Origin of the sequence: Komagataeibacter swingsii, assembly GCF_003207895.1 — a bacterium.
GTDB classification, from domain to species: domain Bacteria; phylum Pseudomonadota; class Alphaproteobacteria; order Acetobacterales; family Acetobacteraceae; genus Komagataeibacter; species Komagataeibacter swingsii.
The window spans coordinates 1-50,666 of the sequence record NZ_NKUB01000019.1 but is presented as its reverse complement, the minus strand read 5'-3'; the positions used below and the strand labels follow the sequence as shown (position 1 = coordinate 50,666).

General features: G+C 63.4%; 46 protein-coding genes, 1 pseudogene and 1 riboswitch. Of the genes and pseudogenes, 23 read left to right on the top strand and 24 right to left on the bottom strand.

Features of this window, described 5'->3' with window-relative positions:
• From CFR76_RS12930 to CFR76_RS12920, 3 genes and pseudogenes are all read right to left on the bottom strand, one after another.
• Window positions 1–210, bottom strand: a pseudogene (locus CFR76_RS12930) (B12-binding domain-containing radical SAM protein); the annotation flags it as partial.
• A gap of 268 nt (window positions 211–478) precedes the next feature.
• On the bottom strand, window positions 479–1,126 hold the full coding sequence (locus tag CFR76_RS12925) for an SOS response-associated peptidase (RefSeq protein WP_110557409.1): 648 nt from the start codon (window positions 1,124–1,126) through the stop codon (window positions 479–481).
• A 158-nt stretch (window positions 1,127–1,284) separates the two neighbouring features.
• On the bottom strand, window positions 1,285–3,765 hold the full coding sequence (locus tag CFR76_RS12920) for a TonB-dependent receptor plug domain-containing protein (RefSeq protein ID WP_110557417.1): 2,481 nt from the start codon (window positions 3,763–3,765) through the stop codon (window positions 1,285–1,287).
• 381 nt (window positions 3,766–4,146) lie between these two features.
• Here CFR76_RS12920 and CFR76_RS12915 point away from each other — a divergent pair, with 381 nt between their 5' ends.
• On the top strand, window positions 4,147–5,085 hold the full coding sequence (locus CFR76_RS12915; protein WP_167402137.1) for a LysR substrate-binding domain-containing protein: 939 nt from the start codon (window positions 4,147–4,149) through the stop codon (window positions 5,083–5,085).
• A 3-nt stretch (window positions 5,086–5,088) separates the two neighbouring features.
• On the opposite strand, the gene CFR76_RS12910 is transcribed toward CFR76_RS12915, so the two are convergent.
• The 6 genes from CFR76_RS12910 to CFR76_RS12890 form a co-directional block, all read right to left on the bottom strand.
• Window positions 5,089–6,570, bottom strand: a complete 1,482-nt coding sequence (locus CFR76_RS12910; RefSeq protein WP_110557416.1) for an aspartate ammonia-lyase — start codon at window positions 6,568–6,570, stop codon at window positions 5,089–5,091.
• A 24-nt stretch (window positions 6,571–6,594) separates the two neighbouring features.
• Window positions 6,595–6,888, bottom strand: a complete 294-nt coding sequence (locus CFR76_RS18120; protein WP_167402136.1) for a hypothetical protein — start codon at window positions 6,886–6,888, stop codon at window positions 6,595–6,597.
• 124 nt (window positions 6,889–7,012) lie between these two features.
• A complete protein-coding gene (locus CFR76_RS12905; protein ID WP_110557407.1) occupies window positions 7,013–7,471 on the bottom strand; it encodes a biotin/lipoyl-containing protein in 459 nt (152 codons plus the stop codon).
• Window positions 7,468–8,835, bottom strand: coding sequence for an acetyl-CoA carboxylase biotin carboxylase subunit (gene accC / locus CFR76_RS12900; protein ID WP_110557406.1), 1,368 nt, complete (start codon window positions 8,833–8,835; stop codon window positions 7,468–7,470). The genes CFR76_RS12905 and accC overlap by 4 nt, the downstream gene beginning before the upstream one ends.
• Complete coding sequence (locus tag CFR76_RS12895) at window positions 8,832–9,269, bottom strand: acetyl-CoA carboxylase biotin carboxyl carrier protein (protein WP_110557405.1); 438 nt, start codon at window positions 9,267–9,269, stop codon at window positions 8,832–8,834. The genes accC and CFR76_RS12895 overlap by 4 nt, the downstream gene beginning before the upstream one ends.
• 5 nt (window positions 9,270–9,274) lie before the next feature.
• Window positions 9,275–10,030: an SDR family oxidoreductase gene (locus CFR76_RS12890; protein WP_110557404.1), complete on the bottom strand. Its 756-nt coding sequence runs from the start codon at window positions 10,028–10,030 to the stop codon at window positions 9,275–9,277.
• A 357-nt stretch (window positions 10,031–10,387) separates the two neighbouring features.
• On the opposite strand from CFR76_RS12890, the gene pxpB reads away from it, so the two are divergent.
• The 6 genes from pxpB (at window position 10,388) to CFR76_RS12860 (ending at window position 16,600) form a co-directional block, all read left to right on the top strand.
• On the top strand, window positions 10,388–11,068 hold the full coding sequence (pxpB, locus tag CFR76_RS12885; RefSeq protein WP_110557403.1) for a 5-oxoprolinase subunit PxpB: 681 nt from the start codon (window positions 10,388–10,390) through the stop codon (window positions 11,066–11,068).
• Window positions 11,065–12,075, top strand: coding sequence for a 5-oxoprolinase subunit C family protein (locus CFR76_RS12880; protein ID WP_110557402.1), 1,011 nt, complete (start codon window positions 11,065–11,067; stop codon window positions 12,073–12,075). Before pxpB ends, CFR76_RS12880 begins: the two co-directional genes overlap by 4 nt.
• On the top strand, window positions 12,072–12,839 hold the full coding sequence (locus CFR76_RS12875) for a LamB/YcsF family protein (RefSeq protein WP_110557401.1): 768 nt from the start codon (window positions 12,072–12,074) through the stop codon (window positions 12,837–12,839). Before CFR76_RS12880 ends, CFR76_RS12875 begins: the two co-directional genes overlap by 4 nt.
• 171 nt (window positions 12,840–13,010) lie before the next feature.
• Complete coding sequence (locus tag CFR76_RS12870; RefSeq protein WP_110557400.1) at window positions 13,011–13,934, top strand: DMT family transporter; 924 nt, start codon at window positions 13,011–13,013, stop codon at window positions 13,932–13,934.
• Between the two features lie 66 nt (window positions 13,935–14,000).
• Entirely contained in the window at window positions 14,001–15,263 is a 1,263-nt protein-coding gene (locus CFR76_RS12865; RefSeq protein WP_110557399.1) for an MFS transporter, read from the top strand.
• A 134-nt stretch (window positions 15,264–15,397) separates the two neighbouring features.
• Complete coding sequence (locus CFR76_RS12860; RefSeq protein ID WP_110557398.1) at window positions 15,398–16,600, top strand: pyridoxal phosphate-dependent aminotransferase; 1,203 nt, start codon at window positions 15,398–15,400, stop codon at window positions 16,598–16,600.
• 312 nt (window positions 16,601–16,912) lie between these two features.
• On the opposite strand, the gene CFR76_RS12855 is transcribed toward CFR76_RS12860, so the two are convergent.
• From CFR76_RS12855 to CFR76_RS12840, 4 genes are read right to left on the bottom strand one after another with little or no spacing between them, the layout of a single operon-like run.
• Window positions 16,913–17,671 (bottom strand): ABC transporter ATP-binding protein, encoded by a 759-nt coding sequence (locus CFR76_RS12855; RefSeq protein ID WP_110557397.1) that lies wholly within the window; start codon window positions 17,669–17,671, stop codon window positions 16,913–16,915.
• Window positions 17,668–18,675: a FecCD family ABC transporter permease gene (locus CFR76_RS12850; protein WP_208623999.1), complete on the bottom strand. Its 1,008-nt coding sequence runs from the start codon at window positions 18,673–18,675 to the stop codon at window positions 17,668–17,670. The genes CFR76_RS12855 and CFR76_RS12850 overlap by 4 nt, the downstream gene beginning before the upstream one ends.
• Window positions 18,672–19,496: an ABC transporter substrate-binding protein gene (locus tag CFR76_RS12845; RefSeq protein ID WP_110557415.1), complete on the bottom strand. Its 825-nt coding sequence runs from the start codon at window positions 19,494–19,496 to the stop codon at window positions 18,672–18,674. The genes CFR76_RS12850 and CFR76_RS12845 overlap by 4 nt, the downstream gene beginning before the upstream one ends.
• A gap of 13 nt (window positions 19,497–19,509) precedes the next feature.
• The gene (locus CFR76_RS12840; protein ID WP_110557396.1) at window positions 19,510–21,609 is read right to left on the bottom strand and encodes a TonB-dependent receptor plug domain-containing protein; all 2,100 of its coding nucleotides are present in this window, start codon (window positions 21,607–21,609) and stop codon (window positions 19,510–19,512) included.
• Window positions 21,610–21,727: 118 nt separating this feature from the next.
• A riboswitch (cobalamin riboswitch) is annotated at window positions 21,728–21,945 on the bottom strand.
• A gap of 204 nt (window positions 21,946–22,149) precedes the next feature.
• Here CFR76_RS12840 and CFR76_RS12835 point away from each other — a divergent pair.
• A complete protein-coding gene (locus CFR76_RS12835) occupies window positions 22,150–22,575 on the top strand; it encodes a hypothetical protein (RefSeq protein ID WP_244191939.1) in 426 nt (141 codons plus the stop codon).
• A gap of 307 nt (window positions 22,576–22,882) precedes the next feature.
• On the opposite strand, the gene CFR76_RS12830 is transcribed toward CFR76_RS12835, so the two are convergent.
• Window positions 22,883–23,107 (bottom strand): hypothetical protein, encoded by a 225-nt coding sequence (locus CFR76_RS12830; protein WP_146222679.1) that lies wholly within the window; start codon window positions 23,105–23,107, stop codon window positions 22,883–22,885.
• Between the two features lie 36 nt (window positions 23,108–23,143).
• Window positions 23,144–24,580 (bottom strand): helix-turn-helix domain-containing protein, encoded by a 1,437-nt coding sequence (locus CFR76_RS12825; RefSeq protein WP_110557394.1) that lies wholly within the window; start codon window positions 24,578–24,580, stop codon window positions 23,144–23,146.
• 265 nt (window positions 24,581–24,845) lie between these two features.
• Here CFR76_RS12825 and CFR76_RS12820 point away from each other — a divergent pair, with 265 nt between their 5' ends.
• Complete coding sequence (locus CFR76_RS12820) at window positions 24,846–25,772, top strand: AMP-binding protein (RefSeq protein WP_110557393.1); 927 nt, start codon at window positions 24,846–24,848, stop codon at window positions 25,770–25,772.
• 265 nt (window positions 25,773–26,037) lie between these two features.
• On the opposite strand, the gene CFR76_RS12815 is transcribed toward CFR76_RS12820, so the two are convergent.
• Entirely contained in the window at window positions 26,038–26,934 is an 897-nt protein-coding gene (locus CFR76_RS12815; RefSeq protein ID WP_110557392.1) for a fructose bisphosphate aldolase, read from the bottom strand.
• A 559-nt stretch (window positions 26,935–27,493) separates the two neighbouring features.
• On the opposite strand from CFR76_RS12815, the gene CFR76_RS12810 reads away from it, so the two are divergent.
• Window positions 27,494–28,471: a ribonucleotide-diphosphate reductase subunit beta gene (locus CFR76_RS12810; protein ID WP_110557391.1), complete on the top strand. Its 978-nt coding sequence runs from the start codon at window positions 27,494–27,496 to the stop codon at window positions 28,469–28,471.
• A gap of 145 nt (window positions 28,472–28,616) precedes the next feature.
• Window positions 28,617–28,814: a hypothetical protein gene (locus CFR76_RS12805; RefSeq protein WP_110557390.1), complete on the top strand. Its 198-nt coding sequence runs from the start codon at window positions 28,617–28,619 to the stop codon at window positions 28,812–28,814.
• Window positions 28,815–28,858: 44 nt separating this feature from the next.
• On the opposite strand, the gene CFR76_RS12800 is transcribed toward CFR76_RS12805, so the two are convergent.
• Window positions 28,859–29,212, bottom strand: a complete 354-nt coding sequence (locus CFR76_RS12800) for a hypothetical protein (protein WP_146222678.1) — start codon at window positions 29,210–29,212, stop codon at window positions 28,859–28,861.
• A gap of 58 nt (window positions 29,213–29,270) precedes the next feature.
• Window positions 29,271–30,695 carry a DUF2252 domain-containing protein gene (locus tag CFR76_RS12795; protein WP_110557388.1) on the bottom strand — a complete coding sequence of 475 codons (1,425 nt, stop codon included), beginning with the start codon at window positions 30,693–30,695 and terminating at the stop codon, window positions 29,271–29,273.
• A gap of 233 nt (window positions 30,696–30,928) precedes the next feature.
• On the opposite strand from CFR76_RS12795, the gene CFR76_RS12790 reads away from it, so the two are divergent.
• Complete coding sequence (locus CFR76_RS12790) at window positions 30,929–32,674, top strand: oleate hydratase (protein ID WP_110557387.1); 1,746 nt, start codon at window positions 30,929–30,931, stop codon at window positions 32,672–32,674.
• A 31-nt stretch (window positions 32,675–32,705) separates the two neighbouring features.
• On the opposite strand, the gene CFR76_RS12785 is transcribed toward CFR76_RS12790, so the two are convergent.
• Window positions 32,706–34,169 carry a sodium:solute symporter gene (locus CFR76_RS12785; RefSeq protein ID WP_110557386.1) on the bottom strand — a complete coding sequence of 488 codons (1,464 nt, stop codon included), beginning with the start codon at window positions 34,167–34,169 and terminating at the stop codon, window positions 32,706–32,708.
• A gap of 279 nt (window positions 34,170–34,448) precedes the next feature.
• On the opposite strand from CFR76_RS12785, the gene CFR76_RS12775 reads away from it, so the two are divergent.
• From CFR76_RS12775 to CFR76_RS18480, 5 genes are all read left to right on the top strand, one after another.
• The gene (locus CFR76_RS12775; RefSeq protein WP_110557384.1) at window positions 34,449–35,633 is read left to right on the top strand and encodes a serine hydrolase domain-containing protein; all 1,185 of its coding nucleotides are present in this window, start codon (window positions 34,449–34,451) and stop codon (window positions 35,631–35,633) included.
• Between the two features lie 52 nt (window positions 35,634–35,685).
• On the top strand, window positions 35,686–36,600 hold the full coding sequence (locus CFR76_RS12770; protein WP_110557383.1) for an N-acetylmuramic acid 6-phosphate etherase: 915 nt from the start codon (window positions 35,686–35,688) through the stop codon (window positions 36,598–36,600).
• 141 nt (window positions 36,601–36,741) lie between these two features.
• Window positions 36,742–37,872, top strand: coding sequence for an anhydro-N-acetylmuramic acid kinase (locus CFR76_RS12765; RefSeq protein ID WP_208623998.1), 1,131 nt, complete (start codon window positions 36,742–36,744; stop codon window positions 37,870–37,872).
• The gene (locus CFR76_RS18485) at window positions 37,869–38,066 is read left to right on the top strand and encodes a hypothetical protein (RefSeq protein WP_244191938.1); all 198 of its coding nucleotides are present in this window, start codon (window positions 37,869–37,871) and stop codon (window positions 38,064–38,066) included. Before CFR76_RS12765 ends, CFR76_RS18485 begins: the two co-directional genes overlap by 4 nt.
• A 75-nt stretch (window positions 38,067–38,141) precedes the next feature.
• Window positions 38,142–38,414 carry a sugar phosphate isomerase family gene (locus CFR76_RS18480; RefSeq protein WP_244191937.1) on the top strand — a complete coding sequence of 91 codons (273 nt, stop codon included), beginning with the start codon at window positions 38,142–38,144 and terminating at the stop codon, window positions 38,412–38,414.
• Between the two features lie 63 nt (window positions 38,415–38,477).
• On the opposite strand, the gene CFR76_RS18115 is transcribed toward CFR76_RS18480, so the two are convergent.
• Window positions 38,478–38,618: a hypothetical protein gene (locus tag CFR76_RS18115; RefSeq protein ID WP_167402135.1), complete on the bottom strand. Its 141-nt coding sequence runs from the start codon at window positions 38,616–38,618 to the stop codon at window positions 38,478–38,480.
• Window positions 38,619–38,914: 296 nt separating this feature from the next.
• Between CFR76_RS18115 and CFR76_RS12755 the strand changes: the two genes are divergently transcribed.
• Window positions 38,915–40,231: a carbohydrate porin gene (locus CFR76_RS12755; RefSeq protein ID WP_244191936.1), complete on the top strand. Its 1,317-nt coding sequence runs from the start codon at window positions 38,915–38,917 to the stop codon at window positions 40,229–40,231.
• A 301-nt stretch (window positions 40,232–40,532) separates the two neighbouring features.
• Here the strand turns inward: CFR76_RS12755 and CFR76_RS12745 are convergent, their stop codons facing one another.
• The 4 genes from CFR76_RS12745 to araD all read right to left on the bottom strand — a co-directional run bounded on the left by CFR76_RS12745 (window position 40,533) and on the right by araD (window position 44,634).
• Window positions 40,533–41,018: a GlcG/HbpS family heme-binding protein gene (locus tag CFR76_RS12745; protein WP_025438346.1), complete on the bottom strand. Its 486-nt coding sequence runs from the start codon at window positions 41,016–41,018 to the stop codon at window positions 40,533–40,535.
• 65 nt (window positions 41,019–41,083) lie between these two features.
• Complete coding sequence (locus CFR76_RS12740; protein ID WP_110557380.1) at window positions 41,084–41,563, bottom strand: GlcG/HbpS family heme-binding protein; 480 nt, start codon at window positions 41,561–41,563, stop codon at window positions 41,084–41,086.
• Window positions 41,564–41,835: 272 nt separating this feature from the next.
• Window positions 41,836–42,693 (bottom strand): DoxX family protein, encoded by an 858-nt coding sequence (locus CFR76_RS12735; protein WP_244191935.1) that lies wholly within the window; start codon window positions 42,691–42,693, stop codon window positions 41,836–41,838.
• A 177-nt stretch (window positions 42,694–42,870) separates the two neighbouring features.
• The gene (gene araD, locus CFR76_RS12730; protein ID WP_110557410.1) at window positions 42,871–44,634 is read right to left on the bottom strand and encodes an L-arabinonate dehydratase; all 1,764 of its coding nucleotides are present in this window, start codon (window positions 44,632–44,634) and stop codon (window positions 42,871–42,873) included.
• 152 nt (window positions 44,635–44,786) lie between these two features.
• Here araD and CFR76_RS12725 point away from each other — a divergent pair, with 152 nt between their 5' ends.
• The 5 genes from CFR76_RS12725 (at window position 44,787) to CFR76_RS12705 (ending at window position 50,612) form a co-directional block, all read left to right on the top strand.
• Window positions 44,787–45,695, top strand: coding sequence for a LysR family transcriptional regulator (locus CFR76_RS12725; RefSeq protein WP_110557379.1), 909 nt, complete (start codon window positions 44,787–44,789; stop codon window positions 45,693–45,695).
• A 194-nt stretch (window positions 45,696–45,889) separates the two neighbouring features.
• Complete coding sequence (locus CFR76_RS12720) at window positions 45,890–47,260, top strand: MFS transporter (RefSeq protein ID WP_110557378.1); 1,371 nt, start codon at window positions 45,890–45,892, stop codon at window positions 47,258–47,260.
• 96 nt (window positions 47,261–47,356) lie between these two features.
• Window positions 47,357–48,544, top strand: a complete 1,188-nt coding sequence (locus tag CFR76_RS12715) for an SMP-30/gluconolactonase/LRE family protein (RefSeq protein WP_244191934.1) — start codon at window positions 47,357–47,359, stop codon at window positions 48,542–48,544.
• Window positions 48,545–48,753: 209 nt separating this feature from the next.
• Window positions 48,754–49,479: a gluconate 2-dehydrogenase subunit 3 family protein gene (locus CFR76_RS12710; RefSeq protein ID WP_110557376.1), complete on the top strand. Its 726-nt coding sequence runs from the start codon at window positions 48,754–48,756 to the stop codon at window positions 49,477–49,479.
• Window positions 49,480–49,541: 62 nt separating this feature from the next.
• On the top strand, window positions 49,542–50,612 hold the full coding sequence (locus CFR76_RS12705; protein WP_244191933.1) for a GMC family oxidoreductase N-terminal domain-containing protein: 1,071 nt from the start codon (window positions 49,542–49,544) through the stop codon (window positions 50,610–50,612).
• Window positions 50,613–50,666 lie beyond the last annotated feature (54 nt).

Here is a 50,666-nt window from a genome sequence, read left to right as displayed (position 1 = left end):
CCAGGCCAGATCCGCATCCGCCAGTTCTTCGGTATTGCGGTTGACCAGCCGCACGTCCCATTCCGCGGGCAGCAGGGCCGCAACGGTAATCAGGCCAAGCGGCGCCGCCGGATAGCGCGCCCCGGCCAGGTCGCATGCCGCCTGATAGTTCCAGAATGAATTGGCGTTGAAGCGCGGGAAGATCATCAGGACCTTGCAGGGATCGGCCATTATGATGACATCCCTTGGCCTGCCTCCCCTTCCTGATTGAAACGGCCTCCCCGGTCAGTGGCAGGGCGCATGCGGACGGAGTGATCCATCTGTGGCGAAATGGCGCTATTGCGGCGAACGGTCGTCATATGGATCTTCCATCTGGATGAAGAATGTCTCTACACCTCCTGGCCCGCAATAGCGATAGAAGAGCTTTTGCAATGCATGATACCCGCATTGCAAAATGTAACAGGGTTGCGAAGCCTCCGTTTTCCGGCCTCGGTCATCATTATCCCAGCCGTGCGGGCGCCGGCACGACCGTAAGCGCGTGGTCGGCAAGTGGCCGCTGCAACCACAGCGCGTCCGGGGCTGGCGCATTCATCCAGGCATCCAGTTCGTCCGGCCGGGTCAGGATGACGGGCATGGCCCTGGGATGGATCGCGCCGACCACCCGGTTGGCGGTCGTGGTCAGGAACCCGAACAGGGTGTCCGTGGTCTCGCCATCCGCAAGCCTGCGCACCGATGTCCACTGGCACCAGATACCGGCGAAAAACGCCAGTGGCTCGCCCCCGCTGCGGGCGAACCAGACGGGCCTGCTGCCCCCGTCGGGCAGATGCTCCGGTTCTGAAAAGGCCGTAAGCGGCACGAGGCAGCGATGCGCGGTCCCTTCCCAGCGTTTCCACCATGGCGAGGTCGGATTGCGGATGTTGGTCACCCCCCGGTCCACCTTGCGCCCCTTCAGGTAACCCGGCGGCGTGGGCATGCCCCAGCGCGCCATGACCAGTTCGCGACCGCCCCGCGCATTGCGTACGACAGGGGCCAGGGTGTTGGGCCAGATCTCGGGCAGGGGCGCAAGGTTGCCGGTATGATCCATCATGACCCCCGCTGCCTCACGGATGGCCTGCTGGCTGTCCGTCATTGCATAAAGGTTGCACATGCCTCTCCCCTTCATATGGCGTTTCCCGACTGGTAACGCCCATCGGCGCAACAGGGCCATGCGATATGTCGGGGCGCGCATACGGCAACGGCTCCCTTTCCCGATGGATCGGGAAAGGAAGCCGCCATAATCACGCTGCCCGCAGGCCAGGCCGGGTTTCAGAAATCGAGCGAGGTCTTGACGTAATACATCCCGCCGTTGAACCCGTAGGGGGAATAGGAGGCGTATTTGGACAGGCCCTGCTGTGAATCGGCAATCGTTCTGGAAATGCGGGTCGGGTATTTGTTGCCAAGGTTGTTGGCGCCGACGCCGATGGTCCAGCGCGGCACGGGCTTGTAGTCCACTTCCAGGTTGGTGATGAAGGCCGGGTTCTGCTCAAACGGCACGGAACCGGGGCCGGTCGGGGCCGCCATGTAGGTAATGGAGCCATAACGCATTTCCTGCAGGAAGACCGACCATTTCCTGTACTGCCAGTTCACGCTGATCTGCTCGCGGTTCTTTGGCGCGGAATGCAGGACCATTTCCTTGGTGTATTCGTTCACCAGATTGTTGCGGGCGGAACGGATCTCGTTATCGGAGAAGTTGATGCCCATGGCGAAGCGGAACTTGCCAAAGCGGTGCGTATGCAGCGTGTAATCGGCGCTCAGGTCCCCGCCGAATGTCTGGGTATTATACAGGTTGGCATAGTATGACAGTGACGTTGCGCTGGAAATATTGGCCTGGGCCAGCAGTTTTTCCAGTTCGGTGTCACTTGCATTGACCGTATAGGACTTTGTGCTGCCCAGGCGGTCATTGATTGCGATGTAGTACAGGTTGCCCGTGATGTGGAAGTCATCAACCGGCGTCGCATCCAGCCCGATGGTATAGCTGCGCGAATACTCGCCCTTCATGTTGCCAGCGCCCAGGTATTTGGCGATGGCGCTGTTCGCGGGCACCTGGTCCACGGTGTAACCGGGATAGGGCGCTGAATAGAAATAGGACATTTCACCCAGCGTGGGCGGACGGTAGCCGGAATTGATGTTGGCGCGGATGGCCCAGCGCTTGTTGAAGTTGTAGCGCGTGCCGATGGACCCGGTCTCGACGGTGGCCAGGTTGTTGTAGCTGTCAACGCGGCCGCCCAGCGTCCATTCCCATTTCTTGGTGATGTAGAAATCAAGGTTGGCGAAACCTTCATATACGTCACGGTTCTGGTTGGTAACCGCCATGGGCACGTTGCCGGGATGGTCGGTCGCCCCCTGCCCGCCCCATGACGCGGTTTCACCCTGCGTCATCTGGAAGGTGTCGTGACGGTATTCCGCGCCGAATTTCAGGTTGATGTCACGCGGCAGCAGCCCGGTATGGAACGAACGCGACCCCCGCAGCCCCGTCGTCAGTTCGGATGCGATCGACTCACCATCATAAAAGGAAGTCTGGGTCGGGTCATAGACGTAGGAGCCACCCGACATCGTGGCGTTTTCGGAATCCTTGGTGCCGTATTTCTGCTGGTCGCGGCCATAGGTTACGTACGCATCCCACGCAAAACCGAATTTGCGCGCGCGGATGCCGTTATCCGTCTCGAAATCATACTGGTCCATGGTGATGTAGGGCTGGTCGCCATTGGGGTAGAGCGACGGGTTGACCCATTCATCCGCCCCTGAATTGGCGCGGTAGGTTTCAGGCACGTTGGCGCGACGGTGCGAGAAGGTGGACGTGCTGTAGAAGCTGAACCCATGCGCGAAGGGAACGGACATGTTCTCGCTCAGCGTCTCAAGCGTGGACTTGGGCAGGCCCAGGCCGCGCTGCACGTTGCGGTCCGCGGTGGCGTTGCGCGTGGGGTCGGCAAACAGGGTGCCATAGAAATCACCGCCGCGCGTCGTGGGCAACTGGTGGGTGACCTGCGCCGCAAGGTCAAGGTAGCCGCCCTTGTTGCCCAGCGCCATGGCGTAGCTGGCCGAGCCATCCAGCGCCTGGCCGTCGCCCGCGTAATAGCCGCTGTTCTTGAAATTGATGGTGCCGCCCTGCGTATCGCGCTTCAGCACGATATTGACCGCGCCCGCGATCGCGTCCTGACCGTACAGCGCGGACGCGCCTTCGGTAATGACCTCGATATGGTCGATCGCCGTGATGGGGATAAGCGAGATATCGGCCGGCTCGCTGCCCCAGTTGGTGCCCGCGTTGGAATTGAAGTTGGCGCCGATATGGCGGCGGTGGCCGTTCACCAGGATCAGCGTGTCATCAGGCGACTGCCCGCGCAACTGCATGGTCTGGACAAAGGAGCTTGCGCCGCCACCGGGCAGGGCGGCCGTGGTGATGGCGGGGTTGGCCTGCGCCAGCGCGGACAGCACATTGGTCTGGCCGGTCTTGAGCAGTTCCGCGCCGGTCACGACCGTTACCTGCGTGGTGCTGTGGCGCGCAGCGCCCGGCGAGAAGATGGAGTTGGTCTGGTGCCCGCCCACATGGATTTCTTCCGGCCGGTCGGATGCGCGCAGCGCCGTGGGCGTGGCATGCTTCACGACGGTCGTTTTTTTGACGGGGGCAGCCCTGTAATGCTTTTCAGGCGAAGGGACGGCGGTTGTCGCGGCTTCACCCACAACAGGTACGAATGTACCGAACGCAACCCCGGCTACCAGATATAACTTCCGCTTTGATAGGCCTGACATCTGCCTTCCCCCCCCCTGAAAATCGACCGGACGTTTGGTAACGAACATGTGCAGGGTTATGATGCGCATTCGTTACGATGTGGCGTCATATGGATTATTGATATGTTCGGGGGCGATGGCGGTCCTTACTTGGTTTTAATGAATTATATAATTGAAAACGTTCCGGGTTTCGCAACGTGTCGCGTTTTTGACACTATACATCGCAAGTATCGGGAATCCCGTTTCGCAACGGTGGTGGAACGGCCACGCGACAATCCGGATAAGGCGGCGTTGACTGGCCGAAACGTCATGCCCGCGCATGACAATATATTGACAATTCCAGAAATATCCCCATTATCAATGCAATAAAGCCCAAGCCTAATAATATTCATGGAGTTCCAGTTGGACATACGGCGACTGCAGGCTTTTATTAAAATCATTGATCTGGGCAGCATTTCCCGTGCGGCTGACCTGCTTAATATCGCCCAGCCCGCGTTGAGCCAGCAACTGGCCACACTTGAAAACGCCTTCAAGCAGAAACTTGTCATCAGAAGCAAAAGCGGCGTGACACCCACCACGGCCGGGTCGGAACTGTACCGCCACGCGCAGACCCTGACCAAGCAGTTCGACCGCGCCATGGTTGAAATAACCCAGGGGGCCGGGCCGCTGGTGGGCAAGGTGTCGGTCGGGCTGTCGCCCTACAGCGCGGGGTCCACGCTTTCGGTCAAGCTGTTGCAGCGCGTGCGCGCCTGCCTGCCCGACATCACGCTGCACCTGACCGAAAGCTTTGATGACATCTATAGCGAACTGATCATGACCGGGCGGCTGGACATGGCGGTCATCCATGGCGCGGGACCGATCAAGGGCGTTATCTTCACCCCGCTGATGAAGGAGGAATTCTTCCTGCTCGCCCCGCACGGGCTGGAATTCCCGCAAGATGAAACCGGGGCGGTGCAACTGGCGGACATAGCCGATACGCCCCTGCTGCTGCCGCCCAAGCACAACTTTGTCCGCAAGAGCGTGGACATGGCCTTCGTGCGCAAGCAGCTTGAACCGCGCATCGTGGCCGAGATCGAGGCGCTGATTACCTTGCAGGGCGCGATAGAGGAAGGCATCGGCAGCACCATCCTGCCATGGTCCGTCGCCAGCCGTATTGTCGTGCCGGGCCGTTCGCGCATCTATCCGCTGCGCAACCCCGTCATTCAGGAGGATGTTTCGCTGTGCATCCCCGAAATCATTCCTGAAACGGAAGCCTCCGTCGCGGTGCGCGAACTGCTCATCGAGCTGGCCAAGGCCATGGCGGCCTCGCACAACTGGCCGGGCACCCAGCCTTTCGGCTGAAGCTCAGCCCGCCTGCCGCCCCACGTTGGGGCTGGTCAGCGCATCGGGGCGCAGCAGGTCCGCAAGCCGTTCGGGCGAAAGCAGCCCTTCCGCCACGATCAGCTCCGTCACCCTGCGGTTTTCCGCCAATGCGCGTTTGGCAATGGCCGAACACGTATCGTAACCCAGCACCGGCACCAGCGCCGTGATAATGCCGATATTGATGTCGGACAGGTACTGGCACCGCGCCGTGTCAGCGGAAATACCGCTGATGCAGCGCGTGGCCAGGGTTTCGATGGCGGCGCGCAATGTCCTGATGGATGTAAACAGGCAGTAGCCGATCATCGGTTCGAACGCATTGAGCTGCAATTGCCCGCTATCGGCGCACATTGTAATGGTCATGTCATGGCCCGCGACCAGATAGGCCACCTGATTGACGGCCTCGGGGATGACGGGGTTGACCTTGCCCGGCATGATGGATGACCCCGCCTGCACCGCCGGCAGCACGATTTCGCCCAGTCCCGTCCGTGGCCCGCTGGACAGCAGGCGCAGGTCGCTGGACATTTTCGACAGCTTCAGCGCCAGGCGCTTCAGCACGCCGGAAAACAGGACGAAGGCCCCCACATCCGATGTCGCCTCGATCAGGTCCGGCGCGCCGGCCATGGGCCGCCCGGTCAGGTGGCGCAGCTCCGCCATGACGGTCGATGCGTAACGCGGGTCGGTATTCAGCCCCGTACCAATGGCCGTGCCGCCCAGGTTGACCTGCCCGAACGCCGTGGCATGGGTCTTTATACTGCTGATTTCCGTGGCGATCGCCGTGCGGAACGCGCCGAATTCCTGCCCCAGCGTCATGGGCACGGCATCGCGTAGCTGCGTGCGGCCGACCTTCAGGATCGCGCCAAAGGCTTCCGCCTTTTCATCCAGCGCCGCATGCAGCCCCTCAAGGGCGCGCACCAGCGGGTCAACCGCCAGCAGCAGGCCCAGCCGGAGCGCCGTCGGGTAAACATCATTGGTGGACTGCGCCATGTTGACATGGTCATTGGGGTGCAGCACGGCGTACGTGCCCGGCTTTTCCCCCAATAGCCCGAGGGCCACGTTGGCGATGACCTCATTGGCGTTCATGTTCGTCGATGTGCCCGCCCCGCCCTGCATGGCATCCACGACAAACTGCGCGTGGTAGGCGGAATCCTGCAGTATGAGCTGGCATGCGCCCGCAATGGCGTCGGCGCGCGTGCGGTCCAGGTAACCCAGCGCAAGATTGGCCCGGGCCGCCGCCAGCTTGACCGTCACCAGCCCCTGCACCAGTTCCCCGAACGTGCCGATTGTCGTGCCGCTGATGGGAAAGTTGTCAAGCGCGCGTTTGGTATGCACGCCCCACAGGGCGCCGGGGGGAATGGTGACTTCGCCCAGCAGGTCGCGCTCCGTGCGCGGGCCGGGTGCTGCCGTCCCGATCCCCGTGGGGCCGGTCGGAATGCGGGTTGTGGCGTCTGGCGCCAAGGGGGTCATATTCATCATTCCGGCCTATGCAGGTTAAAAGATTGTTTCGAGACAACCTGTTGATGAAATAATAAAAATTTCCGGGCGCTGCCTTCTGTCAAAAAAGGCAGTATTCTTCGAAGCTTCTTGGAACAAGGCCGCACCAAGGACTTCTTCAGGGACTGTTTGAAAAGTCAGCTCATGATGGCGCTTTAAAATCAAAGGAAGTTTTTGGTGAAGCTTTTTGCAGAAGCTTCGAAAGCAGGCCGCCTTTCTGAAAAAAGACAGCACCCAAAAACTTTTATTGTTTTTCATCAATGATTTGTTTTCAAACAGTCTCTTAGTCATTGCGGGGCCGTTTTCCTGCCACGAAACCCTGCGCACGCTGCCCGCATGTCATGCCAGCAAGGCGGCATGCCCGGTCGCGCCGGATACTGTTGCCCGCATGGTCACAGCATCCGGCCGGCATGTGTCAGTCGGGCTGGATATGCAGGACGGGCGCGCCATATCCCACCAGCGCGCCGGGCTGGCCCACAACATCCACCACCATGCCCGCCACCGGCGCGGTCACCGGCACCTGCAGGCTGTCCAGTGTCAGCAGGGCCACCACATCCCCCTGCGCCACCCTTGTCCCCGCCGGGGCAAAAGGCGCATCGCGCAACGGATGGGTCAGGCACAGATGGCCGAAATACGGCGTCGTAACCGCAACACGCCCTGCCCCGGCATCCGCCTGCGGGGGGGCGGCCTGCGCTGCGGGCGGGACCGGTGCCGCCTGCCCCACGCGGATGCGCAGCTTCAGGCCCGCCGCCGCGTTCGTCAGTTCCAGGCTGTCCAGCCCCGCCTGCGCCAGCCATGTCGCCATCTGTGCGATCTGTTCGGGTTCCGGCAGCCGGTCGAACGGGGGCACCAACTGTTCGGGGCGGTTGTTCATGGCGCCGTCCTCCGTGCAAGCCAGCGTTCAAGATAGTGGATGTCCACCCCGCCGCGCCGGAAATCCGGGTCCGCCAGCAGGTCGCGGTGCAGGGCGATGTTGGTTGACACCCCTTCCACCTTCATTTCCGCCAGCGCCACCTGCATCCGCGCAATGGCTTCGGCGCGGGTTGCGCCATGGCTTATGACCTTGCCGATCAGCGAGTCATAATAGGGCTGTACCGTATAACCCGCCACCACATGCGTATCGACCCGGATGCCCGGCCCGCCGGGCAGGTCCCAGCGCGTGATGGTGCCCGGCGAGGGCATGAAGGTGAACGGGTCCTCGGCATTCAGGCGGCATTCGATGGAATGGCCCAGCAGCGGGATGTCCGGCTGCGCGATACCCAGCGGTTCGCCCTGCGCGATACGCAGTTGCCCGGCCACGATGTCGATGCCTGTCGTCTCCTCCGTAATCGGGTGTTCGACCTGCACGCGGGTATTCATTTCGATGAAGGCGAATACCCCGTCTTCATACAGGAATTCGAACGTGCCCGCGCCACGGTAGCCGATACGGCGGCAGGCTTCGGCGCAGCGTTCGCCGATTTCGGCAATCGTTTCGGGGGCGATGCCGGGGGCGGAGGCTTCCTCCAGCACCTTCTGGTGGCGGCGCTGCAATGAACAGTCGCGCGCGCCCAGCCATAGCGCCGTGCCGTGGGTGTCACACAGCACCTGTATCTCGATATGGCGCGGTTTCTGCATGAAGCGTTCAAGGTAGAGCGTCGGGTTGCCGAACGCCTGCTGTGCTTCCTTGGCGGTCAGTGTTACGGCCTGCGCCAGGTCGGCCTCGCGCTCGACCACGCGCATGCCGCGCCCGCCGCCACCGCCCGATGCCTTGACGATAACGGGAAAGCCCACCTGCAACGCAATGGCCTTCACCGCGTCCATGTCAGCAGGCAGCGGCCCGTCCGATCCGGGCACGCAGGGCACGCCCGCGTCGCGCATGGCGCGCTTGGCGGTAATCTTGTCGCCCATCATGCGGATCGACGCGCCCGTCGGCCCGATGAAGGTCAGGCCCGCCGCCGCCACCGCATCGGCGAAATCAGCGTTTTCCGACAGGAAGCCATAACCGGGATGGATGGCCTGCGCCCCGGTCAGGCGGGCGGCCAGAAGCAGCCCGTCCGCATCCAGATAGCTGCGCGCGGCGGCGGCGGGGCCGATGCACAGGGCGATGTCGGCCTCATGCACATGGCGGCTGTCGGCGTCGGCTTCGGAATACACGGCCACCGTTTCCAGGCCAAGCTGGCGGCAGGCGCGCTGGATGCGCAGCGCGATCTCGCCACGATTGGCGATCAGCACCCGGCTGAAACGTGGGATCTCACTCATGCCAGACGGAACAGGGGGGTCCCTGCCTCCACTTCCGTGCCGTCTTCCACCAGCACGGCGGCGATCGTGCCAGCCTGCGTGGCGCGCACGGCGTTGAACACCTTCATGGCCTCCACCAGCCCCACTTCCTGCCCCACCTGCACTTCCTGCCCCACCGTGACGTAGGGGGCCGCGCCGGGCGAGGGCGAGAGATGGAACACGCCATAGGATGGGGCCGTGATGACGGCCTGCGCCACGGGCGGCGGTTCCGGCGCGGCCACAGTCGGCGCGCGGACCGCCTCCACGATAGTTGCGGGCGCGGGTGTCGCGGCGGGCGGCGCACCACCACCACCACGGGTGATGCGGATGCGGCAGCCGCCTTCCTCAACCTCAAGCTCCGTGACCGGGGCATGGGCCACAAGGTCGATCAGCCGCCTGACATGCGTGAGATCCACTGGCCTTACGCCGCGCCGGACGTCTTCTTGGCGAAGTTCAGGCCGCCCACCACCTGCATGGTCGGCAGCACTTCCATGAAGCTGACATTCATGCGCTGCGGCGCCATGACGGCAAAGGCGACGGAGTTTGCGATATCCTCGGGCAGCAGGGATTCGTATTCGTCAAAGAAGCGCTTCTTCGCTTCCTCCATGTTGCCGATCAGGCGGCCGAACACCTCGGTCTCGCACCGCGCGGGCGAGACCTCGGTCACGCGGATGTGGCGGCCGAACAGGTCGCAGCGCAACTGCTGCGACAGCGAATGCACGCCCGCCTTGGTGGCATGGTAGACCGTGTTGCCGCCGGCAAAGGCATAATGCCCGGCGATGGAGGTGATGTTGACGATATGCCCGCGGTCACGCGCGATCATGCCCGCGACCACCAGCCGCGTCAGTTGCAGCACCGCGCGCAGGTTCACGTCCACCAGGGCGTCGATATCTTCCGGCGTGGTGTTGGTGATGTTGCCCGTGCGCGACTGCCCGGCATTGTTGACCAGGATGTCGATCTCCAGCCCGTTGACCAGCGCCTCGATCCCCGCCTGGTCGGATACGCTGACGGCATGCACGACGCAGCCGGTTTCCTGCGACAGCGCTTCCAGCCGCGCCGCGTCACGCGCCAGGGCATGGACCTCGATCCCTTCCTTCGACAGGCGGCGGACGATTTCCGCGCCAATGCCAGAGGATGCGCCAGTGACGAGGGCGGTGCGGTACGGCTGGTTGCTCATGGTAAGAAAACCCGATCCTGAACAGAGATGACGCCTCCCGCCCGGCCCCACAACGGGTGCCGGATGTTCAGCTATTCACTTCATGCTAACGGGCGCGGCCAGCATGCGCCAAGAGCACTTCGTTCTCACGCCATAACAATATATGATGGCCCGGCTATCGCCCTGATCCATAAGATTATCCGATGGCCATACAGCCAGAATTGCACTGGTCATCGTTACGCAAACGGCCATAGTTTGCAGGTCGGCGCCGGACGGCGGGAAACCTGTATTGCCGTGGTCCGGGCCTGATGCCTGATCCTGCCATTTTCCGGGATATGACCAGCACTGTTCCAGGGACTGTGTATTTTGAACACGGATATGAAGAACGACGTGGCGCGCGATACCCGTGCAGCACCCACCATCAGCATGATCGGCACCCGCGCCATGCTGTTCGAGGCGCCGGGTGACTTCACCATGGCCCACCAGCGCCGGATCTGGTCGCTGATGGATGCGGCGCAGGCGCGGCCCGATGTGTGCGAACTCATTCCCGGCGTGACCAACCTCATGCTGATCTTTGCCGTCCCGCCCGAAAGCCCGCATGACGTGGCAGACTGGCTGCGCCATGCATGGGACACCCTGCCCGAACGGCATATCGAAGGTCGCCTGTTTGAAATCGGCGTGCGCTATGGCGGCGAACTGGGCGGCGACCTGGCCGCTGTCGCCGCCCATGCGGGCCTGCCGCCCGAGGAGGTCATCGCCATCCACCATGGCAGTGAATACACTGTCTGCGCCATAGGCAGCGCGCCGGGCTTTGGCTACCTGCACGGGCTGGACCCGCGCATCGCCACCCCGCGCAAGACCGTGCCGTCGCTGAACATGCCGGCCGGGACCGTGACCATTGGCGGCATGCAGGCGGGCATTTCCGCGCTGACCGGGCCGAACGGGTGGAATTCCATCGGCTACACCGACATTACCCTGTTTGATCCCCGCAAGCAGCCGCCCGCCCTGTTCGCCATTGGCGACCGCATCCGCTTTTATCCCGAAAGCATCGCGCCGTGATGACCATCCTTGAAACATCCGCCCTGAACACGGTGCAGGACCTGGGCCGCCCCGGTTACCGCAACCTTGGCGTGGGCACGTCGGGCGTGATGGACGCCCTTGCGCTGCGGGTGGGCAATATCCTGCTGGGCAACAAGATTGACGATGCCTGTATCGAACTGCAGACCTACCCCTTCGTGCTGCGCCTTGACGCTCCGGCCAGCCTTGTGGTGACAGGCATTGACGCCGACATCGAAATCGACGGCCGCGCCATCCTGCCATGGATGGTCGAAACCGTGGCGGCGGGACAGGTGCTGCGCGTGGGCGCGCCCAGGACCGGCGCGCGCGGCTATATCTGCATCGCGGGCGGGATCGAGGTGCCCGTGGTGCTGGGATCGCGCAGCACGCAGCTCCGTGGCGGCTTTGGCGGGCTGGACGGCCGCCCGCTGGAAGCGGGTGACACGCTGAAGACCACGGGGACCACGCTGGACGTTGCGGGTTACGGTGCCCTGCCCCCCGCGCGGGTGCTCGATGCCGTAGCCTGTGGAGATGATGCGAAGGTCATCCATCTGCGCGCGATGCCGGCGACCGATTATGAACTGTTCACCCCTGAATCCCGGCGGCGGCTGTGGGACGCCGCGTGGCGCATCACGCCGCAGAGCAACCGCGTGGGCTACCGCCTGTCGGGCGCGCCGCTGGAACTGCGCCACCGGGTTGAGCTGCGGTCCTACGGTGTCATCGCCGGCATCGTGCAGGTGCCACCGGCGGGCGAGCCGATCGTGCAGCTGGCCGACGCCAACACCGTTGGCGGCTACCCGCGCATCGCCACCGTGATCGAGGCCGACCTGTGGCGGCTGGCGCAGGCGCGCATCGGCACGCGCATCCGCTTTCATGAATGCAGCTTTGCCGAAGGGGTCGCCGCCATGCGGCCGGTCGATGCCTATCTGGACGACCTGCGCATGATGGTCGCCCGTTACCGTGCATCCGCGCGCTGCCGCGCCGGCATCAAGTCTGGAGACAAGGCATGAAGATCGACCTCAATTCCGACATGGGCGAAGGCTTCGGCCGCTGGCGCATCGCCGATGATGACGGGCTGATGGAAACCGTGTCCTCGGCCAATATCGCCTGCGGGTTCCATGCCGGTGACTACGCCATCATGGACCGCACGGTAAAGCTGGCGAAGGAAAGGGGCGTGGGCATTGGCGCCCATCCCGGCCTGCCGGACCTCATGGGCTTCGGGCGGCGCAGCATGGCCGTGTCGGACGCGGACATGGAATCCATGATGTGTTACCAGATCGGCGCGTTGCAGGGCATCGCCGCCCGCCATGGCCACCGTGTCACCCATGTCAGCTATCACGCGGCATTCGGCAACATGGCCAACGCCGACGAGGCCCTCGCCCTGCGCCTGACGCGCGCGATCGCGGCGATGGACCGCAACCTGAGCGTATTCTGCATGCCCGGCCAGGCGACCGAGCGCGCGGCGGAAAAGGCCGGGCTGCGGGCGCAGACACTGTTCCTGGCGGACCGGGCCTATACCACGGCGGGCACGCTGGTGCCGCGCGGGCAGCCGGGGGCGGTCATCCATGACCTGGCGGGGGTGCGCGCGCGCGTGAGGCAGTTCCTGCATGACGGGTCGGTCACCACCATCGACGGCGCGCGCCTGCCGGTCAAGGCGCGGTCCATACTGGTGCACAGCGACACGCCGGGGTCACTGGAACTGGCACGCGCCATCCGCGCGGAAATCGAGGCCAGCGGCGGCGTGCTGACGCCCGCCTGCCAGCTTGGGGACTGAGCGCGCGCCACCCATAAGAATTTCTTATTGCGCGGCAACCAACTCCTATAACGCGGGATGCGCCCCATGCGTTACGATGCCGTAACGTGAAAACAGGCGGGGATGACCGGCCGGGCAGATCCTTCATGAAGCGCGCACCCGTCCATGTCGTGCGGTTGAGGTACGGACACAATGAAGCATGACCTGAAACGTGGCGCCCTTCTTCTGGCATCGGCAACATTCTTTACCGCGGCCCTCAATGCCCTGCAGAAACTGACCGGATCGACACTGCCCGCGCTGGAAATCATTTTCTTCCGCAACCTGTTTTCCCTGCCCTTCGTGCTGCTGATCGCATCACGCACGGGCATTGTCCTGAAAACCAGCCATTTTGGCGGGCATGTCCTGCGGTCGGTCGTAGGCCTGATCAGCATGATCATGGTGGTGATGACCGTCACCCGCCTGCCGCTGGCCGAACAGCAGGTGCTGTCCTACACGCAGCCGCTGTTCCTTGTGCTGCTGTCCATCCCGCTGCTGCATGAACGGCCGTCGGCGCAGCGCTGGATTGCCGTGTGCCTCGGGTTTTCGGGCGTGGTCGTGGTGGCCCTTGGCAAGGGACTGCTGCATGGCGCGGGCAGCGCGGTGCCGGGCTGGGCCTATTTCGTGGCCCTGGCGCAGGGCGCGGTGGGCGCGCTGACCACCATGCAGATCCGCCAGCTTTCGGCCACGGAAGCCAGCACCACCATCGCGCTGTGGCAGGCCATCCTCATGACGCTCATGACAGCGCTTCCCCTGCCCTTCATCTGGACCACGCCCGGCGTGACCGAGGCCGCGTGCCTTGTCGCCGTCGGCGCCTTCGCCGGGATCGCGCAGGTCCTGCAGACCGAGGCCTTTGCCTCGGCGCAGGTCTCCGCCATTGGCCCCTTTGCCTATTCCGGGCTGCTGTGGGCGGCGCTGATCGGGTGGTTCGGCTTTGGCGAGATACCCGGCGTGGCCATGGTGATGGGCGGGCTGCTGATCATCGGGTCTGGTGTGTGGATGCTGCGCCATGACCGCCCCGCAAGGCGCAAGGCCGTGGCGGAAGGCACGATGGACGCGGCCACCGGCACCCCGCCATGAGGCACGGCCCGCGCATGGCGTCCCCCACCCCACCGTCATTCCACGGCACACCAGGAGTCCTGTAGCGTGACAACAGGTGATACGACCACCAACGCACGAAACGGGCGCGCCATTCCGGCCCGCTACGTGTTCTTCTTCCTTGTCTTCCTGATGTACGCCATAAGCTATGGCGACCGCGCCGCGCTGTCCATCGCCCTGCCGTCAATGGGCAGGGAGTTTTCCCTGACGCCGGTGCAGATGGGCTGGGTTTCATCCAGTTTCCTGTGGTCGTATTTCCTGCTCAACCTGCCCTCGACCATCGTGCTCGACATGGTGGGCGCGCGCGCCATCGGCAGCCTTGCCGTTGGCGTGTGGTCGTTCGCCATGCTGCTGGGCGGCATGGCGCAGAACATCACGCAGTTCCTGCTGACGCGCGTGCTGCTGGGCGTGGGCGAGGCGCCGACCTTCGGCGTGGGGGCCACCGTGGTGCGCAACTGGGCGCAGCCGCGCGAACGCGGGTCGGTCATGACCGTGCTGCTGACGGGCATGCAGCTCGGGCTTGCGGGCGGTACGATCGCGGGGGCGTACCTGATCACCTTTTTCGGGTGGCGGTGCGAATTCGTGGCGCTGGGCGCGGTGGGCATCATATGGGCGCTGGTGTGGTGGCTGGTGTACCGCAACCCGGTGCTGAAGGCCGACGCCGCCCCGCGCAGGCCCATTACGGTGCGCGAAATCAGGAACCTGTTCCGCTCATCGTCCTTTCTGGGCATACTGGTGGTGCAGTGCACGCAGAATTACCTGAACTTCCTGGTCATGTCGTGGATGCCGCTGTACCTGATCCATGAACTGCACATCAACACCACCGGCACCGGCAACAGCACGGCCCTGTGCTACCTGGTCGCGGCCATTGGCGCGGTCATTATCGGCCGCGTGCTGGAACATTTCACCTTCCGCAACGGCATCCACCCGCCTGCGCGGCGCTTCATTGTGGCCACCTGCCTGATCGGCGCCGCCACGATCGGGCTGCTGCCGCAGTTCCATACCATGATGCCCATCGTGCTGGTGCTGTCGGGGGCGCTGGCCTGCCTCATGGCGGCCAATGGCGCCAATACCGCGCTGCTGACCGACATGGTGGACGATGGCCGGAAAATGGGGGCGGTCACGGGGGTTACGCTGACATGCAGCAACGCGCTGGGGCTGCTGTCGCCCATCCTGACCGGGTATATCGTGGCGTGGACCGGCAGTTTCGACATGGCGTGGTACATGTGCGCCGCGGCCCTGGTCATTGCCGCCGGGCTGTCACTGGCCATGGTGCGCAACCCGATCCGCATGGATGGGCGGGCGGGATAAGGGCCATCGGGCCTTCATAGTATTGTTGTATGGGGCCAGATCATTTTCATCGGTATCGAAGCCGCGCCGAAACGATTTACGATGCGGCGTGAGCATGTGTCCTGTCGCATGGGTGAAAGTGGAGAAAACGTCTGATGCCTGGGTTTGCGGATCGACTGAATGGAATTGGGATTTCGGCTTCCGCCGCGATGACCGACAAGGCATCGGTGCTGAAGGCGGAAGGGGTGAAGATCATCAGCCTGTCATCGGGCGAACCCGATTTCCCCACCCCCGCGCATGTCGTGGACGCCGCGATCGCCGCAGCCCGCGCGGGTGACACCAAATACCCGCCGCAGGATGGCAAGCCCGCGCTGAAAAAAGCGGTGCAGGGCAAGTTCCAGCGCGAAAACCACCTTGATTACGCGCTGGATGAAATCCTGGTGGCCAACGGCGCCAAGCAGATCATCTATGACGCCATGATGGCCACCATCAACCCCGGTGACGAGGTGGTTCTGCCCACGCCAAGCTGGATCAGCTATGCCGATATCGCCCGCCTGGCCGGGGCGTCCATCGTGTCCGTGCCCTGCCCGGCCGAAGGGGGCTTCCGCCTGTCGGCCGCGGCACTCGAGGCCGCGATTACGCCAAGGACCAAGTGGCTGGTCCTGAACTTTCCCGGCAACCCCACCGGCGCATGCTGCCCGCGCGCCGACATGGAAGCCATCGCCGCCGTCCTGCTGAAGCACCCGCAGGTCTGGATCATGACCGACGACATCTATGAACACCTGATCTATGACGGCTTCACCTTCTGCACGATCGCCGAGGTCGAACCCCGGCTTAAGGACCGTGTCCTGACCGTCAATGGCGTGTCCAAGGCCTATGCCATGACCGGCTGGCGTGTCGGCTACTGTGGCGGCCCGCGCGCGCTGATCGCGGCCATGAACAACATGCAGGGCCAGTCCACCAGCGGCATCAACACGCTGGCGCAGGCCGCAGCCGTGGCCGCGCTGGATGGCCCGCAGGATTTCCTGAAGGACCGCGCGGCGGAATACCAGGCGCGGCGTGACCTTGTGGTCAGCCTGCTCAACGCCATTCCCGGCGTGCAGTGCCATACGCCGCAGGGGGCGTTCTATGTCTATCCCGATATCAGCAGATGCATGGGCAGGACCTCGGCCGGGGGCCGCCTGATCGCGACCGACGCCGATTTCGTCATGGGACTGCTGGAAGAACAGCAGGTGGCGTCCGTGCAGGGTGCGGCCTATGGCATGAGTCCGTTCTTCCGCATTTCCTACGCCACCGATACGGCGACCCTGCGCGAAGGCTGCCGCCGCATCGCGGCCTTTGTGGATGGCCTGAAGTAAAAGACTGTCTGAAAACAACGCATGGATAAAAAATAAAAGTTTCTGGGTGCCGCCTTTTTTCAAAAAGGCGGCGTTCTTTCACAGCTTCCTGCCAATAGCTTCACCCAAACACTTCCCTTGATTTTAAAGCATTATCATGAACTGCCTTTGCAGACAGTCTGTTAAGGCTGGAACCATATCCAGAAAAAAAAGGCCGGGGCACCGGAATGGCGCCCCGGCTTTTTTATGGTCACAGGGTTGCGTTGCGCGGGAATAAGGCAAGGGCGCACATGATCGCGCCCGCGGGTAATGGCCGCTGGAAACCATGCGCCATCAGCGGCACAGTGCCCATGGCACGACGGCATCGCCCACCCGCCGGGCCGTAACCCCGTAAACCGTGCGCATGACATCATCATCCAGCACCTGTGCCGCCGGGCCATGGCGGATGGTCGCCCCCCCATCCATCAGCACCAGTTCATCACAGAACCGGGTCGCCAGCACCAGGTCATGCAGCACGACGACAATCCCCCTGCCCTGACCCGCCTGCTGGCGGAAAAGCTGCATCATGGACAAAGCATGCGCCGGGTCCAGCGCCGCGATCGGCTCATCGGCAAGCATGACCGGCGTATCGGTCGCAAGCGCACGGGCCACGTTCATGCGCGCGCGCTCCCCGCCGGACAGGTCCGTGGCCGCGCGCGCGCACAGGTCCTGCAGGCCGGTGGCCGCAAGGGCGCGCGCCACTGCCGGGTGCCGGGCGGCATGGCCATTCACCTGCCCGTGCGGCAGCCGCCCCAGCGCCACCAGCGCGCGCACCGGCATGGGCGGCGGCGGTTCGCCCTGCTGTGGCACGAAGGCAAGCTGCCGGGCGCGCAATGCTGGGCTGATCCGGCCCATGTCGTGGCCCAGCAGCGCGACATGCCCGCAATCAGGGGGCTGCAATCCGGCCAGCAGGCGCATGAACGTGCTTTTCCCCGCCCCGTTCGGCCCGATCAGGCCAATCACCCGCCCCCGCGCCAGTGTAAGGGATGCGTTTGAGACCACAGCCCGGTCCCCGCGCCGGAGCGAAACCCCACAGGCCCGCAACAGGGTCATGACACGCCTCGTTTCAGCACGATGACGCGGGCAAGGAAAAACGGCGCGCCCACCAGCGCCGTCAGTACGCCCAGTTGCAGTTCGGTCCCGGTCGCGACCGCGCGCACCACCATGTCCGCCCCCAGCAGCAGCACGCTCCCCCCCAGAAAGGCAGGCACGAGCAGCCTTGACGGCTGGTACCCCGCAAGCGGCCGCAACAGGTGCGGCACCACCAGCCCCACGAAACCGATCGCGCCCGAAACCGCGACGCACGACCCCACGGCCAGCGCCGTCCCCAGCACGATCCGTGTCTGCACGCTCCGTATCCCATGCAGGCGGAAACCAAGGCTTTGCGCCACGTCCTCGCCCAATGCCAGCGCATCCAGCGCGCGCCCCGCCGAGAGCATGAGCAGCCCGCCGCACACCACACCGGGCAGGCAGATCCAGACATGGGTAAAGGTCCGGTCCGTCAGGGACCCCATGAGCCAGTGCATGATCTCGAACGACGCATACGGGCTGGGCACAAGGTTCAGCACCAGCGCCGTCAGGGCTGCGGCCAGGCTGCTGAGCGCCGCCCCCGCCAGCAGCAGCACCAGCGCGCCGCCGCCCCCCACCAGCCCCACCAGCACGGCGGCCGCGCCCAGCGCGCCCGCAAGCCCGCCCAACGGCAGGGCCAGGATGGATACCTGCATGAGGCCGGTATAGAACACGCTGACCGCCCCCAGCGCCGCCCCGCCTGATACCCCCAGGATACCGGGATCGGCCAGCGGGTTGCGCAGGTATCCCTGCAACACCGCGCCCGACAGGCCCAGCGTCCCGCCCACCATGATGGCAAGCAGCGTGCGCGGCAGGCGTAGCTGCCCCACAATGATCGCGCCCGCGCTATCCCGCCCCGCCAGCAGGTCCGCCAGCGCATGCGTGAACATGACGCGGGTTTCCCCCCACATCAGCGACGCGCAGGACAGGCCCACGACCCCGGCCAGAAGCACGATATTCAGCAGGGCGGCATACGGGGCTGGCTTCACCGGACGTTCTCCAGTCCATTGCGGGCGGCACGCAGCATGGCGACGCTGTCCAATGTCTGTGGCAGGCCACACAGCCACAGCCGCGCGGGCAGGTCCAGATGGCGCGGCCCGGCAAAGGCCCGTTTCAGCGCCGGATGGTCCGGCATGGACTGGGCAAGGGACGTGCCCTGCCCCGAACGGTCCAGCACCAGCAGGTCGGGCGGGTGCGCGACCAGGACTTCCATGGACAGGCGGGGCGTTCCCTGCCGTTCCATCACGGTCGCGTAATTGCGCAGGCCCGCATGGGCCAGGACATCATCGGGCAGCGACCCCGCGCGGGTGATGAAGCCATTGGCGGCATAGATCGCCGCCGTCGGGCCGCCGGGGCCGGGATCGGTTGAAAGGGATGCAAGGCGGCGGGTGAAATCCGCGGCCAGCGCGCGCCCCCGCGCGCCCGCGCCAATGGCGTTCGCGACCATCATGATCTGGCCGGGAATGTCGGCCAGCGCCTGTGCCGGTGGCAGGACGATGACCCGCGCGCCCCGTTCCCGCGCCGCCTGGATGGCGACAGCCGCCGTATAGCTTTCGCCCAGCACGACATCAGGATGGAATGCCACGACATTTTCCGCCGTGGGGCGCAGGACCGGCACATGCCGCGCCTGTTCACATAGCACGGCGTTCCAGCAGTCGCGCGCAAGCGGCGTGATGCCCGCGATCTGCCCCGGTCCGGCCAGCAGCAGCAATAGCTGGTCGGTGCAGACATTCAGCGACACCACGCGCGGCAAAGGCTGCGCCCGCGCCACGGGGACACAGGCAAGGAAGCCCGCGACAATGCCCGCCATCACCCGCTTCATGTCAGTCATTCAGCATGAAGCCGCCATACCCGGCACGACCGGGTTGCAGGTAGCCGATCGGTTCCTCGAACTGGCGGTCCAGCAGGTTGTCCGCGCGGGCATAGACGGACACATAGCGGTTGATCCTGTAATTCGCGGCCACGTCGATGGTGAAATACCCATGGCCCCTGGCGCAGGTGCTGCATGTCTCGCTACCGATGACCGGCAGGTCGCGCCAGCCGCTGGTGTACAGGATATTGCCCGAAAAGGTCAGGTCGCGGATGGGGGTCCATGTCGTGTTGAAATTGAATTTGTGCTGGGGGCGCTGTTGCAGTTCGCTGTGGTCCGCCGCGTCGCGCGCATGGGTCCAGGTGTAGCTGAGGTTGAATTCCAGGCTGCGCAGCGCCTTCCAGTTCACGAAGGCCTCCACGCCATACATCCGCGCCTTGGCCACATTGGCGTAGGAGTAGTTGTAGTCATATGACGAATCAATCGAAAGCGTGGACTGGATCAGGTTCCGCACCCTGCTGTCATACCATGTCGCGCCGAAATTCAGGTGGTCATGCAGCAGTTTCTGCTCCACGCCCGCGTCATAGCCGATCAGTTGCTCGGCCTTCAGGTCCGGGTTGCCCTTTTCGGAATACCCCGTGCCCACCTGGCTTGCAAACAACTGGTACAGCGATGGGCCATGGAAGCCCGAACCGGCGCTGGCCTTGATGATGGTACCCGTGCCCGGCACATGGATCGCGGGCGCCACGCGCCATGTCACGTGGTTGCCATAACGCGAATTGGCGTCGTAACGGATATTGGCCGCGCCATACAGGATATGGCGCCAGTTGCCCTGGTACTGCCCGTAGCCCGCGGTCGTATCCATGCTGGCGGAGGTATCGTATCCGCTGTCCCACATGCTGGACGCCGTATGGCTAGTATTGAACGTATCGTGGAAATGTTCGGCCCCGACCAGAAGCTGTCCATACTGCCGCAAGCTGAACGTGCCGTGCCAGTCCACCTTCAGCCGGCTGGAGCGGTAATAGTCGGGGTCGGGATTGACCGGGCTGCCGTAAGCCGTGCCCGTTTCCGTCCAGCGGTTGCGGTTGGTCATGTAACCAAGGCCCAGCACCTGATCGAACACCCCGTGGAAGGACATCAGGTGCGCCGTGCCCCGCACGATGGCCTCGTTCCGGGTGGTCTGTTCGCGCACGCCCCTGTCCCCGTACAGGTTTTCGCTTTGCAGGTCATACACCGAATAGGAATGGTTGTTGTCCTGTATCAGCCACGCCGTAAGCCCGAGGTCAAGATTGCGGGTGACATCATAACCCAGCCGGATATTGACGCCACGGTTGTCATCGCGGTTGCCTTCATGGCGCTGCTGCGGGTTCGCGCCGTAATAGCGTTCGATATAGGACGGGATATTATGGAACCCGTCCATGCGGTAATGGGAAAATTCCACGTTGTAATGAAAACGCCCTTTGCCGCCGCGCGCGCCGAATGTCTGGTTGAACGTGCCGTAGCCGCCGCCTTCGACCCGGACAAAGGGCCTGAAGCGCCCCTGCCCCTGCGCGGTGGTGATGTCGATGACACCGGCCATGGCGTCCGCGCCGTACAGGCCGCTTTGCGGGCCGCGCAGGATCTCGATCCGGCCCATGCCGTCGGTCACGAACGCGCCTGCGTCAAACAGGCCGCTGGTGGAACTGCCGTCGTTTATGTCCATGCCGTCAAGGCGGACCTTGACCTCGCTGGCGTTGTTGCCCCGCATGAAAATGGACGACGTGCCGCCCGGCCCACCCGTCTGCACCACGTTCAGGCCCGGCTGGCGCGCAAGGATATCGGTCAGGCTGCGCCGCTGCTGGGTCTGGATCTGTTTTTCGGTGATGATGGTCATGCTGGTGCCGATATCATCGGCCGCCGTGGGCCGGCGGGCGGCACTGACGCTGATCAGTTCGGGCAGGCCCGTACCAGGCGGTGAAACAACCGCCTTGGGTTTGCGGTCGCTGGCGGCATGCGGGCTGGCAGGCGGCTTTTGCGCGGCATTCCGCCCGGCGGGGGCATCAGCGCGCGCCACCGTTGCCCCCATTGTCATCAATATGGTGGAAGCAATCAGCAGGTTACGGGAAAACGGCATGGAATTCAGGTCTCGCGGTCACATCATCGTTGCCACGAGAGCGTGCCGCCCCCGATGTCCGATCCACAGGGACACCCGTAACGCCACACCGTCAGGACACCCCGCCCGACAGGTCCCGGTCGCAACCATCATGGCGGCAGGTCTCCTGGCTCACGGCGTGGCATCCCGCACGACCTTCCCGGAAAACCGCAGTTTCCAGTGGCCCGGACCATCACATCCGGTAATGCAGGGACATACCGCTTACAGTTGCGGGGACAGCCGGGGCCTTGGATCGCGATCCGCACCCCGTTCCCTTTTAATTCCCCCGCAGGGGAAACCGTCGGCATGGTTCTGATCGCGCGGCGCCGTCCTGTCAAGCCGGGACACGGCCTTCCGGTCCCATGCCCCGGTTGCGATTATCCGGCCTGTCCATATCCATGCGCCCATGCCGCCCGCGTGCGCCGCATGGCAGGCGCGCCTGACAGAGGGCAGCAATACGCCCGGCCACAACAAAACCGGCCACAACAAAAAAAGGCCCGGCGACAAGCCGGGCCTTCCGTCGTGGGACAGGGATCAGTTGGAATTGGAGTTGTTGTTCTGGTTCCAGCCGCCACCGTTGCGATCGCCACCGCGACCGCCGCCGTGATCGCCCCAGCCGCCGTTCTGGCTGTCGCCGCTGCGGTTGCCATGTTCGCCCCAGCCGCCACGCTCGCCGGAACCACCGTTCCGGTCGCCACGGCCTTCGCCACCGCGATCACCGCGGCCTTCACCGCCACGATCACCGCGATCGCCACCGTTGCGGTCACCGCCCTGGAAATCACCACCCTGGCCCTGGCCGCCACGATCGCCTTCGCCGCCATGGCGACCACCGTGATGGCCACCACGGCCACCATGTTCGCCCTGCTCGCCGCCCTGGCTCCAGTCATTGGACTGGGCATGCGCCGCCAGCGGGAGGGAGGCGCCAAGCGCCAGTGCGAAAAGAATTGAACGCTTCATAATATGGTATCCTTTAATTCGACCCCTCATACATCGTGTCATATGATTAAAAATGTAAGGTCGAATGATGTAACAAAAAGCATCAGGCACATCCTGCCCAAAAATCACCAGGATTTACGGCCCGGGACTATTCCGGGAAATGTTCGGCAAGGCGACGTATATTCTGAAACATGGATGAGAGGCATTGTAACACTTTTTAAACCATACCATGATTTCCTGCATTCGCCATGCCTATACATGGCGGGATTATGGGAAGTCTTTCCTAACCGGACGGTCTTCCGGTCTGGAAATATCCGTCTCAGACCTGCCCGGTCGCCCGGACGGCGTCACCTGGCAGGGCCGCGACCCTTTCTTCAGCGTCCGCATCAGGGCCGCCATTGCGCGGACGCACTACCGTAGTGGCGGCGGGTTCATCCCCCACCACCCCACGCCCCATGCAATGGGCAAAAACCCGCCTGTTTTCACGGCCATGAAGCGGGATCGCATGCGGCGCCATGCGCCCCGATGGGGAATACCGACCCATCGCGCAACGGGTTTGCGCGATACGGCAGGGGCAACCCTACAATGCCGTGCGATAGGGGGCGATGCCGCGCCCTTCATTATCAATATCGACACGGTGCCCGACCATCGGCAATGCGCGGTGATGGCAGTTTTCACGTGTGCAGGCACGGCAGCCCGGCCCGATGGGAATGATCATGCGCGGGTCATTCAGGTCCAGCCCGGCGGAATAGACCAGGTGCGGGGCATCCGCGATCGAACAGCCCAGCACCACGGCCGTAAGGCGCGGGCGATCAAGGTAGGATATGCTGTTGCGCCCGACGGTTCGCGCTATGTTGAGGTAAAGCGCGCCATCGGTCGTCTGCGATAGCTGGACCTGCACCTGCTGGGGCGTGCTGAAGGCGCGGAAAATATTCCATAACGGGCACGGACCACCGAAACGGGACTGGGCAAAACGGTTCGCGCTGAAACTCTTGAGGATATTGCCCGCGATATCCGTCTTGAGAAAGTAGAAGGGAACCCCCTCGCTTCCGGGCCGCTGCATGGTGCTCAGCCGCTGGCAGGCCTGTTCGAAACTGACCCCGAAATGGCGTTGCAGCAGTTCAAGGTCATGGCGCACGTCACGGGCGGTCGCCCGGAACCGTTCATAGGGCAGCAGCAGCGCGCCGGCGAAGTAATTGGTCAGGTAGACGCGCGCCAGTCCCCGCGCCTCGCTTTCACGCAGGCGCGAACGGCGGATGGTGCGCGCGAACACGCCCTGGTGCTCGATCTGCCCCAGCGCCTGCGCCATCCAGAACGTGCTGCTTTCCGACGGGACGATGCGCGACAGGAACAGGGTGCGCCGCCGCCGGTCCATATGCCACATCAGGCCCCGCTGCCCCAGCGCCAGGTCGATTTCGGTACGGATGCCGTGCTGGTCCAGAAGGTAGCGGGCCAGTTGTTCACCGGGGTTGCCTTCATCCAGCCGCATCCGTTCGGCCTGGCGCTCGGCCGTGCGGTCCACCTCGTCAAAATAGTTGCGCTGGGCCTGCACCCAGTCATTGACGGCCTCGTAGGGTTCCACCCGGTCGGGCGCGCCGTCGTGTCGCGGCGGGAGCGGGCCGACCAGGGGGGTAGCGGCCTGTTCATGCCGCAGCAGGTAGGCGCGATAGAGCCGGATGAACTGCGCGCACAGATCGGGTGCGACGCGCATGGCGGCCTGGATGCTGTCCAGCCTTACGGCGTCGGTATCGAATACCGGGTCGGCCAGTATCTCACGCAATGCCTGTATGCCGCGTGTTTCCTCGGTATCGCTGAAATAATCCACGCCAACGGAGAAAATTTCACACAGCCGGTCAAGCAGCGCCAGCGGCAGGGGGCGGGCGTCATGCTCGATCTGGTTCAGGTAACTGGCGGATATGCCCAGCCGCCGGGCCAGCGCGCTCTGCGTCATGCCGACATGGTTGCGCTGGTGGCGGATGCGCGAGCCGGTGAAGGTCTTGGTGGCGGCTTTTTTCATATTTGCAGTCTTTGCAATCCGCTTCGGTGTATTCGCTCTTTTAAACGGCAAAACATCTTCCGTCCGCAACCGGGATTTGTCAAAGTCCGGATCAACAAAAACAAGAGCCGTAAAGACGAACGCCAGGGTCGGGCAAGAATAAACATAATAACTGCCGTTTCAGGCACCCGACGCCCCGGCCGGATTCATGTGCAACGCCGCCACTGGCCGGGTGCCACACCCCCATGGCGCTTCGTGCTTTAACCGAACGACAAGGAACACGACCATGACGCGCATGATGTATGATGATGTTTCCATTCTGTCAGCCCCCGCCATGGGGCAGGTTTTCCCGCGCATGACGGACCATGCGGCGTTCCATGGCGTTCTGGCGCAGCCCGCGCATGGGCAGCGCATGCTGAACATTTCCGCCCTGTGCGTGGACCGCCACCTGGGCGACCATGCGGACAGGCCCGCCCTGTCCGGGCCGGCGGCCGACGCGCGGCCCGTATCCTGGCGTGACCTGCATGAACGGGTCTGCCGCCTTGCCAACGCCCTGACGGACCAGGGGGTGCAGCGCGGCGACAGGGTCGTAATCCACCTGCCCCTGATGGTGGAAGGCGTGGTTGCCGTGCTGGCATGCATGCGCATCGGCGCGGTGCATGTCGTGCTGCCCCCGGCACTTGGCGCGACACAACTGGCTGAACGGCTGGCTGATTGCGGCGCGGTGGCCGTGCTGACCGGCGGTGAAACCATACGCGATACCGACCGTGCGCCACTGAAGGCCACGCTGGATGCGGCGCTGGACGCGGCCGGGTCCCGCAGCCGGGTCAGGCTGGTGCTGGTCGTGGCGGCAGACGACGCCGATATCATGATGAGGCCGGGACGCGACCATCGCCATGACGCCGTCGTGGACTGGTACGAACCGGACTACCCGCCGGAGGCCATGTATGACGACGACCCGCTATTCCTGCTCTATCCCGCGGGCAGGACGGGCCGGGGCCACGGCGTGACATACACTTCCGGTGCGTATGGCCGCCTGACATCCTACACGATGGGCATGCTGTCGCCATCGGGGGATGCGGGCATTCCCGGCACGCTTCTGGAAATGGCGTGGAACACGGGCCAGACCGCCCTGATCGTGGGGATGCTGGCAAAAGGGGACACCGTTACGCTCAATGGCCATGCCCGCGCGGATGCGGCAACAGGCCACTGAAGGTCGCGTCCGGGCAGAAACCCCATCGTGACGGCAGGCTTGTTCCAAATCCGGCCATCTGGTGGAAAATATCAGGGCGCCCGGGCGTCGCCTTTTCCCAAAAAGGCGACGCATCCTGAAGCTTTGTGGAAAAAGCGCGCCGGGCACCTTCCTGTGGTCCGTGCGCGACGGCGGGCCAGATGCAAAACGGCTTCCGTGTGACCGCAGGCCGCCTGCCATGTGTCGCGCCCCCCACCCGCGTTGGCGCGGGCGGGGCGCGGGGTCATCAGACCTTCTGGGTCGATGCCTGGAAGATCTGCGCGATCGATTTCGCAAGGGCTGCGTCAAATTCCGCATCCGTCATGGTATAGCGCAGGTCTTCAAGCAGCGCGCGCGAGAAGCTGGCGATCATGCCATGGTTCTTCGCCAGCCGCTGGCACGCTTCATCACGCGGGTAGCCACCGGACAGCGCCACAACCCGCTGCACGCGCGGATGTTTGATCAGGTCGAGGTAAAGGTCGGCCTTTTCAGGAATCGAGACCTTGATCATCACCTGATAGTCACCGGGCAGCGCATCCAGCCCACGGTGCAGTTCATCATGCAGCAGGGCTTCCGCCCCGGCCTTGTCCGGGCTTTTGATCAGGACTTCGGGTTCCATGATGGGCACGAGGCCACGGGCCGCAATCTGTTCGGCAAGGGTGAACTGCTGCTTCACGATCGCGGCGACGCCGTCGCGCTCGGCCAGGCGGATGACCGAACGCGCCTTCGTGCCGTAAACGCCCTTCGCAATCGCCTGGTCCAGCAGGGGTTCAAGGTTGGGGATGGGCTTCATCATCTGCACGCCGCCCGCTTCGGCCTCCAGCCCCTTGTCCACCTTCAGGAAGGGGACGACGCCCTTTTCCTTCCACAGATAGGTCGGAACAGGCGTGTCCCTGACCAGCCCGTTCATGGTCTGCTCGAACAGGATGGCCGCCAGGATGCTCTTGCCCGTAAAGGCCGGGGCGGTAATGACCCTGACCCGCATTTCATGCATCAGGGCGAACATCTGGGCATCGGTGCTGTAGGCGCTGTCGGGTATGCCATAATGCCGCAGCGCACCCGGTGTCGACCCCCCGCTCTGGTCCAGGGCCGCGATGAAGCCCGCGTTTTCCGACATGTTCTTACGCATCTGGTCAATCGGCATGGTTATCTGTCCTGTGTTCAGTATTCATATACCGCCAAGGCGACGATCGGGCATTCTGGGTAACGCCACGGGTATGCATTGATTAATAAGTTAAAATACAGGGGAATAGCCGTAAATACAAAAAACACGGAACCGGCAGGCACCTGTGCCCGTGCCCCCGCATGCGACTGGCGGGCGGGATATTATGGGTCCGGTCGCCTACAGCATCCTCCTGCATCGTATGAAAAACCATTCAGCCTGATATGCAGGTGGCCGCCACGCGCTGCAATGACATACATCAGGCCATGCGGCGGATGGCACTGACCCTGGGCTGTCGCGGGCGGGGGAGCATGGCCGGGGCCGTTATCGCCGGTCGCGCAGGCTGCTGCTTCAATCCGGTTCCGGTGGTGCGTTCATGTCGCGCCCCGGAATCATACGGCTCTGGCGGCCTTTCCCGGCCATATCAGGCCCGTGCCGACGCCACAGCGTGATCCCCGGCCCCCCGGGGATCGGGGCGCTGGCCATGTGACGCCAAATCGGGGATAGTGCCATCGTGATTTTGCGTTATAGGGGAGGCATCATGAGCACAGACACACCCAACCTCCTCTCCCCCAGTCCGGTCTATAAGCCCTTCCGCTATCCGTGGGCGTTCGAGGCATGGAAAACCCAGCAGTCTTTGCACTGGCTGCCCGAGGAAATCCCCCTTGGCGACGACGTGAAGGACTGGAACAACAACCTGTCCGGGACGGAAAAATATCTGGTGACCCAGATCTTCCGCCTGTTCACCCAGCAGGATACGGAAGTCGAGAACGCCTATATCGACCTGTATATGCCCCGCTTCAAGCCGACCGAAGTGCGCATGATGCTGTCGGCGTTCACCAACATGGAATCCATCCACCAGGCCGCCTACAGCCACCTGCTTGACACCATCGGCATGCCGGAGACCGAGTACGCCGCCTTCCTTGAATACGAGGAAATGGCCGCGAAGCACGAATTCCTCAAGCGCTTCAACATGGACGACCATTACAACACCGCCCTGTCCATGGCCGTGTTCGCGGGCTTTACCGAAGGGCTTCAGCTTTTCGCGTCGTTTGCCATGCTGCTCAACTTCCCCCGTCATAACCTGATGAAGGGCATGGGGCAGGTCGTGACGTGGTCCGTGCGTGACGAGAGTTTGCACGTGGAATCCATCACCCGCCTGTTCAAGACCTACATGCAGGAATTCGGCCACCAGATCGACAAGCCCGCCGTGGCGGACGCCATCCATCTGGCCTGTCGTGAAATCGTGACCAACGAGGACCGCTTCATCGACCTCGCCTTCCGCATGGGGCCGGTCAAGGGCCTGACGGCGGCCGAGGTCAAGCAGTATATCCGCTTCATCGCCAACCGTCGCCTGATCGGCCTGGAACTGGACCCGATCTATGACGTGCCCAGCAATCCCCTGCCATGGATTGACGAGATGATGAACGCGGTCGAACACGCCAATTTCTTTGAAAACCGGGCGACGGAGTATAGCCGTGGTGCGACACTGGGGACCTGGGACGAGGCATTCGCCTGAAGGCATTGCGCGCGGGCCGGGCAGTCAACAGGCCACGGACCCGCCGGGCGCGCGCTGGCCTGACCAGCGGCGCCCGGCGCGGCGTAACGGCCCATTACGTGGCCCCGCAAGGGCGCCCACGGCACATGCTGATGACGGAGGCCGCATGAAACCCACCATGATTCCGCTGCCTGCCCTGCTGGCGGCCCTTGCCCTTGTCGCCGCGTTGGCGGGCTGCGCGGACCGCGACCCACGCATGGACCGCAATGCACGCGCGGCCTATGACAACGGGAATGGCGGCCCGCAGGGCGGATGGGGAAGCCTGGGCGGTGGATGGAGCGGCCCGGGCAATATGGGATGGTGAGGTGCGCGCCATCTGGCCCGTAACAGAGTATCGGCTGAATACCCCTATTTCTCATGCGGACAATCAGCTTTTACAACGCCGCCCGTCCATGCCATCACGTGAGACTGGCCGCGCCATTTGACGTTTTTGCCTTCGATTACGGGTTTGAAAATAAATTTGATCCGATTAGTGCGGGCAACCGTATCATCCTGCGCCTTGTACCAACCAGTAACCTGTTCCCCATAATAGGACGGTTCCGCCTTTTTTTCATGCAGATAAATCCAGCCTCCCACCAGTTCTTCGGCTTCTTCAGGCATAAAGTCCCAGTTACCTGAATGTACCATCCCGGTAGCTTTGTCCTTATTGACATTTCGGGGGCGACCACCCTCCAGCCTGCAAAGAAGATGAATTGCCTTCATATTGTCATCCCTGTCATAGCTGTTTTGACGTGCCCGGTTTATCGTTCAGGAACGGTTATCAAGGATTGCCATCATGGGAAACCGGGATTGTCCCGGCCCTGATCGCCTTCGTGAACATTTTCCAGTCCACCTTTGTCTGGTCCGCGTAACGGGTTGAAAAACAGCCTATGGCGTCGGAAAACACGCGCCCCTTGCCCAGATAGCCGCTGATGAAGGCGCCATCCCCCGAACGTGCATGCGCGCGGGCCAGCGTCCTGCCATACAGCCTGGCGTAATCGGCCAGCCCTTCAGGCGCGATATCCGCCCCGATGGCGGCCAGCCGCGCGTCTTTCAGGCGGCGGACGTAAAACTGCCGCCCCGCCCCGGACAGGTCCGGTGTCGCGGGGCCGGTCCCGGACTGGGGCCGGGTATGCGTGCAGCCCAGGAATATGTCCGTTTCCGCCTGCATGATGCGTTGCCCCACCACCACGCGCTGGCCCTGGTTATGGAACGGCGACGCCCCGGCAAACGGGGCAAGCACCGATTGCTGGGCTTCCTTGATCTGCAGCAGCAGCGTTGCCCCATCCGGCGTGGCGAACAGCCCTATGGCGCAGAAGGTGCCGACACTGCCAATGCCGACCACCTTGAAAATCACGTCGCGCAGCACGTAACGGTCCAGCAGCACCGCCAGCTCGGCCGGCTGTGTCGCCACGTAGCGGGCAAAGGCATGGCGGATCGTATCTTCATGCGCGGGCAGCCGCATGACCAGCGGCGGATGCGCGCGCAGCGACGGCGTGCCGCCTTCCTCGTCTATCAGGCCGTAATGGCAGCGCGCGCTTTCCATCCGCGCGCGCAGCAGGGTTTCGGCCCGCCTGCGCGCATGCCGGTCGGAAAACGCGGCGATGGCGGCGGACAGGTCGATGGGATTGCCCCAGACCTCCAGCGGGGACAGCACGGCAAGGTGCTTCATTTCCATGGCGTAGCTCTGCGCCATGGACACCGCCAGCTCACGCGCCCTGTGTTCTGGCAGGCCGCCTTCCCGCCCGGCCAGCACCAGCGACGCGCCAAGGCGCTTGATGTCCCATTCGAACGGGGCGGGCAGCGTCTCGTCAAAATCGTTGATGTCGAAAACCGGGGTCCCCTCGGGTGAGGCATAGCTGCCGAAATTGGCCAGGTGGCAGTCCCCGCATGCCTGCACGCGTGGCCCCGCCGCGGGCGTATGCGCAAGGTCGGACGCCATGACCACCGCCGCCCCGCGCAGGAACGCGAACGGGGACGCCATCATCCGCCCGTAACGCACCGGCAGCAGGTCCGGTATCCGGCTTTCCCCCTGCCGCGCCAGCAGCCCGACCGGATCGGGCCGGCCCCTAGGCGCATGCCACTGCGCGTGGTGGGCGCGCATTGTCTTCCTGCGCAGGGCAACGCCCTGTCTATGGCGTTCCGCGCGGTCAAGGCTGCGATGGCCCCACTGCATGGTCCGAAGGGCCGCGTGTTCCTGATCCATGCGCCGATGCTACCATTCCTGACGTATTGTGTCATGTCGCCCGTCCCCCACGTCCGCCGGGCCGGCGGACGTGGGGGTGGTTCATGCATCCCTGCCCGGCATGCCGAATTGACGCACATCAACGACGCCGGTCACAAAGAAGCCTGCTATATGCGGCAGGTCTTTGAATCCGGCCCGATCGGCCGGGTCACTGGCAGCCCCACAAGACAGCCCCAGGAAGAGGCGGGAATCCCATGAGATATGCGCACAGCAACTTCGAAGCCTTCGTACGCCCCGAAAGACCGGCCGGGATCGACGCCCGCTCGGCATGGATTGTCGGGGGCGGGCTGGGCGGCATGGCCGCCGCCGCCTTCCTGATCCGCGACGCGGGGATGACACCGTCACGGATCACCATCCTTGAAGCCTCCGACGCCGATGGCGGCGCGCTGGATGGCGCGGGCAACGCCGAAACCGGCTGGCTGATCCGTGGCGGCCGCGAAATGGAGGAACAGTTCCAGTGCCTGTGGGACCTGTACCGCTCCATCCCCTCGCTGGAAATACCCGGTGCGTCGGTGCTGGACGAGTTCTATCGCCTCAACCGCGTCGATCCGTCCTCCAGCCCGGTCCGGGCCATGTGCGGGCGCGGGCAGCCCCTGCCCGACCGCAACAGCCTGAAGCTGACCGGCAAGGCGCGGCGGGAAATCATTTCCCTGATCCTGACGGATGAGGAAAAGCTGGATGGCAGGACGATTGGCGATGTCCTGTCCGCCGATTTCATGAAATCGAATTTCTGGCTGTTCTGGCGCTCCATGTTCGCGTTCGAGACATGGCACAGCGCGATCGAGATGAAGCGCTACCTTGCCCGCTTCGTGCACCAGATCCTGGGGCTGAAGGACCTGCATACGCTGAAATTCACCCGCTTCAACCAGCAGGAATCCCTCAGCCTGCCACTGGCCACGTGGCTGGCGGGCCAGGGCGTGGTGTTCCGCCACGGCGTGCGGGTGACCAATGTGCGCGTCGATACGTCGGGCGTGAAAAAGGTGGCGACCCATATCGACTGGCTGGAAAACGGCGCGGCGGAGGGTATCGCGGTCAGCGCGGAGGATCTGGTGTTCGTCACCAACGGCTCCATGGTGGAAAATTCCCGCTGGGGCGACCACCACACCCCCGCGCCGATAGACGCCACGATCGCGCAGGGCAATATCTGGCAGCTATGGCGCAACATCGCGGCACAGGACCCCGCTTTCGGCCAGCCCGACGTGTTCTGTGGCGACACCACGAAATCGCGCTGGGAATCCGCCACCGTCACCACGCGCGACGCCCGCATCCCGGCCCTTGTGCACAAGGTGACGGGGCGTGATCCCTTCTCCGGCCGGACCGTGACGGGGGGACCGGTCACGATCGCGGATTCCGCGTGGCTCATGAGCTGGGTCGTCAGCCGCCAGCCGCATTTCAAGGGCCAGCCGAAGGGCCAGATGGTGGCATGGCTGTATGGCCTGTTCAGCGACGTGCCGGGCAATTACGTGAAAAAACCCATGCAGGACTGCACGGGCGAGGAAATCACCCGCGAATGGCTGTTCCACATGGGCGTGCCCGAGGCGGAGATTGACGACATGGCGGCCACCGGCGCCATCACCCACCCGTGCATGATGCCCTTCATCACCGCGCAGTTCATGCCACGCGCCGTGGGCGACCGGCCGAAGGTCGTGCCCGATGGCAGCGTCAACCTCGCCTTCCTTGGCCAGTTTGCCGAAACCCCGCGCGATACGGTGTTCACGACGGAATATTCCGTTCGCACCGCGATGGAGGCGGTCTATACGCTGCTGGATATCAACCGCGCCGTGCCCGAAGTGTTCGGCAGCATCTATGACGTGCGCATGCTGGTGCAGGCGGCGGCGGAACTGCGCGACGGGAAAAAGATTCCGGCCTCGACCCTGATCCGGCACCTGACGGACGGGACGGAGGTGGACACCCTGCTGGAACGCTACGGCCTGATCTGACCCCCGCCGGGCGCGGCAGGGCGGGGCCGGGTCAGGCCCGTCCCCGCCGGATGCCGCGCATGAGCCACACGCAGGCCAGCATGATGGCGCCGCCCAGCGGCACCAGCCACGTAAAGGCGATGGCCTGGCCATGGGGCCGCCAGAACATCATGGCCCCGCACATGACCGCCAGCGCCATGATGAACGCGGGCAGCACGTCGCGTCCGTCCGCCTGCCGGTCGAACATGGCGAATGCGAAAGCCCCCAGCATCGGCCCATAGGCGCATGACGCCACCGACAGGCCGAACACCACCGCCGGGCCATGGCTGCGGGCGAACCCAAGCGCCGCCAGCACCAGCATGATGGCCCACAGCACGGTCACCAGCCGCGCGAAGCCCAGCGGGGACAGGCGCATCCACCGCGCCACGGCCCGGCAGGGCGCGGCAAAATCCAGCAATGTCGCGCTGGCCATGGCGTTGAGGGTTGCGGAAAGCGATCCCATCGTCGCACTCAGCAGGCCCGCAACCAGCAGTCCCGTCAGCCCCTGCGGCAGGCCATGCGCGATGAAATCCGGAAACAGCGCATCCGACGCCGGCAGCCCCATGGCGGCAAGCGATTTTTCATCGTTGCGCGCCCAGAGTAGCATGCCCACCAGCGACAGCATGGCAAACAGGCAGCCGACCAGGACACCACTGCCCACCAGCGCCTTTCTGGCATCCGCCAGGCTGCGCGCCGCCAGCACGCGCTGCACCAGAAGCTGGTCCGTGCCGTGCGACGCCATGGCCATGATCGCCCCACCGATCATGGCGGCGCATGGCGTGTAGGGATCGAGGAAATACAGGCGGGACCTGTGGAACAGGTGAAACCTGTTGGAATGGCGCAGCATATGGATCTGCAGGTCCGTTGCATGATGGTACAGCAATGCGATGCAGGCCATCGTTCCCGCCACGTAAACGCCCAGTTGTATCGCATCGGACCAGACCACGGCCCGCAGGCCGCCCAGCATCGTGTACCCCAGCGTCAGCCCGGCAATCACCACCATGACCAGCCATTGCGGCAGCGGCACTTCCATGGCGGACAGGATGGCCGCGACCGGCAGCATGCCGGCGAACAGCCTGATCCCTTCGGCCAGCACACGCGTGGCCAGGAAGGTGATGGATACGGTACGCTCCATCGCCTGCCCGAAACGCTGGCCCAGATACTGGTACACGCTGCCCGCGCGCCCGGAAAAATAATGCGGCAGGAACAGCCACGCCACCAGCGCGCGCCCGATGACATACCCCACCCCCAGCCCCACGAACACCATGCCGCCGCCATAGGCGACGCCGGGTATGCTGATGATGGTCAGGGTGGAGGTTTCCGTCGCGACAAGGGACAGGCAGATGGCCCACCACGGCAGGTCGTGCCCGCCGCCGACATAGGTGGAAACGGAACCCTGCCGCCCCGACAGGGCGAACGCGACAAGGGGCAGGCCCAGGCAGTAGATGCAGATAATCGAGAGGGCAATTGCGGACATACCGGCTCCACCACGTCATGAAGGCACACTATATGGCCTGGACATTCCCATGGGAAAGGGCCAGTCCGCCCGAAACCGGGCCGGCCCTGCCCCCACCCCGCGCGCAGGCCCGGCGCGGCCTGCCATGCCACCGGGGCCAGCGGGCCTTTTCCCGCCGTCATGCAGCCTGTCGCCGCCGGGTCGCCGGGCGGCAGGGGCCGTTGTCATGCCAGCGGGGATGGTGGTATCGTTCATGGATCAGGCATCTGGCATGTCGCCTTTCAACGGATCGTTTGCAACATGCATGTTTTTCCAGCCGCCCCCCGGCTGATGCGCCGTCATGCCCTGATGCTGGCAGGGGCCGCGACCCTGACCGCCTGCGCCCCGCCTGCGCAGGGGGGGCAACCGCCCGCACCGGACATGCGCGCCGTGGACCGCCGGTTGCAACAGGCCGTGGCGCAGGGGGAAGCGCCCGGCGTTGTCTGCGCCATAGGCCACGACCGGCAGGTCGTGCACCGGGCCGTGTATGGCAGGCGCGCCGTCACCCCCGCGCCCGAGGCCATGACATGGGACACGGTGTTCGACATGGCATCCCTGACCAAGCCGGTCATTACCGCGCCCTGCATCATGCAGTTGTGGGAACAGGGCCGGTTCGGGCTGGATGACCCGGTTTCACGCTACCTGCCGCAATTCGCCGCCGCGGGGAAATCCACCATTACCATCCGGCACCTGCTGACCCATTATTCCGGCCTGCCGCCCGACCTGGACCTGACCCGCCCGTGGCAGGGACATGACGCCGCCTTCGACCTGACCATGCAGGCCGCCCCCACGCGGCCGCCGGGCAGCGGGTTCATATACAGCGACATCAACTTCATCACGCTGGGTTTCGTGGTGGAAAAACTTTCCGGCATGGCGCTGGACGCCTATGCCACGCGCTTCATCCTCGCACCGCTGGGGCTGCGGCAGTCACGGTTCATGCCGCCCGATACATGGTCCGCGCGCATCGCCCCCACCCAGGCCGATGAACACGGCCAGATGCTGCGTGGGCGGGTCAATGACCCCTCGGCCCGGCGCATGGGCGGGGTTGCAGGGCATGCGGGCCTGTTTTCCACCGCCAGTGACATGTGCCTGTACGCACAGGCCCTGCTGGACCGCCGCGCGGGCAGGCCATCCGCCTATCCGCTGCGGGCGGACACACTCATGCTGATGACGGCCCCGCAGCAGCCACAGGGCAAGACCGACCTGCGCGGGCTGGGGTGGGACATCGCCACGCATTATTCCTCCGTGCGGGGGGACCGGTTTCCCGTAGGGTCCTTTGGCCATACCGGCTTTACCGGCACGTCGCTGTGGCTGGACCCGGGTAGCGACAGCTATGTCGTGATCCTGACCAGCCGCCTGCATCCCGATGGGCGTGGCAACGTCGTGCGGCTGCGCCATGATGTGGCGACAGTGGCGGCCCTTGCGCTGATCCCGTCACGGGGCTGAGGGGCCGCGTAGAAAGAATGCATTGTCTTTAATTTACAGCAAGTCAGGCTACATGACCCCGAACAGCAGCACGCCCATCCCCCCCATTGCGACAGAAGGACAGGACCCGCGCTATGCGGATGTGGATATCTGGCCCGTCGCCTCGGTGCTGGAGGCGCTGGTGGAATCACAGATGAGCGCCATCGCCGCCGTCCGCGCCGCGACACCGGAACTGGAACGCGCGGTGGGCAGCGCCCTGCCCCGGCTTCTGGCGGGGGGGCGGCTGTTCTATGTCGGCGCGGGCACGTCGGGGCGCATCGGTATGCAGGACGGGGTGGAACTGCTGCCCACCTTCGGCTGGGAACCGGGGCGGCTTGTGCTGCTGCTGGCAGGGGGCAATGACGCCGTGTACCAGGCGGCGGAAGGCGCCGAGGACCGCGAGGACGTGGCGCGCGCGGACATGCTGGCCCACGCCCCCGGCCCGGATGACGTGGTGCTGGGCATCGCGGCCAGCGGGTCCACCCCCTATACCTGCGCCGCGATCATGGCCGCGCGCGCCGCGGGCAGCCTGACCATCGGCATTGCATGCAATCGCGGCGGCAGGCTGCTGGACGTGGCGGAACAGGGCATTGCGGCGGTGACGGGGCCGGAAGTCATTTCCGGGTCCACGCGGCTTAAGGCCGGCACCGCGCAGAAAGCCACCCTGAACCTGATTTCCACAACACTCATGATCCGTATGGGCCATGCCTATCGCGGGCAGATGGTGGACATGCGGGTCGTCAACGCCAAGCTGCGCGACAGGGCATGCCGCATGGTCCGCAACCTGACCGGCAGTACCGAACACAGGGCGCAACAGGCGCTGGAGGCAACGGGGTTCAATGTCAAGCGCGCCGTCATGATCTGTTCGGGCATTCCCGCCGATCAGGTCGAGGCAGTGCTTGCGGCGCATGGCGGCAACCTGCGTTCGGTCCTTGCGGCCCGCAAGTGACAGAAAACCCCAAATGTTTTCGGGCGCGGCCTGTCCACATCCGGGCCACGCAGGCATAGCGCGGCAGCGTCATCCTATTTTCATTCCATCGCGTCGATCCTTATGATGACGCAGCGGGATTCAGGATATCGGGGGTCAGGCATGAAGCCCATGCTTACGGTCATTGGCCTTATGAGCGGCACGTCACTTGATGGCGTGGACGCCGCCGTGATCCACACCGATGGTGAGCGGATCGCCGGGGCCGGGCCGGATATCAGCCTGCCCTATGCCGCTGCCCTGCGCCAGCGCGCGCGCCGTATCCTCGACCATGCGCCCGCCCTGTCGCCCGATGATCCGGAACTGAAGGCGGTCGAGCTTGAGATCACCCGCCATCACATCGACGCGGTGCGGCGGTTACACGCCCTTGTGCCGGATATCGACCTGATCGGGTTCCATGGCCAGACCATCCTGCATGCGCCGGACCGCCGCATGACATGGCAGATTGGCGATGCCGCCGTGCTGTCACGCGCGACAGGGCTGGCTGTCGTCCATGATTTCCGCAGCGCTGATGTCTCGGCGGGCGGCGAAGGCGCGCCACTGGCGCCATGGTTTCACGCAGCCCTGCTGCATGACGTTCCGGGGCCGGTTGCCGTGCTGAATATCGGCGGCGTTGCGAATGTCACGTTCATCGACGCGGATCATACGATCCATGCCTGTGATACCGGGCCGGGCAATGCCCTGCTGGATGACTGGGCCATGCGCCATACCGGCACGGCTTGCGACACTGACGGACGACTGGCGCGCGCGGGCACGGCCAACCGGGCCATTGTGGAGCGGTTGCTGGCCGATCCCTATTTTGCCCGCCCTGCCCCCAAATCACTGGATCGCCAGCATTTCGCCACGGCCCTTGACCGCGTGGCCGCCTGCACCCCGGCCGATGGCGCGGCGACACTGGCCGCCTTTACCATTGAGGCCGTCCGGCGCACGCCCCTGCCCGCACGGCCCGTACGCTGGTATGTCTGTGGCGGGGGGCGGCATAACCCTGTCCTGATGCAGGGATTGCAGGCGGCGCTGGGCGTCCCGGTCATGGAAGTGGACCACCTTGGCTGGAACGGCGATGCGCTGGAGGCGCAATGTTTCGGCTTCCTTGCCGCGCGCAGCGTGCGCGGGCTGCCGCTATCCGCGCCCACCATCACGGGCGGGCCGGGTGGCCTGTCCGGTGGTCGCCTGACCTGCGCGGGCCTTATGCCCGTGCCGGCGTGGATTTATGCATCCAGCAGGAGGCGTCCATGAAACTTGTCATCGCGCCGGACCGGAACACGGCCTGCGCCCATGTGGCGGACATGCTGTACATGTGCCGCGCGCGCAACCCGGCAGCCGTGCCGGGGCTTGCAACCGGGCGCACGATACGAAACCGCAATCCGTGCCGCAGGCGGTATCGACCTGCAACTGCTTGGGATCGGTCATACCGGCCATATCGGTTTTAACGAACCTCTTTCCTCCTTCGCGTCGCGCACCCGCCGTGTCAGGCTTGCCCCGCCACGCGTGCCCAGAACGCGGAAATGTTTGGTGGTTGCCCGGACAATGTGCCGCGCCATGCGCTGACCGTGGGTGTCGGGACAGTTCTGGACACCAGGCACGCGGCCCTGCTGGCGACAGGTCCCGGCAAGGCTGCGATCTTTGCCCGCGTGATCGAAGGGGCGATTTCCCCCATGACCAGCGCCTCGGCGCTGCATTTCCACCCTGACTGCACATTCATACCGGATGAAGATGCGGCGATGGACCTGTCGGAGGCATGCCGATGGATGGCGGCATACATCCCGCCCCGTCACTGACTGACAAAAGGCCGCCTTTTTGAAAAAACGGCATTCCCTTAAGAGACTGCTTGAAAAGTCAGCTCATGATAGCGCTTTAAAATTAAAAGAAGTTTTTAGTGAAGCTTTTTGCAAAAGCTTCGAAAGAACGCCGCTTTTTTGAAAAAAGCTCACCAGAAACTCCCGCGTGATCCGCAGGCCAGTTTGCAGGCGGATTTCTGGCATGCTCCCTTACTGAAAAACCGGACACCGGCATGTTACGGTCCGGCAGGAAAAATTTTCCCAGCACGCACCCGGAGACGGGCGGGAACGCAATTCCGCACATAATGTTTCTTAAAAAATACAGGTCAAAAACCAAACACCCCGACGCACAATAAATTAATATATGAAACAAAAAACTGTATCCGTATAAATTCGTTTAATCGCCACATAAATAAAACCAATAATATATCAGTGGCCGTACAATGAAATATTTTACGCATCGATGTGGAAGATTTCCGATACTGTATTTCGGTTTTTCCATGTATGTGGTTTTCGGCGCGCAGGAAGCGCCCGCCAATAGTGTTTTCAACGGAAACCAGGGCAATGACGCCAGTTACGCCCTGCGCAACAGCGCCCAGCACCCGGCATCGACCATGACGGGGGACTGGGGCGGTTACAGGACCTGGCTGCGCGACAGGGGAATAGACCTGGCTGCGACATGGACCAACGAAACCGCCGGGAATACGACCGGCGGCGACCGGCGCACCGCGGCCGAAACCAACCAGATCGCGGCGATCATGGATATCGATGCGGAAAAACTGGTGAAATGGAAAGGGGCGACCTTCAATTTCACCTTTACCAGCCGCTGGGGCAGCAACCTGATTACACGGGCGGGCCTGTATACCCTGCAACAGCCACAGGAAGTGTGGGGACGCGGGCAGACCACCCGGCTGACCGGGTTATGGTATAACCAGAAACTGGGCGACCACTTCAGTTTCAAGATCGGTCGCCTGCCAACCGGCGCCGATTTTGACAATGTGCCCTGCCTGACCATGGTCAACTATTTCTGCGGCGCGACAACGGGAAACATGGATGGCAACCGCTGGCTGAACTGGCCTGTCAGCACCTGGGGCGGCTACCTTAAATATAACAGCCCCCTGTGGTACCTGCAGGCCGGTGCGTATGAACAGAACATGCGCAACCTTGATAACAAGTTCTTCCTTGGATACGTCCACGGGGCCACCGGCGCCCTGCTGCCGTTCGAAACCGGGTTACGCCTGCATATGGGCGCGCACCACTATCCGGGCGTTTATCGTATTGGCGGGTGGGTCAATACCGCCAGCGCACCGGATATCCTGCTGGCAACCAATGGACAGCCCGCTGTAACCGGCGGATTGCCCATGCTGGAACGGGCCAGTTCGCATGGCGGGTACCTATGGTTCCAGCAGCAGTTGACGGGTACCTTCAGCGAAAAACCCGGGCAGGACCCGGTCGTCCTCCAGGGGCTGACCGCCTATGTCACGCTGACCATGGTTGATAAGGAAACCAGCCCCGTTTCATCGCAGGTAACAGGCAGCCTGCGTTATCTTGGACTGCCATGGCGCAGGCATGACGCCGTGACCCTTGCCTTTGGCACCAATCACGTCAATTCGCGCCTTGCAACGCTGGAGTGGTACCAGGCCGGTAAAAAGGGACCGCGACGGGATTCCGAATTTGCCATTGAAACAGATTATACAATCCAGTTCAGGTCATGGGTCTATATCGAGCCAAACGTCCAGTTCTGGATCAATCCGGGCGGTTATACCCAGCGCGACCTGGTAACGGTCGTCGGCATGAAAACAGGATTTACCTTCTAGGACTATTTCACCCCCTGCCGCCAAAATAACAAAGGGTTTCGTGTGCCGCCTGTTTTCAAAAAGGCGGCGTTCCCTGAAGCCTTTTGAAAAAGCCCTGTCATGATTTGCAGGCAGGTCCTGGACCAGTCCCTTGACATGGATTACATGATTTTCCTGCATGTTCAGCCTGTCATAAGTGCTTTTTTATTATTTCCTCCTGCCTTTCAAATAAGACAATACAGGCCATCTTCCTGTTAAGTGGAAGAATGGCCTGTATTTTTTGATGTCTGGAAATATCCGGTATTACCTGGCCTGATCTATCCTATGAATGAAACCCGGTTGCCGTATCGGTCGCGACCGCATTATCCAGATCATCCGTGGCCCCACTGACCCCCACCGCCCCGATCAGGTATTTGCCACTCATGACCGGGCAGGACCCGGGCACGGCCGTAATGCCGGGCAATGTTGCAAGGAACGCCTGATTCTGGCTGATACGCTGGGCCAGCACCTTGCCCGGTGAATGGTACAGCGCGGCGGTCCGGGCCTTCTTTATGGCTGTCTCGTCCGTTCCGGTCTGTGAATCATCCATGCGGGTGAAGGCCAGCAGCCTGCCCGATGCATCCACCACCGCGATACTGACCTGCATGCCCTTCTGTCGCGCCTCCTCCTCGGCTGCGTTCAGCAGGCTTTTCGCACCGGCGTTACTGAGCTGCGGGCGGGTCAGCAGCTTGGCGTCATCCGCATGCGCCGCGCCAAGCGCAGGAAGGCATGCCAGAATGGCCAGCGGCCCGATATGTCTGATTTTCATGGGAAATCCTGATGCAAGTTTGTCTGGATATTCTGTTTTGTACCGGGGACCATTTAAGGTCCGTCTCAGTGGAAGTGCTTGGCCGTATCGACAACAAGCGCCTGTTCGTTTTCATTGGTGTCGCCGCTGGTGCCGATACTGCCGACGACCACGTCACCCTGCTTGAAAACCGCGCCACCCGCTGATGGCAGGATACCGGGGACAAAGCCGATGGGCAGGTTCTGTGTGCGCACGGCGTCAAAGAACTCGATCGTATTGCGGGCGAACCGTGCCGCCGATTTCGCCTTGGCGATCGAAGCCTCCACGCAGCCGGCATAGGCGCCCTGCATGCGGATGAAGGCCACCAGGTTTCCATCCGTATCCTCAACCGCTATGCACAGCTTGAGATGCCGGTTTTCCGCCAGGCCAACCGCATAATGCGCCATATCCATCGCCGCATCGGTCGTGATGTTGAGCTGCGGCGCGGTAGAGGAGGATGACGGCTGCGCAAATGCGGGGGTCGCGCATGACGCCAGCACCGCAAGGACTTTAAGCAGATGCTTCATTTCAAGGGTTACCTTATTCTCAATGTTATTATTGAACCCCTGACGACGCTTCCTGTCCGGCCGGACCGGCCCATGCAGGGACAATGAAGGCGTCGTTCAGTTCAGATTGCACGATAGAACCCATGTCATACCGCACGGGACATTCTATTACGGTTTTTTACGCACATACAAATAACAATTAATAAATCGCGTGCATGTGATAAATCATTCCATCCGTTTTTAAAAAACAAAAGGGACGGAACAAGTATTGAATGGCGTTGCCGCCACCCGTTTCAGATATCACGCTCCATATGATCCGGGGACGCGGATACACAGAGTGGCAGCAGGAATCCGGGCATCAGGCCACGGTCGATCAGCCAGCCATCAATCGAGAACTTGCCCGCCCCGGCAATCGAAAAACTGGCGAAGGCGACAATCATCAGCATCGGGTATTCCCAACCGCCAACGGGGGCATTGTTCCAGGTAAATCCATCATCGAAATGCTGGCCGTAATGGTTGGCAATCAGGTAATAGGCCGCCCCGCCAATTCCGGCCAGGCGGGTCATGAAGCCCATCCCCACGCCAATCGCCACCGACAGTTCACATAATCCACCAATAATGACGGCCTGCCCGTCCGGCGGAAAGCCGAAGCTGACAAAGACCTGTTCCATGTGATGGAACGAGCTGATTCCCGCAAAAAGTTTTTCGGAAAAATGCCCGACCATGTCGAAACCGAAATATATGCGCAGTAACGCCGTCTGCCATTGCAGGTGGCTGTTCCATCCACCAATACCGTATGCCTTCCAGTCATGGGCCATGCAGTCCGCATACAGCAAAAGATAGATGATGAACGTGGCCGTGGAACAGGCCATGCCCGGCACCGACCCATGGATGGCCGCCACCCGCCAGCTAATGACGAACGGCAGGAGCGAGGCAAGGAAACCCACCACGAAATTCCGCGGCATCACCGCGACCGTGACAGCCAGCGCAAGGCCATCCAGCCCGATGGTGGACAGGCAGGCAAGGTCCGGTATCACCGGCACGATAAAGGACGAATAGACCATGGCGGCTGTCGTGGCCGCCAGCGCCAGCCACAACAGCCAGTAAGGCACAAAGCGCGGCCGCAATACCGCGAATGACGGTGGGATCATATCCGACTTCATGTACATGTTGTTTTTCTTCTTTGACGGGTGTCGAACCGTGTTGCAGTCATTCCGGGCCTTGGGCAGGGTCATGTGCCCGCCCGGCCTGTCACCTGTCTTGCTGCCTCCATTCCTGCGTCATGCATGCTGAACGATCGAAACGGCGGGTCGGGTTCGCGGGCGCGGTCAATAAATAACCGGCTCGGGCACCGGGGGGCCGAAATCGGTCTGCAGGAAGTCGAAGTCACACCCTTCATTCGCCTGGCGCATGTGATGGGCCGCCATCCAGCCATATCCACGCCCGTAACGCGGCGCGGGTGGTGTCCATGCCGCGCGGCGGCGCGCCAGTTCCGCCTCGGGCACTTCCATGTTGACCGAACGCGCCGCCACGTCCACCGCGATGATATCCCCCGTCTTCAGCAGCGCCAGCGGCCCACCGACATAGCTTTCGGGGGCGACATGCAGGATGCAGGCGCCGTAGCTGGTGCCACTCATCCGCGCATCGGACAGGCGCAGCATGTCACGGTAGCCTTCCTTGACCAGGCGCCTGGGCATTGGCAGCATTCCCCATTCCGGCATGCCCGGACCACCCAGCGGGCCGGCATTGCGCAGCACGAGGACATGATCGGGGGTCACGTCCAGCGTTTCGTCATCCAGCGCCTTCTTCATGGTGGGATAGTCGTCAAACACCAGCGCCGGCCCCCTGTGCTTGTGGAATTTCGGGTCACAGCACGCCGGCTTCATCACGCAGCCATCGGGGGCAAGGTTGCCACGCAGGACCGTCAGCGCGCCGCCGGCGTCCCCCGTGAACATCGGCTGGTCCAGCGGCCTTATGACATCATCGTTCCAGACCTTCGCATCGCGGATGTTCTCCCCCACGCTGCGGCCCGTCACCGTCAGGCAGTCCAGGTCAAGGAAGCCGGAAATCCGGTTCATCAGCGCCGCGATCCCGCCAGCGTAGTAGAAATCCTCCATAAGGTAGGTCGTGCCCGTCGGCCTGACATTGGCGATGACCGGGACCTCGCGGCTGGCGCGGTCGAAATCATCCAGCCCGATGTCAACGCCCGCGCGCCGCGCCATGGCGATCACATGTATGATGGCGTTGGTCGAACACCCCATGGCCATGGCCACCGCAATGGCGTTGCGAAAGGCGGCACGGGTCTGGATTTTCGATGGTTTCAGGTCTTCCCACACCATATCGACAATCCGCCGCCCCGAACTCTTGGCCATGCGGATGTGGTTGGAATCCACCGCCGGGATGGAACTGGCCCCCGGCAGGGACAGGCCGATCGCCTCGGCAATGGCGGTCATGGTGCTGGCCGTGCCCATGGTCATGCAGGTGCCGGCACTGCGCGCGATCCCGGCCTCGACCCCCTGCCAGTCCTCGGGCGTGATCCTGCCCGCGCGCAGTTCATCCCAGTATTTCCATGAATCCGACCCCGAACCCAGTGTCCTGCCCTGCCAGTTCCCGCGCAGCATGGGGCCTGCGGGCACATAGATGGCCGGGATATCCATGCTGGTCGCCCCCAGCAGCAGGCCGGGCGTGGTCTTGTCGCATCCGCCCATCAGGACCGCGCCATCGGCGGGGTAGGCGCGCAGCAGTTCCTCCGCCTCCATCGCCAGCATGTTGCGGTACAGCATGGTGGTGGGCTTCATGAAATTTTCGGACAGCGAGATGGCGGGAAGCTCCATGGGAAATCCGCCCGCTTCCAGTATGCCCCGCTTCACATCCTCCACACGCTGGCGGAAATGCATGTGGCATGGATTGATGTCCGACCATGTGTTCAGGATGGCGATGACGGGCTTGCCCGCCCAGTCCTGCGGGTCATAGCCCATCTGCATCGCGCGGGAACGATGGCCGAAGCTGCGCAGGTCGGCGGGGCCGAACCACCGCTCGCTGCGCAGCCTGCGTTTCGCCTGCCCTGCCGTATTCCCGCCCTCTGGGCGCATCCCGGCGTCTTCCGTCATGCCTGTGTTCTCCCTGCATGCCCTGCCCGGTCACAATGGCCTGATAACAAGGGTGTTTGTTACCGCAGTTAGGGCAAGACAGTTCCGGGGTGTCCAGATTAGATACGGCATGGATTGAGACAGGATTGATATCAATGCTTCAGCTCACGCAGGTCCGGTGTTTTGTCACGGTGGCGGAGGAACTGCATTTCGGCCGCGCGGCAGTGCGGCTGAACATGACCCAGCCACCGCTGAGCCGGCAGGTGCAACTGCTGGAACACGCGCTGGGCGTTGAACTGCTGGAACGCAACAGCCGCAGCGTCCGGCTTACGCCGGCTGGCGCGATCTTCCTGCCCGAAGCCCGCCGCCTGCTACGCAGCGCGCAAGACGCGGTCCTTCTGGCCCGCCGGGCGCGGCGCGGCGCGCTGGGGCAGGTCGCGATCGGGTTCACGCCCTCCAGCAGCTACGACTTCCTGCCCCGGCTGATCCACGGGCTGCGGGCGGCGTATCCTGACATCGAACTTACGCTGGAGGAGATGGTCACACGCGACCAGATCGCGGCCCTGGCCTCCCACCGGATCGACCTGGCCTTCATCCGCCCGCCGTTCGAGGCAAAGGAAACCCGCGCCCGCAGGGTCCGGGCCGAACCCATGGTGGCCGCCCTGCCCCACGATCACCCCCTGGTCGCGTGCGACAGGCTGACGCCCGCGGACATGGAGGGGCAGGACCTGATCATGTATTCGATCCTGGGCAGCGGTTATTTTCACGACCTTGTGCAGCGCCTGCTGGTCAGCGCGCATATCCGGCCGCGCCTGGTCCATCACCTGACCCAGATCCATGCCCTGCTGTCCATGGTCAGGACCGGGATGGGCATCGCCCTGATCCCGGAATCGGCGTCGCGGCTTGGTATCGAAAATGTCATCTACCGCCCGCTGGCGTTTGGCGAGGCCATCATGGCCGAACTGTTCATGGTCCACCGCGCGCATGATGCCAGCCCGGTGCTGGGCAATGTCATGACCATCGTTGACCGGATCACCGACGCACGGGACCAGCCCCCGCCCTGACGGGACGCGGCCGCACCGCGATGGCCCCGCGGGTGATGCCGCCCGCGCATCAATCCATGCGCAGTTTGATTTGGACTTCCCGCCGCCTTCCCGCGTTCCCTTGCGCACAGGACCCGGTGCGGTCGCACGGTGGCCGGGCGTAACCCCGCTCCCGCCGCGCCGGTCAGCGTATCGAGGGAGAAAACAGGGTGACCATGACAAGAGGGCCAACCGCAGGCCCCACCGCCACACATGCGCCGATCGCCGCGGGCGCGTCCCGTACCGCCCCGCGCACCGCCGTCCGCTACAATGTCCTTGCATTCCTGTTCATCATCACGGCGATCAATTATGGGGATCGCGCGACGCTGGGCATCGCGGGGTCATCCATCTCGCACGATCTCGGCCTGACCCCGGTGACCATGGGGTACATCTTTTCCGCCTTCGGCTGGGCCTATGTCATGAACCAGGTGCCCGGCGGCTGGCTGCTGGACCGCTTCGGGTCCATTCGCGTCTATGGTGCAAGCCTGCTGGCGTGGTCGGTGTGCACGCTGCTGATCGCGGGCGTGGGCCATGTCCCGCACGCCATCGCCTTTCCCGTGCTGTTCGTGCTGTGGGCCGGGCTGGGACTGGTGGAGGCCCCGACCTTTCCCGCCAACAGCCGCATCGTGTCAAGCTGGTTCCCGACGGCGGAACGTGGCCTTGCGACATCCATTTTCAATTCGGCGCAGTATGTCGCCGTCGCGTTCTTTGCGCCGCTCATGGGGTGGATTACCCAGCAGTTCGGCTGGGAATACATTTTTGCGGTCATGGGAATCGCGGGGGTAGCACTTGCCACGATCTGGCTCATGCGCATGCGCCCGCCCGCGGGCCATCCCGGCGTCAATGCGGCCGAGCTTGCGTTCATCCGCGCGGGCGGCGCGCTGGTTGATATCGACGACCGCGCCATGCGGGTGCGCAAGAAGCTGGCATGGCGGCAGATACGCTTCATGCTGACGGACCGGACGCTGGTGGGCGTGTACGGGGGGCAGTACTGCATTACCGCCATCCTGTATTTCTTCCTGACGTGGTTCCCGCTTTACCTGCATCAGTCGCGCGGGCTGTCCATGGCGCAGACCGGGCTGGCGGCCAGCGTGCCGGCACTGTGCGGGCTGGCGGGGGCGATTGCGGGCGGGGCGCTGTCGGACCTGCTGCTGCGCCGGGGGCGGTCTGAAAATGTCGCGCGCAAGACGCCCTATGTCGTGGGCATGGCGATCGCATCCACCATCTGCCTGTGCAATTTTGTCCAGTCTGCGTGGGTGATCGTGCTGATCATGTCCCTTGCATTCTTTGGCAAGGGTGTCGCCGCCATTGGCTGGGCGGTGATTTCTGACATAGCCCCCAGGGAAACGCCGGGCCTGGCCGCGGGCATTTTCAACGGGATCGGCAATATCGCCGGAATCGTCACACCGATCGTGATCGGCTATATCGTTGCAATAACAAAATCCTATAACGGTGCGCTGCTGTTTGTGGCCGGCCACTGCATTGTGGCGATCCTGCTGTACCTGTTCGTGGTTGGAAAGATCAGGCGCCTGACCCTGCCGGCATGAATCGGTTCCATCGCTTTCCTGCACTTTATTGTGTAGCGACAGATGGAATAAATAAAGACACAAGTAATAACAAACAATAAGCAAGAGAAAATCTTCATGACACATATTACCGATGCCATGGGCCACGGCCTGTCGCGGCGTGCCGCCCTGCATGGGCTGGCCGGCGGGCTGGCGCTGGCGGGGTTCGGGGCCGCCCGCATGCCACGGGCCGGGGCGGCATCCGTGCATGCGACCGTTATCGCTTCCTCCCCGCGCTATCTATGCAATGCGGTGGCCGCGACACGTGGCGGAACCCTGTTCCTTGGCGCGCCACGATGGGACCTTATGGCGGATACACCCAGCGTGTTCCGCGTGGGGTCCGGCGGCGCGCTCCAGCCTTTTCCGGGGGGGCGCTGGAACGAATGGAAACCGGGCGGCGATGCGACCAATGCCTTTGTCATGGTCAATGGCCTGCATATCTTCAGCGATGACACATTATGGGTCGTCGATCAGGGTATCGACCCGACCAGGGGCGCATCCGTGCCGGGGGGGCAGAAGCTGGTGCAGCTTGACCCCCGCGATGGCAGGGTACTGCAAATCCTGCGCTGGGGCGATGACATCCTGCCGCCGGGTTCGGCCATGAACGACCTGCGCATTGCGGGCGACCTCATGTTCGTGACCGATTCAGGGCTGGGCGGCATCATCATCCATAACATGCGCAGTGGGGAAACCGTGCGCAGGCTGTCGGAGCACGCGCTGCTGCGCGCAACGCCGGACAAGCCGCTGCGCGGGCGCGACGGGCATATCCTGCGCGACAGCCATGGCAAGCGGCCACTGGTCCATTCGGACATGCTGGAAATCACGGCGGACCGGAAATGGTTCTATTTCTCCACCCCGTCCGGCCCGCTGCGGCGGATACCGACCGATGTCCTGATGGATGCCAGCCTGACCGACGGCCAGCGGGCGGGGCGGATCGAGACGGTCATCGACCTGCCGACGATCATGGGCACCGCCATCGACACGCTGGGCAACCTGTACTATGCCGATGCCGAACACGGGCGGATTGTCGTCCTGACGCCGGAAAAGAAGCAGCTTGCATTATTTGAAGATCCGCGCCTGGTGGACGGTGACGCCCTGTTCATCACGGCCGACCGGCATATGCTGGTGCCAGTTGCGCAGACAGAACGCCTGCCCAGCAACAATGCTGGCGTCAATGCCGTGAAACTGCCCTTCATCAGTCTTGGCTTCGCGCTGCCCGATACGCTGGACGGGCAAAAGCTGGGTGGTGTGGTGAGCAGTTTGTGATCCGCCTTCCCTGTAATTATTAACAACCAGATACGTTTACCCATGGCTATGCCACCGGGGAAAAGTAACGCCAATGAACAGATCCCGTGCGAACAGATCTTTTCTGGCGTGCCGTGGCCTGCGCACCTGAAATATGGTCCCGCAGGGAAACGGCCCGTTGCACGCGCGTCCCACCCCATGGCGGCAATGCCAGTCAGGAGAGAACAGTAATGAAGCGGCGTGACGTAATAAAAGGCGGCCTGGTGCTGATGGCGACCTCCACGCTGGCCTCCATATACAGACCGGCCTATTCCAGGACCTATGTTGGCGGCACGGGTGCGTGGCGGGCCACGCCGCCCCCGCCGCTATCGGTGGTTGACGCCAGCCGTCTGGTGTACCTGACACCCGATGAGGCAAAACTGGTGGGGGCCATATTCGATGTCCTGATCCCCGCTGATGAACTGGGGATAGGGGCGAGCGAGGCCGGCTGCGTGACCTTCCTTGACCACCAGCTGGCTGGCCCCTACGGCACGGCGGCCAAGGATTACAAGCTTGGCCCCGTTGTCGAGGGCCTGCCGCAGCAGGGACCACAGAGCATCATGACGCCTGCGGAAATCTACCGTAGGGGCCTGGTTGAATTCGAACATGCCGTGCATGCGAAATTCGACAGGTCCTTTGCTGACCTGTCCGAAGAACAGAAAGTCACGTTCCTCAAGGGTATCGAAAGTGGCGCGATTGCCTTCGAGACCCTGAAATCCGACCAGTTCTTCGTACTGCTGTTGCAGAACGTGCGTGAAGGCTATCTGGCCGATCCCATGTATGGCGGCAACCGCGACATGGTGGGCTGGAAACTGGTCGGGTTTCCCGGCGCGATTTACGACTACCGCGACTGGATCGTATCAAAACGGGGCAGGAAGATTGATGTCCACCCCGTAAGCCTGCTGGGCCGCGCCTGAGCGCGCCATGCCCGGCATGGCGATGCGAAGCACGATTATAATAAAAACCAAGGTGCACCTGAATGAATTACAAAAGGCCAAAGGCCGATGTGGTCATTGTCGGGCTGGGTTGGTCCGGCTCCACAATGGCGGAAGAACTGACCCGCGCGGGGCTGAAGGTGGTCGCGATCGAACGCGGGGCATGGCGCGATACCACGACCAGCTTTCCAACCACGCGCGACCCGGATGAACTCAGCGGGTCCGTGCGCAAGGAAATCCTGCAGGCTCCGGTGACCGAAACCTATACCGTGCGCAACAAGGCCGGCCAGACCGCGCTGCCCATGCGCAAGTACCACAACCTGACGCTGGGCAATAACGTAGGGGGGGCTGGCACGCACTGGGCGGGCGCAAGCTGGCGGTGGCTGCCGTTCGATCACCAGCCCTACAGCCATGTCATGCAGCGTTATGGCGCGGGACAACTGGTCGATGGCCTGATCCTGCAGGACTGGGGCGTGACCTATGACGACCTTGAACCCTTCTATGACCGGTTCGAGAAGATCGCGGGCACGTCGGGCACCGCCGGTGTCATCAACGGGCAACGCCAGCCCGGCGGCAACCCGTTCGAGGGATCACGCACCGCCCCCTACCCCACGCCCGCGCTGGAACGCTCGCGCGCCAACGTGCTGTTTGCACAAGCGGCGACCCGGCTGGGCTACCATCCCTTTCCCGTGCCATCGGCCATGATTGGCGCGCCGTATAAAAATGCGCTGGGCCTGAACCTGGCGCCATGCACCTATTGCGGGTACTGCCAGTTATACGGTTGCGGCAACTGGTCCAAGTCCAGCCCCAATATCTGCATCCTGCCGGTACTGATGCAGCGCCCGAATTTCACGGTTGTCACGGAATGCGAGGTCATCCGCATCAACACCACGCCGGACAGGAAGATGGCGACCGGGGTAACGTTCGTTGATTCCGACGGCAATATTGGCGAACAGCCCGCCGATATTGTCATCACCGCCACCTTTACACTGGACAATACGCGCCTGCTGCTGCTGTCCGGCATCAGCACGCCGTACGATGTCGCATCGGGACAGGGCGTGGTTGGCCGGCTTGCAGTTACCCACAAATCTGCTGTTCTTGAATTTTGTGCTTGATGCAGATGAATCTGTTGTGATTCCTTTTCTGTCACCTTTATGCAGGCGGGGTGT

What these genes read in the sequence shown, in the direction of transcription:
- CFR76_RS12795 (WP_110557388.1), bottom strand. Translation starts at nt 30,695, where the DNA reads ATGGATCAGGAACACGCGGCCCTTCGGACCATGCAGTGGGGCCATCGC.
- accC (WP_110557406.1), bottom strand. Translation starts at nt 8,835, where the DNA reads ATGAGTGAGATCCCACGTTTCAGCCGGGTGCTGATCGCCAATCGTGGC.
- pxpB (WP_110557403.1), top strand. Translation starts at nt 10,388, where the DNA reads ATGAAGAACGACGTGGCGCGCGATACCCGTGCAGCACCCACCATCAGC.
- CFR76_RS12805 (WP_110557390.1), top strand. Translation starts at nt 28,617, where the DNA reads ATGAAACCCACCATGATTCCGCTGCCTGCCCTGCTGGCGGCCCTTGCC.
- CFR76_RS12855 (WP_110557397.1), bottom strand. Translation starts at nt 17,671, where the DNA reads ATGACCCTGTTGCGGGCCTGTGGGGTTTCGCTCCGGCGCGGGGACCGG.
- CFR76_RS12735 (WP_244191935.1), bottom strand. Translation starts at nt 42,693, where the DNA reads ATGATCCCACCGTCATTCGCGGTATTGCGGCCGCGCTTTGTGCCTTAC.
- CFR76_RS12825 (WP_110557394.1), bottom strand. Translation starts at nt 24,580, where the DNA reads ATGAAAAAAGCCGCCACCAAGACCTTCACCGGCTCGCGCATCCGCCAC.
- CFR76_RS12790 (WP_110557387.1), top strand. Translation starts at nt 30,929, where the DNA reads ATGAGATATGCGCACAGCAACTTCGAAGCCTTCGTACGCCCCGAAAGA.
- CFR76_RS12725 (WP_110557379.1), top strand. Translation starts at nt 44,787, where the DNA reads ATGCTTCAGCTCACGCAGGTCCGGTGTTTTGTCACGGTGGCGGAGGAA.
- CFR76_RS12820 (WP_110557393.1), top strand. Translation starts at nt 24,846, where the DNA reads ATGACGCGCATGATGTATGATGATGTTTCCATTCTGTCAGCCCCCGCC.
- CFR76_RS12875 (WP_110557401.1), top strand. Translation starts at nt 12,072, where the DNA reads ATGAAGATCGACCTCAATTCCGACATGGGCGAAGGCTTCGGCCGCTGG.
- CFR76_RS12910 (WP_110557416.1), bottom strand. Translation starts at nt 6,570, where the DNA reads ATGACCCCCTTGGCGCCAGACGCCACAACCCGCATTCCGACCGGCCCC.
- CFR76_RS12890 (WP_110557404.1), bottom strand. Translation starts at nt 10,030, where the DNA reads ATGAGCAACCAGCCGTACCGCACCGCCCTCGTCACTGGCGCATCCTCT.
- CFR76_RS12845 (WP_110557415.1), bottom strand. Translation starts at nt 19,496, where the DNA reads ATGGCGGGCATTGTCGCGGGCTTCCTTGCCTGTGTCCCCGTGGCGCGG.
- CFR76_RS12755 (WP_244191936.1), top strand. Translation starts at nt 38,915, where the DNA reads ATGTATGTGGTTTTCGGCGCGCAGGAAGCGCCCGCCAATAGTGTTTTC.
- CFR76_RS12740 (WP_110557380.1), bottom strand. Translation starts at nt 41,563, where the DNA reads ATGAAGCATCTGCTTAAAGTCCTTGCGGTGCTGGCGTCATGCGCGACC.
- CFR76_RS12715 (WP_244191934.1), top strand. Translation starts at nt 47,357, where the DNA reads ATGACACATATTACCGATGCCATGGGCCACGGCCTGTCGCGGCGTGCC.
- CFR76_RS18480 (WP_244191937.1), top strand. Translation starts at nt 38,142, where the DNA reads ATGTTTGGTGGTTGCCCGGACAATGTGCCGCGCCATGCGCTGACCGTG.
- CFR76_RS12810 (WP_110557391.1), top strand. Translation starts at nt 27,494, where the DNA reads ATGAGCACAGACACACCCAACCTCCTCTCCCCCAGTCCGGTCTATAAG.
- CFR76_RS18485 (WP_244191938.1), top strand. Translation starts at nt 37,869, where the DNA reads ATGAAACTTGTCATCGCGCCGGACCGGAACACGGCCTGCGCCCATGTG.
- araD (WP_110557410.1), bottom strand. Translation starts at nt 44,634, where the DNA reads ATGCGCCCAGAGGGCGGGAATACGGCAGGGCAGGCGAAACGCAGGCTG.
- CFR76_RS12815 (WP_110557392.1), bottom strand. Translation starts at nt 26,934, where the DNA reads ATGCCGATTGACCAGATGCGTAAGAACATGTCGGAAAACGCGGGCTTC.
- CFR76_RS12710 (WP_110557376.1), top strand. Translation starts at nt 48,754, where the DNA reads ATGAAGCGGCGTGACGTAATAAAAGGCGGCCTGGTGCTGATGGCGACC.
- CFR76_RS18115 (WP_167402135.1), bottom strand. Translation starts at nt 38,618, where the DNA reads ATGCCAGAAATCCGCCTGCAAACTGGCCTGCGGATCACGCGGGAGTTT.
- CFR76_RS12705 (WP_244191933.1), top strand. Translation starts at nt 49,542, where the DNA reads ATGAATTACAAAAGGCCAAAGGCCGATGTGGTCATTGTCGGGCTGGGT.
- CFR76_RS18120 (WP_167402136.1), bottom strand. Translation starts at nt 6,888, where the DNA reads ATGACTAAGAGACTGTTTGAAAACAAATCATTGATGAAAAACAATAAA.
- CFR76_RS12905 (WP_110557407.1), bottom strand. Translation starts at nt 7,471, where the DNA reads ATGAACAACCGCCCCGAACAGTTGGTGCCCCCGTTCGACCGGCTGCCG.
- CFR76_RS12800 (WP_146222678.1), bottom strand. Translation starts at nt 29,212, where the DNA reads ATGAAGGCAATTCATCTTCTTTGCAGGCTGGAGGGTGGTCGCCCCCGA.
- CFR76_RS12775 (WP_110557384.1), top strand. Translation starts at nt 34,449, where the DNA reads ATGCATGTTTTTCCAGCCGCCCCCCGGCTGATGCGCCGTCATGCCCTG.
- CFR76_RS12860 (WP_110557398.1), top strand. Translation starts at nt 15,398, where the DNA reads ATGCCTGGGTTTGCGGATCGACTGAATGGAATTGGGATTTCGGCTTCC.
- CFR76_RS12720 (WP_110557378.1), top strand. Translation starts at nt 45,890, where the DNA reads ATGACAAGAGGGCCAACCGCAGGCCCCACCGCCACACATGCGCCGATC.
- CFR76_RS12765 (WP_208623998.1), top strand. Translation starts at nt 36,742, where the DNA reads ATGAAGCCCATGCTTACGGTCATTGGCCTTATGAGCGGCACGTCACTT.
- CFR76_RS12840 (WP_110557396.1), bottom strand. Translation starts at nt 21,609, where the DNA reads ATGCCGTTTTCCCGTAACCTGCTGATTGCTTCCACCATATTGATGACA.
- CFR76_RS12920 (WP_110557417.1), bottom strand. Translation starts at nt 3,765, where the DNA reads ATGTCAGGCCTATCAAAGCGGAAGTTATATCTGGTAGCCGGGGTTGCG.
- CFR76_RS12745 (WP_025438346.1), bottom strand. Translation starts at nt 41,018, where the DNA reads ATGAAAATCAGACATATCGGGCCGCTGGCCATTCTGGCATGCCTTCCT.
- CFR76_RS12870 (WP_110557400.1), top strand. Translation starts at nt 13,011, where the DNA reads ATGAAGCATGACCTGAAACGTGGCGCCCTTCTTCTGGCATCGGCAACA.
- CFR76_RS12770 (WP_110557383.1), top strand. Translation starts at nt 35,686, where the DNA reads ATGACCCCGAACAGCAGCACGCCCATCCCCCCCATTGCGACAGAAGGA.
- CFR76_RS12830 (WP_146222679.1), bottom strand. Translation starts at nt 23,107, where the DNA reads ATGGGTCGGTATTCCCCATCGGGGCGCATGGCGCCGCATGCGATCCCG.
- CFR76_RS12925 (WP_110557409.1), bottom strand. Translation starts at nt 1,126, where the DNA reads ATGTGCAACCTTTATGCAATGACGGACAGCCAGCAGGCCATCCGTGAG.
- CFR76_RS12785 (WP_110557386.1), bottom strand. Translation starts at nt 34,169, where the DNA reads ATGTCCGCAATTGCCCTCTCGATTATCTGCATCTACTGCCTGGGCCTG.